The sequence below is a fragment of the Halobellus ruber genome (genome assembly GCF_014212355.1).
Lineage (GTDB): Archaea > Halobacteriota > Halobacteria > Halobacteriales > Haloferacaceae > Haloquadratum > Haloquadratum rubrum.
Map to the genome: position 1 here is coordinate 55,240 of NZ_JACKXD010000005.1, position 56,901 is coordinate 112,140.

A 56,901-nucleotide genomic window follows, 5' to 3' on the forward strand; every position below is an offset into this window, starting at 1 on the left:
GGATGCACGAGTACGAAATCAAACGGCTCGTCGTCGAAAGCGGCACCGAAGCCGTCGGAATCGTGAGTACGACGGACCTCCGGCGGGCGCTCGCGACCGACCTCGATTCGGTGATCGGGTTGTTCGCCGGGTCGGTCGACTCCGACAGCGAGCAAACCTACGAGTGTATCTCCTGTGGAGAGCGCGTGACTGCCGCGAGCAAACCCGGCACGTGCCACGCCTGTGACGCACCGATGCGCAATCTCAGTGTGCCGCGCAACTAGGGTGGCCGGGGTTCCGGAACTGATCGCCGTATAGTTCGGCCGACTGAGCGGTTCGGCGGGCGTGCAATCAGAACCGAACCCTCCTCTGACCCGCTGGCTGCGTCGCTCCCCCTGACGCGACGGGTCCGTCTCCGACGGTTTAAATTCGGGGACGACGTACCCCCGCCCAATGCATCCGGAGGAGGTCCCCGAACTCCCGGCGGGGGTCGCCGACCGCCTGCGAGAGGACGGCATCGACGACCTCTACCCGCCGCAGGCCGCGGCCGTCGAGGCGGGCGTCACCCGCGGGGAGAGCCTCGTAGCGTCGGTGCCGACCGCCTCCGGGAAGACCCTCATCGCGGAACTGGCGATGCTGTCGAGCGTCGCGAGAGGCGTCTCCGAGCCGCGCTCGGACGGCTCGGAAGAACCGCCTGGCGGTTCTCCCGGTGGGAAAGCGCTCTACATCGTCCCCCTGCGGGCGCTCGCCGCCGAGAAGAACGCGGAGTTCGAGCGGTGGGAGGCGCTCGGCTTCGACGTTGGCGTCTCCACCGGCAACTACGACGCCGACGGCGAGTGGCTGGCCTCCCGGGACATCGTGGTCGCGACCTCCGAGAAGGTCGACTCCCTGGTCCGCAACGGCGCGGCGTGGATCGACGATCTGACCTGCGTCGTCGCCGACGAGGTCCACCTCGTCGACGACGCGGGGCGCGGCCCCACGCTCGAAGTCACGCTCGGGAAGCTCCGCACGCTCAACCCCGGGATTCAGGTGGTCGCGCTGTCGGCGACCGTCGACAACGCCGACGTCATCGCGGAGTGGCTCGACGCCGAACTCGTCGACTCCGAGTGGCGGCCGATCGAGCTCAAAACCGGCGTCCACTACGGCAACGCCGTCACGTTCGACGACGGCAGCCGGCGGGAGGTCCCGGTCGACGCCGGCGGCCGGCCGACCGCGGCGCTCGTCGACGACGCGCTCGCCGGCGACGCCCCGGACGACGACCAGGGCTCCTCGCTGGTGTTCGTCAACTCCCGGCGGAACGCCGAGGCGTCGGCCAAGCGGCTCCGCGACGTCACCGACCCGCACCTTACCGACGACGAGCGCGGGCGGCTCGCGGAACTGGCGGCCGAGATCCGGAACGTCTCCGACACCGAAACCAGCGACACCCTCGCCGAGTGCGTCGCGGCGGGCGCGGCGTTTCACCACGCCGGACTCGCGCCCGAACACCGTTCCCTGGTGGAGGACGCGTTCCGGGATCGGCTCGTCAAGTGCGTGTCGGCGACCCCGACGCTCGCGGCGGGGGTCAACACCCCGAGCCGCCGGGTGATCGTCCGCGACTGGCGGCGGTACGACGGCGAGTACGGCGGGATGAAGCCGCTCGACGTGCTGGAGGTCCACCAGATGATGGGGCGGGCGGGCCGGCCGGGGCTGGACCCCTACGGCGAGGCCGTGTTGCTCGCGAAGAACGCCGACACCCGCGACGAGCTGTTCGAGCGGTACGTGTGGGCCGACCCCGAGCCGGTCCGCTCGAAGCTGGCGGCCGAGCCCGCGCTCCGCACCCACGTGCTCGCGACGGTCGCCTCGGGCTTCGCCCACACCCGCGAGGAGCTGCTGGAGTTCCTCGGTCGGACGCTGTACGCCACCCAAACCGACGAGTCCGGTCGATTGGAGGCCGTCACCGACGACGTGCTGGCGTACCTCGACCGCAACGGCTTCCTCGAACGCGACGACGGGGCGCTGTCGGCGACGAGCGTCGGCCACACGGTCTCGCGGCTCTACCTCGACCCGATGACCGCCGCCGAGATCATCGACGGGCTGGAGTGGGCCGAGACCAACCGCTCGGAGGCGGTCCGGGCGCTCGGCGGCGACGCGGGCAGCGAGGGCGACGGTGCCGCAGCCGACGCGTCCACTGGAGCCACGAACGGCGATCCCGAGGCCGCCGGGTTCCGGCGGGCCAGCGAGCTGTCGACGGCGGGCGACGATCCGGACCCCGACGATGCGGCGGGATCCGAGCCGGACGGAGACTCGACCGACGGCCCCGCGACCGGCTCGGGCGACGACCCCACCTACCCCACCGCGCTCGGGCTCTTCCATCTGGTCTCCCGGACGCCGGACATGTACGAACTGTACCTCAAATCCGGCGACCGCGAGCGGTTCACCGAGCTCTGTTACGAGCGGGAGTCCGAACTCCTCGGGCGCACACCCTCGGAGTACGAGGACGTCCGGTTCGAGGAGTGGCTGTCGGCGCTCAAAACCGCGAAGCTGCTGGAGGACTGGGCCGACGAGGTCGACGAGGATCGGATCACCGAGCGGTACGGTGTCGGCCCCGGCGACATCCGCGGAAAGGTCGACACCGCCGAGTGGCTGCTGGGGGCGGCCGAACAGCTCGCCGGCGAAGTCGGGCTCTCGCCGATCCCGGTGCGGGAGGCGAAAAAACGCGTCGAGTACGGCGTCCGCGAGGAACTCTTAGAGCTTGCGGGGGTCCGTGGCGTCGGGCGGAAGCGCGCCCGCCGGCTCTTCGAGGCCGGCATCGAGACCCGCGCCGACCTCCGCGACGCCGACAAGTCGGTGGTGCTCCGGGCGCTCCGGGGCCGCCGGAAGACAGCGGAGAGGATCCTGGAGAACGTCGGCCGGCAGGACCCCTCGATGGACGGGATCGCGAAGGCCGACAGCGGGTCGTCGTCGACAGCCGACGCCGACGACGCCGCGGAGCGCCCCGCCAGCCACGACCCCGACGAACAGGCCAGCCTGGGTGATTTCGGGTGAAACTGGTCGAAGGCGTCGTCGACGTCGACGACGTGGACGCGTTCGTCACGACCCTCGACGGGGTCGCCTCGGAAACCGGCACCACGATCCAGGCGTTCGACGCGCGGTACGTCGTGAGCCGCCGACACCTCGAACGCGCCGCTGAGTTAGCCGACCGGGCGATCGAGCGCGGCGACGCCATCGCCCGCGACCGCGCGGTCGAGATCCTCCTGTACGCCGCCGGCCGCCGGCAGATCACCGACGCCCTGGAACTCGGGGTTTCGGAGGGGACGAACCGGGTCGTCGTCCTCGTCGACGCCGGCCCCGACGCGGCGGGGAGCGAGGACGTCGAGGCCGACGCCGCGGCCGCGGTCCGATCGCAGGTTCTCGACGCTGTCGAGCCGACGCTCGGCGACTACGATCCCGAGCGTGTACGTGAGTACTTCGACGTCGGCGACGCCGAACTCGACGTCGTCGACGCCGACATCGAGGCGCTGGTGTGTGAACGGGTGGCGTTACTCGTGGTCGAGCGGTAGGTACGGTATACCATACCGTCAAAAAAACTCCGGACCCCCGATGGCGGTGTTTCAGGCCCCTTGAGCCGTAGTATCAACCCCGATAATGTAGGAGAAACATAATGACCGTGGGGGATTTCTCCGGACTTATGAGCAGGGGAGCTACCGCGCGGCGGGCCGTGCTGCTTCTCGCAGCCCTGGTCTGTGTCAGCGCGCTGGGGACGGGGGTGGTCGCGGCGGAGAACGTCACGATATCCAATCCGACCGAAGGGGAGGTCGGGGACCACACGTGGAACACCACGGCATCGAGCAGCGGCACGCTCGACCATCTGGTCATCAACTACACCGGAACCGGGGCCGACCTCTCCGAGAAGCCGGCGTTCATCGACGGAAACGAGATCACCGTCAACGGCCAGACGGTCGCAATCAACGGCAGCGAGTACTCGATAACCTCGACGACAATCAACGCCACGTTGGAAACGAGCGCCTCGATATCCGGCGGGGACCGCATCGAGTTCGTTCTCGAAAACGTCCGCAACCCCTCGAGCACCGGCACGAACAGCGCCACTGTCGAACTGAACAACAGCTCCTCGCAGTTCAGTTCCTCCACGGAATCCTTCGACATCGTCCGGGGCGGTTACGTCAACGGGACGGTCAAGAACGGCACCGGCGTCCTCACGTCCGCGTCGGTGAGTATCTACAACACCTCCACCGGTGATTTCGTCACCGGCTACGGCATCAACCCCTCGACCGACCAGTACTCGGCTCACATCGCTGACGGGACGTACAGATTCGACTACACCGCTACCGGCTACACCACGGTCAGCAAAATCATGGAGATCAACACCAGCGAGAGCAAAAACGACATCAACGCGACGCTCGCGAAGAAGGGCTACATCAACGGCACCGTCACCGACAGCGACGGGAACGGCATCGGCGGAATCAACCTGGTCGCCGACCCGAAGAGCGGAAGCGGCGCACAGAAGAACACCACCGCCGCCGACGGCTCGTTTTCGTTCTACGTGGCGCCGGGGAAGTACGACCTCGTTGCGTTCAACAATCCCGATTACGAGTTCAACATCAACCCCGACGTGTCGGCGACGAGCGATTCGACGACGACGACGACCGTCTCCCTCTCGGAAGTGCCGGACAAGGGCACGATCACCGGACGGCTCGTCGACGGGAACGGCAACGGCGTGAGCGGCAAACGGGTCTCCGCCAGCGACACCAGTTACCAGTACTACAACAGCACCGTCACCAACGCCACCGGCTACTTCTCGATGAGGGTGCCCCAAGCCACCTACCGGATCCGAACCAACTCCACACCCACCGTGCGCGAGTCCGGGGTGTCGGTCACCGCAAACGAGCTCTCGTCGGTCGAACTCACGGTTCCCGAAAAGGCCTATCTCAGCGGAACCGTGTCGAACGCGAGCGGACCGATCCCGAAGGCGACCGTCATCGCCGACAGCGGCGACAGCATCCACGTCAACCGCAGCACCGACGCGAGCGGTAACTACAACATCACCGTCCCGCCGGGCGAGTACGCGGTCACGGTACTCGTTCCCGGGCAGACCGCGAACACGAAGACCGCCACCGTCACCGCCGGCAACACGAACACGACCGACTTCACCGCCGAACAGACGGCCGTGACGAGCAAATCCGTCTCGATCATCGACGGGCCGGGGAACGACGCCAACCTCGGGACGAAAGCCGTCGTTCGCGGTGGACTTCTCCAAGTGCAGTTGATAAACACGAGCCCCAGTAACAACGCGCCCAAAGGGGCACCGCAGGAGCTGGAAGGGATGGGCGCGACCGACGAGACCAAATTCGAGATCAACCTAACCGTCACGAACTTCAGCGCCGACTCGCTCCTGTGGGCAATCGAGGATGCGGAGTTCTCCACCACCCCGAGTTCGAAGAACCCGGACGCGACGAACGTCACGATTACCGGGAACGCGACGACGTTGCAGGCCAACACGACATCGGCGAATGTGGGCCCGCTTCTGAATCAGGATCCCTCCGACGTCCAGTGGCCGACGGACCGCGCCGACCAGGCGAACTACGGCGTCAATCAGACGGTTTACGTCGGTATCTTCGACTTCAGCTCCACGCCCGGACGGATCGAGGACTCGCTCAACGGGGCCAGCGTGACCACCAACGCCCAGCGGTTCTCGGCGCCGTCGGTCCGCAACCAGACCCTCCGGATCTGGGTCGGTGCGCCGAGTAAGACCGTCGAGGGCGCGGACCACGACGGGTTCTACCAGGCCACGATCCCCGACTCCCAGCTGAACGAATGGGGCGTCGACGACCCCGAGTCGGAACTCCAGACGTTCTACAAAGGCTCGCAGGCCGACTTCACCGTCGAGGAGACCGGGAACGGCGCGCGGGTCGTCCTCGACAACATCAGCTACTCCGCCGGATTCGTGGAAGTCGAGGCGAATCCCACCAGTGACAGCGGCAACGGCGGCGGTGGCTCTGACAGCGGTCCCGCGGATACGTCGGCAACTGCCAGCGTTGCGGGCGACAGAGTTCAACTCGCCGTGGACAACGTCCGAGCGGGAACGCCGGTCAGCGTCGACGTCCCCGGCTCCTCGGCGATGGAGCAGTCGGGCGTCAGAATGCAGTCGGTCGAACTCCGCCTCAGGTTCAGCGGCGACACGTCGCTCGACATCGCCACGTCCGCAACGCCGAGCCAGCCGACGCCCGCCGGCACCACGGCCCTGTTCGCCTACGAGGTTTCGACGAACCTCGCCGACGCGGACATCGACCGCGCGACCGTCCGTGTGACCGTCGATTCCGACCGAGTTGCCGATCCGGAAGCCGTGCGTGCGCTCCGGCGCTCGGGTGATGGCTGGGACCCCGTCACGACGAACCTCCGTGGGACAACCAACGATGAATACGTTTACACCATCGAGACGACTGAGTTCTCCGAGTTCGCGCTCGTAGCGGAGACGGGGAGTGACGCGACGGACACTGCGACCGCGACCGCGGAACCGACCCCGACCCCGACTGCGGAGGCGACTCCGACGGCGAAATCGTCGCCGACGCCCACGACGACATCGACCACCCAGCCCGGTTTCGGCGTGGTCGTCGCCGTCGCCGCCCTGCTGAGTTCGGCGGTCCTCGCGCGGCGCCGGATCTGATCCGCCCCTACCGGGTTGATACGGCCCGAGGGCCGATTTCGGCGGCTATCCGCCAGCCGCCGCGGTTCGTAATCGCGGATCGACGGGCGACTCCCCGTCGCCCGGAGCGCCGTGCGACCCCGTCGCTACAACTTCGGGACGGTCCTCGAAGCACGGGTATGGCTGATCCCGACGACACCGTCCGCGTGCGGCTGGTCGAGCGGACCTGCTCCAACGACGTGCTCCGACCCGCGCCCGCAGGCGTCAAGGTTTAGCCCCCGCCCGTCGGACGCTACTCCATCGTGAGCCACTGGGAGCCGGCGTTGCGCTCGGCCGCGGAGACGGGCATCTACGGACCGCGATCGTTCGTGGGCTACCTCCGAGAGCAGGGGCTGGATCCGGGCGAGTACCGGACGGCGGCGGTCTCGATCGACACCCGGTCGCAGCTTCCGGATCGGCTGGCAGAGCGGGACATAATGGTCCTGCACCTGGGGCGCGCGACGGACGGTCCCGGCGCCCGGTTCGCGCTCGTTCGCGTCCCGGACCGGCTGGGCGACTTCTTCATCGACGAGATGGCGTTCCGCCCCCACGACCGGGTGACCCTGGATCACACGCCCGAGGGCGCCGACACGCTCGCGCTCGGGCAGGAGGTCCAGGATATGCTGGAAGTGTACCGCTCGCTGCCGACCTTCTCGGAGCAGGGGTTTGTGAACTTCGCGCTCTCGACGGGGCTCGTCTCGCGGGCGCTCGACCTCGACCCCGTACGGACCGGACTCGTACCGGCGACGGCGGCGTCGAGTTTCGACTTCGCCTTCGAACCGCACCCCGACCGCCCGACGCTCCTCCATCACACCGACGGGCAGGTCGGAATCGACACGCTCGTGCTGACCCGCCGGGACGGCGAGCGCGTGCTCGTAGTCGTTGAGGCGAGGTGCGGCGGGCGACGGAAGCTGGCCAAGCACGTCGTCGGCTACCCGGCGCTCGCAGCCGAGTCGCTGTCGGTCGACGTCGATCGGATCGTCCCCGTCTATCTCCGCGCCCGCCCGACCGCGGACGGGGTCCGGTACAGCATCTACGAGTGTTCGCTCCCGACGGCCGGCGACCGTCCGTGTCTCGCCGGCCTCCAGGTCGTCGAGGACACCCACTACGAGGTTCGGCTCTGAATCGCGGCTCGCCGCGGGTCGTCATCGATACCGGCGCGTTCCGTCCCCGGACCTGATACGCCCACGCGGAACTCCGAACCGAGGAACTCCGGACGGAGGAGTCGAGCGACCCGGCCACTCACGAGTAGCTTCGGGCTCCGGAAACATAGTCCCACCAGGATTCGAACCTGGGTCGAAGCCCCCAGAAGGCTTCAGGATTGGCCGCTACCCCATGGGACTGCCGTCGGCACCAGTTACACGGTCTCCAGTAACTCGTGGCTCCATATGAGTGTTGCGAACTCGCGGTTCCGCGCCCCGTCCGTGCCGTCCGACCGGTACCGGACCACCACCTATTTAGCCCGCTCTCCGCCACCTCGGCGTATGTACGTCGGTCGCTTCGTGATCGTCGCCCCCGATTTCGCCGCGTACCGCGTCTCCTCGCGGTCCTTCCCCAACCGCCGGATCGTCGACCGCGACGGAGTACTGACGGTCGGTCCCACTCCCGACGCGCCCGAGACTGACAATCCCTATATATCCTACAACTGCGTCCGCGAGGGCGGCGACGGCGTCGTCGTCGGCAACGGCTCCCACGTCGACCCGATCGCGGAGAAACTCGACCGCGGGTACCCCGCCCGCGACGCCGTGGCGTCCGCGCTGCTCGCGCTCGACTACGAGAAGGACGACTACGACACCCCCCGGGTCGCGGGCGTCGTCGGCGACCGCTCCTCCGTCGGGATCGTCCGCAAGGACGCCCTCGTCGTCAAGTCAGTCACGGAGCCGACACTGGTCGCGACCTACGAGGAGGACGAGCCGAGGCCGATCGACTTCGGGGGCGGCGACCCCGAGGGGATCGCCCGCCGCGCGTACGATCTCCCCTTCGAACACGCCGTCTGTGCCGCCGGCGTCACCTACGGCGACGGCGACGTCGCGGTCGGGTTTCACAACGGCGAGTGAGGGTTCGGCGCCCCGGCGCCGACGGGCCGCACTGCGGCCGCCCGGCTCAGGTCGGCGGCTCCAGGCTGGCGGCCACCGTGGCGACGGCGCCGCTGAACAGCAGTACGAGGACGCTCGCGGCGTTGAGAAAGCTCGTCGCCCCGATCCGGACCTTACCGTAGATCTCAAGCGGCATCGTCGTCACGCCGCTGCCCGCGAGGAAGAACGTGATCAGAAACTCGTTGAACGACAGCGCAAACGCGAAAAGCACCGACGCGAAAAGCGCCGGCCAGAGTTGCGGGAGCGTGACCGTCCGGAACGTGGTGATCCCATCGGCCCCGAGGTCCCGCGCCACCTCGGTCATCCGACCGTCGATGGTCGCGTACCGCGAAGCGATGAGGAACGTACTGAACGGCAACACCCAGTAGAGGTGTCCCGCAAGCACCGGCCCGAGGCCGAACCCCACCCCGACACGGCCGGCGGCGATGCCGATGCCGAGCGCGACGACGACTGTCGGGACGAAAAGCGGGATCGCAACGACGACGGCGACGGCGGCGCGGACCCAGCCCGGAAGGCGCCCGCGGACGATCGTTCGGGCGGCGAGCAGCCCGAGCCCCGTTCCCACGACGGAGGCAACGGCGCCGATTGCGCCGCTCGTCGCGAGCCCGCGGACGAACCGCGCGTCCGTCAGCACCGCCGCGTACCACCGGAGCGTGACGCCGTCGAGCGGTATCGACGGCTGCGACGCCGGCGACAGCGACAGGTAGCCCACGGCGACGACCGGCAGGTACAGGAACAACGCGGTCAGCACGACCGTGGTCCGGAAGAACCCCCCACGGACGCCGGCGGTGATACGGCGCCGAACCCGGCCGGCGACGCTCGCCCGTCCCGACCGTTCGCCGTCGATGTCGCGGTCGGCGGCTGCCCGCTCGGAACTATCTCCCATCCTCTTTCACCACCGCTTGAGCTCCGCGCGGACGTCGGTCGAGAGCGCGCCGACGCCGAACCCCACGACTACAACGACCAGGAATACGACCGAAAGCGCCGCCGCGAACGGGTAGTCGAGCACGTCGTAGAACTGCGTCGTGATCGTCTGGGCGATCATCTGCTCCGAGGGGGAGCCGAGAATCTGCGGCGTCGCAAACGCGCCGGCGATCCGGGCGTACACGATGAGCGTCCCGGCGACCGCGCCGGCGTACGTCTCCGGTACGACGATGTCGAGGAACACCCGAACGCCCCCCGCGCCCAGGTCACGGGCCGCCTCGACCTGGCGGTAGTCCAGCCGCTCCATCGAGACGTACATCGTCAGTAGGACGTACGGGAGGTAGATGTGGACGAACCCGATACCGAGCGAGGGCCCCGGCAGCTCGATCGGGCCGACGCCGATCCCGGAAGGGGTCCGGAGGAGTTCGAGGGGCTGACCGACGAGCCCGCTTCCGGTCAGCGCCGTGTTGACGATGCCGTCGGCCGCCAGGATCCACACCCACGTGTAGTTGAGGACGACGTAGTTCAGCCACAGCGGGAGCGTAAGCGAGATCAAAAGCGGTAGCCGATACCGGGCCGGACAGACGTGTGCGAGCCAGTACGTCACGGGATACGCGATCGCCAGGCATACCGCGGTGATGACGGCGCCGATGCCGAGCGACCGGAGCATCACCGCCGGGTAGACGCTGTCGGCGACCGCGGCGTAGTTCGACGGCGTCACGGGCGGGCTAACGCTCTCGACGATCAGCAGCGCGATGGGGACGGCACCGAGTGCGACAGCAAGCGCCGTCGGCAGGGCACCGAGGGCGGCGTCGACCAGCGTCCGCCGCCGGTCGTCGTCCCCCGGAAGCACGGGGATCCGGTCTGTCGGGCCGCTCATTCGTCGCTCCCCGTCGCTCCGTCGACGAGCGTCGTCCCGTCGTCCCCGTCGTTTTCGGCCCCCACCCCGCTTTCCGCCGTCTCGTCGCCTCCGGTCCCCCCGTTTACTACCGCCGCGTCGGTAACGCCGAGCTCGACGCCGTCGCCCACCTCGATGCGGTCGTCGGTCCCGCTGCGTACCTGGACCGTCGGGCCGGCGTCGAGGGCAACCGCGTACGCCGCGTGTGACCCCTTGTATCCGATGTCGCGGACAGTGCCGGCGAACGTGTCGCCGCCGAACCGGAGGTCCTCCGGTCGGACCATCGCCGTCACCTCGGCTCCCGGCGCCGGCCGGTCGTCCCCGACTGCGGCGGCGAACCGGCCGCCGGCGGCGTCGACGACCGCCCCCTCGCTCCGCCGTTCGCGTACGTGCCCTGACAGGAGATTCGCGTTGCCGAGGAAGTCGGCGACGAACGCCGTCCGCGGGTGGCCGTAGAGCGACTCCGGGGCGCCCGATTCCACGATCCGGCCGGCGCGCATCACCGCGAGCCGGTCGGACATACTCATCGCGCTCTCCTGGTCGTGGGTAACGTAAAGGAACGTCGTCCCGACGTCGTTCTGGATCCGGCGGAGTTCGGCCCGCATCTCGGCGCGGAGCTTCCTGTCGAGCGACGACAGCGGCTCGTCCAAGAGCAGGACCGACGGCTCGTTGATCAGCGCTCGAGCCAGGGCGACCCGCTGTCTCTGCCCGCCGGAGAGTTCGGTCGGGTCACGGTCGCCGAACCCTTCGAGCCCAACCGTCGACAGCATCTCGGCCGCGCGGCGCCGCCGCTCGGCCGCCGGAACCCCATCGCGGGCGAGCCCGTACGCCACGTTCTCGGCAACCGTCATGTGGGTAAAGAGGACGAGATCCTGGAACACGAGGTTGGTGTCCCGCTCCCGCGGCGGCCAGTCGGTCACGTCCCGGCCCGCGATCTCGACCCGGCCGGCGGTGGGGGTTTCGAGCCCGGCGAGCATCCGCAGCGTCGTCGTCTTCCCGCAGCCCGAGGGACCGACGAGGGCGAAGAACTCGCCGGAAGCGATCGATACTGACACGTCGTCGACGGCGGTCGTCCCTCCGAACCGCTTGGTCAGGCCCTCCGTTCGAAGGATCATGTCCGAACGGTCACCACCACTCACTCGCTGTCACTCGCCGGCGGCGCTCTTCGCCTCGGTCCATACCTGTACGTACTGTTCGATCAGCGACTGCGGCTTGGGTTCCTCGTAGATGAACCGGCTCGGATCGTCGAGACCGAACGCCGACAGTTCGACGTTGTTCTCCCTGAAGACCCGTTCGTTCGGGACCGCAATGTTCGACGGCGCCATCAGCGACTCGTAGCCGAACTCCGCGTGCCACTCCTGGATGAACCGGTGAGCGGCTTCGACGTTCTCGGCGCTTTCGGGGATACAGAACTGTATGAACCACGCCTTCGTCCCCTCCTCCGGGTACACTCGTTCGACCGGGACTCCGGCGTCCCGCATCGACGAGATGACGTAGTTCCAGACGGGCTGTACCCCGACTTCGCCCGACCGGAGTAGCTGTTCGGACTCCCCGCCGGAGGACCACAGCCCGCCGCTGAGATCGACGTGGGTGGCAAGCCGCTCCCGGAGCCGGTCGAAGTCGACCGCGTCGGCGCTCGTCGGGTTCAGCGGCTCCGTCCCCGCAGCCGCCCGCTCGTAGAGGATCTGGAGTCGGGCGTCGTCCCGACCGCCGATCATCCCACCGTAGGCGTCGTCGAAGAGCGCCGCGAGGCTCGTTATGTCGTCGTCGATCATCTCCGTGTTGACCGCAAGCGGCGTCTGCCCGAACGACCGCGGGACGCCGTACACCGACCCGTCAGACCGGAAGTACTCCTTTTTCACCACGTTGAGGATATCGTCGTACGCGGGCACCTGTTCGAGGTCGACCGGCTGGAGCAGTCCCTCCTCGATTGCCGGCGGCACGGCGTAGTTCCCGAGCGCGACGATGTCGTGGTCCGACCGTCCGGAGCGGAGCAACGAGAGGCTCTGGGCCGAGCTCTGTGCGGCCTGTAACTCGACCGGAACCCCCGTTTCGCGCTCGAATCGGTCGAGTATCCCGTCGGCGTAGACGTAGTTCCAATCGAGCAGTTTGAGTGTCGACCCCCCACCGCCGGTGATGGAGCCGACACACCCCGCCGTGAGCGTCGCCGCTCCCGCGCCGATCCCCGCAAGATACTGCCTCCGAGACGACATACCGACACCACACGTCCCGATAGCAATAAACCGATTGTGGGGTGTGTCAACTCCTGCCGCCCCCCGGATCACCTCGTGGGCCGTGTGGCCCGCGCCGACTTCCGGACCGCCCGTCGGCGGCGCGCGGTCCGCTCACGCCGTGGAAGCGTCCCCGTCGCGGCCGGTGTCCGCCCGCGTGACGGCCGCCGCAGCCGCGTACCGGTCGTCGCGTCCACGACGCCGGGTCCCACTCCGTACCGACGTCCCCCGAAAACACCACCCACCGAGGTTTTGTCGATGACGCCCCTACGATACGGTATACGGGTCGCCGTCGTCTCCGACATCCACGCGAACAGGATTGCGCTCGACGCCGTCCTCGATGACCTCCCGCCGGTCGACGGGATCGTCTGCGCCGGCGACGTGGTGGGCTACAACCCCCGGCCCGCGGCGTGCGTCGACGCCGTCCGGGAGCGGTCGATCCCGACCGTGAAAGGGAGCCACGACCGCGCGGTCGCGGCCGACACCGGGTGAACCGGAACCCGGTTCCGGTTCAACTCGATGGCGGGCGCCGGCGTCGCCCACGCCCGCGAGCGGCTCGACGACGACGCCGTCGCGTGGCCGGCGGCCCTGCCCGACGCGCGGACCTGTTTCGACGGCCGGGTGAAGCTGGTTCACGGCCACCCCAACGACCCCGATCGCTACACCTACAGTAGCGTTTGCAACTGGTTGCACATCCGATCGCACGCCGCCGTGCGATCGAGTGAGCGAAGACTTCCAAACGCTACTATATCCCAACGAGCTCTCCGCGTCGCTGCTCGGCAACGAGGACGTCCTGGTGCCGGGCCACACCCACGTGCAGGCCCACGAGGTCTTCGAGGAGGGGATCGTGCTGAACCCCGGGAGCGTGGGACAGCCCCGCGACGGCGACCCGCGGGCGGCGTACGCGCTTGTCGATCTCGACACGCTGTCGGTGGAGGAACGGCGCGTCGAGTACGACATCGACGCGGTGGCCGCGGCGGTCCGCGACGCCGGGCTCCCCGACCGGATCGGCGAGCGGCTCTACGAGGGGCGGTGAGCGCCGACCCCGACGCCCGACTCAGAACTCCTCTTGGACGATCTTCAGCGTCTCCTCGCGGTCGTCCCACGCAACGAAGATCGCGACCGACGTCGCCGACGTGATCACGTCGTGGATGTTGATCCCCGCCTCCGAGATCGGCTGAACGATGTCGAGAATGACTCCCGGGCGGTTGGGGAGTTCCCCGCCCGTCACCCGGATGACCGCGATCCCGTCCTCGACGGTGACAGACGACAGCGTCTGATCCTCGACCACCTTCGAGTGCAGCAGGTTCTCGGCCTCCTTCGCGCGGCCCTCGTGCATGTAGAACGTGACCGAGTCCATCCCGCTCGCCACGGCGTCGATGTTGATCCCGGCGTCGCCAAGCACCTTCGAGAGGTCCGCGAGGATCCCGGGGCTGTTCCGGAGCGCGCGGCCGGCGACGGTGATACACGAGAGGGGATCCTCCTGCATATCGATGAGGTTCTGGAACTCCCCCTCGATGAGCGTCCCGCCGGTGAGGAGGTCGCCGTGCTGGTAGTGTACTACCCGGACCCCGAGGCCGTCGTCCTTGTACGACAGCGCGGAGGGCGCGACCACCTCGGCGCCGCGGAACGAGAGGTTCCGGAGTTCGTCGACCGTGATCCGGCCGACGTTGCGCGCGCCCTCGACCACCCGCGGGTCGCCGGTCATCACGCCCTCGACGTCGGTGACGATGACGACCTCGTCGGCGCCCATATACCGGCCGAGCATCACCGCCGTCGTGTCCGAACCGCCGCGGCCGAGGGTGGTGATCTCACCCGCCTTGTTCTGCGCCAGAAAGCCGGTGATCACCGGGACCACCGAGCCGAGGTCCGCAGCGAGTTCTTCCACCCGGCGCGTGGTTTCCTCGATGTCGACCTCCCCGAGGTCGTTGGCGATGATGGGCCACTCGTCGCTGCCGGGTTCGACGAAGATCGCGTTGATCCCGCGGGCGGCCAACGCGGCTTTGAGCATCCGGACGCTGGTTCGTTCGCCCATCGAGACGATCTCCGCGCGGTCCCGATCCTCGGCTTCGAACTCGATCTCCTCTAAGAGCTCGTCGGTGGTGTTGCCCATCGCCGAGGCGACGACCGCGATCTCGTGGCCCGCCTCGACCGCCGCCGCGATGGAGTCGGCGGCGCGGTTGATCCGGTCGCCGCTCCCCAGCGACGTCCCCCCGAACTTCGCGACTACGCGCACTGGCCCCCTCCCCATCGACGGATGGGTTCGCCCCGAGAGTGGTGCTCTGACATAGCCGTTGATTGCGCTGGGGGGGTGTAAAACCTTGTCTCCCGGGGCTGTCGCGGCCGACCCCGCCCGTTCGACGCTGTCAGCCGGCAGATCGCCGGTTCCGGCCGGCCCGTGACGCGACGCGGCAATCGCCCGACCGCGACCGAGGCGTGATTTAAGGGCATTCGGCCGAATAGACAGGTATGGACGTGGAGGTACGGGACGCGGTCGAGGACGACGCCGAGACCCTGGGCGCCATCGTCGACCTCCCGGCGGACGCCCTCCGGAACGTCGTCCACGACCGGACGGTGCGGCTCGCAATCGAGCGCCCGGGCGACCCCGGCCCTAACGCCGACGCCGACGGGGTCGACGACACCGATTCAGTTCTCGGGTTCGTCGCCTTCGACGTGCGGGACGGGACCGTCCACGTGACCCAACTCGCCGGCGCCGCCGACGTGGCGGAGCAGCTCCTCGCCGAGCCGGTCCGGTTCGCGGTGCAGGAGGGGTTCGACGTGGCGTTCGTGGTTCCCGACTCCGACACCGACGCCGCGGCGGCCGCCGAGGCCGCGGGGTTCACCGCCGTGGGGCCGGGGCCGCGGTTCGACGGCGAGACGACAACGCGGTACCGGTTCGACCCGGCGGGGTGAGCGGGGCTGTACCGCTGGGGAGTGACCGCCCCCGCTGTTTCCCCTCCCGTCTACATACTGCCGGCGACGACGGGATCGAATCCGGCGGCCCGTCCCTCGACGGCGGCGAGGGGTTCGTGGCCGCCGTCGGTCGCGAGTGGGGCGCGCCGGTCGTCTCCGCGGACAGCGATCCGACGCACGAGGGGTATGTTATCCTCGCCCGATTCGTCCCGAACTCGTCGATAGAACGTACCCGAGCGTTAACCGCGTCGGGATCGCTTCGAGCCTCAGTTGTTCGCCGGCTGTGGGTCGCTATCGAAGGCAGTGACGAGCTCTTCCGGCAGCGTCTCGGGCGAAAACACCGAGACTACATCTCCCGGCTTGATTTCGGTATTTCCATTGGGCGTGATGTGAGCCCCCTCACGTTCGACCCCCACGATCAGAACTTCCTCGGGCACCAGCCCTTGCTGGTGGGCATCGTCCAGCGTCACGCCGGCGATACCGGCGGTCTCGGAGACGGTGAATTCGACGAGCTCGCCGCCGCCTGCGACGGCGTGGAAGTCGGTCACCGGCGACGGGGCACGGTCCTCCTCGGGAGCGAACCGGTGGTACGGCTGGAACGTCTCGTCGATGACGATGTCCTCACGTTGGATACTCAGTCCAGCAGCCGAGAGCTGATGCGCGATACGGTTGATATCGGCCGTATCCTCGCCGACGGCGGTGATCACGAGATTATCCTGCCCGGCGAGCAGTTCTCTGACGTGGACGATCCCTGGTGTTGATTCTGCCTTGTTGGCGAGTGCTGACCGCTTCCCCACAGGAGCGGTACAGGTGAACTGCGTGGTCACCTTTCCGCCGGACCGCTCGTAATCGATATCAGTGTGATAGCCGCGGATGATCCCGTGTTCCTCCAGCCGGTTGATCCGGTTGCGAACCGTCGCAGGGGTGACGTCCACCTCGTCGGCAATCATCGGAGCGGACGTATCCCTCGCGTTGGCACCGAGATAATAGAGAATTCGCCGGTCGATCTCGTCAGGCCGATACGTCATAGCCGTAGTTCTCGGCCGTCGGGGCAAAGACGTTGTGCCGCCCTGCTCATCTGATGCCCCGTCTGGAACGCTGGTACGGTTTTGTTTCGTGTAGGTGACCCAGCAGCAGTTCGCCGAGCCGTCGGCGGTCCGATACGTCGCCCGGGGGGTACATCACCCTCGAAGGAGCCGAACGACCTCGTCGCTCACCCCCGTTTGGACGGCCAGGATGTACTGAACGCCGGGTTCCAGCACCATATCGGGACCCGGGAAGTTCCCCGTGTGTTGTTCGGCCACGACGACTGCACCTCGGGGGAACGATACCGCGTCGAGTGATTTCCCGGCGGCCGGTGCTCCCTCGGCGACCTCGATCTCGATGAGTTCCAGCCGGTCGGTGATCTCTTCGATCGTCCGGACGCCGCCACCGCTGACGTCGATGATGTCGTTGGCAGCCGTATGGGCGGCCAATTCCTCGGGATAAACCACCGCGTCGACGATCTCCTCGAACTCCTCGTGGTCGCCGTGGTCGATCCGGGCGACGGTCTTGATGTCGGGCGCGACCCGCTGGGCGGTCATACAGATCCCGACGTTCGTCATCGCGCCGTAGCTCGTGAGCCCCGCGATAACGTCGCTGCGTTCCAGTTGCGCCTCCCGGAGCACGCTCGGGCGGCCACCGTCCCCGTGGATCACGGAGGCGATGTACTGGTCGCTCAGGAACTGGACGCGGTCCTCGTCCTTTTCGACGATAACGATGTCGTGCCCGCGGTTGTCCAATCGCCGTGCCGTGTGATAGCCGACGCGGCCGCCGCCGACGATGACGATGCGAAGGTCCTTGCTCATAACTGGGTTTGAAATCCTTGTGCGACCGTGGTGTGTGTTTCTATCATAAGTCTGAACGTTCAGTCCTCCTCGGTCGGCTCGCTCACTGGCGGGTCCTCAACGGAGCCAGTCTCCGCGTCGGTCGGCTGGTCACGCGATATGATGTCACGGACCCGTCCCGGATTGAGTCCGGCGTAGATGACCCCCCCGAACAGCAACCACCCGACCGCGACGGCCCACGTCAGCGGGGAGATGAACGCTGCGAGAACCAGGTTGAGAGCGCAGCCGAGGATCGGCGGGGCAGGGTAGAACGGGACCTCGAACGGCCGGTTGAGGCTCGGTTGGTTCCGTCGGAGTTTGATCACCGCGAGGTTTACGATGATGAACCCCAGCAGCGAGAACAGACTCGCGAGATTGCCGACGAGACTGATCGGCGCGACGACGGTTGCCACGAGCATAATCGCTGCACTCCCCATCAGTGCCGCATAGGGCGTCCCGTAGTCGTGGTGGATGGTTCCGAGCCGCTCGGGTAACTGTCCCTCTCGCCCCATCGCGAAGGCGACGCGACTGGAGCCGATCACGACGGCGTTGAGCGCGCTGATCGTCGAGAAGACGGCACCGAACCCGATGAGAGCGGCCCCGATCGAGGCGCCGAACAGCCCGATGTCGGGCATGAAGCTGATCGCCGCCTCGACGACGGCTTTCTCGCCGGCCGCGCCAAGCCGCGGCGCGCCGAGGGTCCCGATGGAGATGGCGACCACGAGCAGATAGATGAGCACGGTCACGCCGAGGCTGAGGAAGATGGCCCGTGGGATGTTCTTCCGCGGGTTCTCGACCTCCTCGGTGACCGTCGCGATGAGGTCGTACCCCTGGAAGGCGATGAACGTCAGCCCCATCGCCGGCAGGACCTTGACCGCACCCTTCGAGAAGAAGTCCCCTACCGTCGGGGTGGCACCGGGAGCGATGCTGAAAAACGCCGACGACGAGACGGCGCCGATCCCGAAGAGGATGAACACCCCGAGGATCGCGATCTTGACGAGCGTTACGAGCGTCTCAGCACCACCGCTGGCCTCCGTCGAGAGGGCGTTCAGCGCGACGAACGAGACGACCGCCAGCAGCGCGTAGCCGACGTGCCAGATCGGCCCCGCCGGCAGCCCCGTCCAGTAGAGGTGGATGAACTCGACGAAGTTCGAGGAAAACCCCAGCGCGTACAGCGCCCCGGCGGCCATATAGGTGAACCACCGCGTCCACCCCATCACGAACGCAACGGGTGCGGAGAACGTCTCGCGGATGTAGGCGTAGCCGCCGCCGTTTTTCGGGATCGCACTCGCCAGTTCGGCATATGAGAGCGCGGTGAAGGTGGTCACCCCGCCGTTGAGTGCGAACACGAGGATGGCGGCGGGACCGGCGATCTCGGCGGCGAGCCCGGTCAGGACGAAGATTCCCGCGCCGATCATCGCGCCGATGCCGACCATCGTCGCGTCCAACAGCCCCAGACTCGCTGCCGGTGACCGATCCCCTTGCTCGGCCCCCATTATTCCCCCCGTAGCCGCCGGATGTCAGTACCGAGGCGGCGTCGGAAGAGATCAGACACGCGACGCACGGAACCACGAGTATCGAGGGGGCCGGAAGGAGTGGCGACGGCGTTTGCACGAGTCGCGGTCATAATCAGTCCGGGCCCCGGATGACGAATGCAGGGTCGTCCGTATCGAGGGTCATCTCGGTCGAGCGAGGTTCGAGGACCCGGACGTCACGCGAGGGATCCGGTTCACCGACGACGAGCAGGTCGCACTCGGTTTCGAGTTCGACGACGCGCTGCCCGACGTCGGAGCTCTCGGACAGGTGCTGATAGGCCCGGTCAGGGTCGATCCCCCGCTCGACGAGTCGGTCCGTCGCGTTCGTGAGCGTCTCCTCGCTCGTGTGGAACAGCGTAACGGACGCGTCGGTCGCAGCCAAAAGGTCGGCAACGAACGAGAGGATCCGGTCTCGATCCGGTTTCCCCCCGAGTGCGACGAACAGTCGATCGAGCGTATCCGCCTCGCCTGTCGTCAGGATCGCGTCGCAGCCGTCCTCGCGGGCGACGCGGTTGATCGCCTCCTGGCGGTCACTGCTGAACACGAGTCGGGTCCGGGTAGGGACCTCAGCGCGTTCGAGCGGGCGGACGAGGTCGGCGAGCTCATCGCGGGCGTCCCCTTCGAACTGCTCGCGAGCTGCGCCCGGCGGGGTCTGCTCCGGTAGTTTGTACTGGCCGAGGGCGACCACCTCCGTCGTCGCGAGTGGCTTGATCAGCATCGACGGAACCGGATCAGCGTCGGGCAGGTCAAACGGGATGAGAACCCTATAGCTCGTACTCATGCGTTCCAGTCCGGCGGTTCCCCGGGATCAGGACCGTCCGGGTCGCCCCGAGTGCCGGCAGACGATGGCGGTCCGTCATCTTCGGCCCGGCCTCATCACTTCGCGGGTGGTCCGTAGTGGGTCGCGGGTTTACCCCGGTCATACTGACATCGGTATCAACAGTTCGTTCGGGAAACAAAAATATCTATGGGTCTAAGATATCCATAACAAATATATATGGTATCCATATTATCGTCTCAAAAATACGAGCTGCTAACACGCAGAGCACCCGATCTCCTAATCGACGTGCATCCAGCCGTGTGACCCCTCGTCTGTCCGTACACCGCGACGGATGGCTGATCGTGGAACTACCACGCTGTTCGTGATCCTCCGATATCGCCACCGGCCAGCCGTGTCACCGGTCCGAATGGACATTGTGACCCCGCCGAAGAAACCTCGTGGCACTCGTCCGGCTACGCGAACTTCCGGACGGTCATATCCAAGGTATCGAGGTCGAGGATCGGCGCGTGTGCCACGTCGGGGTCGATGTTGACCGACTTCTGGAAGTCGGTCTGGGCCTGCCAGCAGCCGGAATTAACTGCAAGAACGTTGTGATACTTCCCCCAGCCGATCTTGTGGACGTGGCCGGTGTGGAAGACGTCCGGGACCGCCTCCATCACCAGGTAATCCTTCTCCTCGGGCGCCAGCCGGGTCTTCCCCCCGAACTGCGGCGCGACGTGTCGCTTCTTCAGCAGCTGGTACATCGCCTTGTGCGGCTCCTCGTAGCTGGCTTTCGCCTCGGGGAGCTCAGCGATCACTTCGTCGAGCGAGACGCCGTGATACATCAGGACGTTCACGCCCTCGACGGTCGCCAGGGAGGGGTTGCCCGTGATCCGGGCGTCGTGGGCGGACATGACGTCCCGGAGCGTCTCGTCGAACCCCGGCTGGGGCTCCGCGAGCCGGACCGCGTCGTGGTTCCCCGGGATCATCAGGATCTCCATATCGCCGGGCACGTCCTTCAGTCGCTCGGCGAAGGCCTCGTACTGGTCGTAGATGTCGACAATGTCGAGTTCCTCGTCCTGACCGGGGTAGACGCCGACGCCCTCGACCATATCCCCCGCGATCAGGAGGTACTCCACGCGGGCGGCTTCCTCGGAATGGAGCCACGACGCGAATCGGTCCCACGCGTCGGCCTCGAACTCCTGGCTCCCGACGTGGAGGTCCGACACCAGGGCGGCCTGGACGTGCCTGTCGGCGGTGTTTGGGGTGTGGGTCCGCGGGACATCCGGGAAGTACATCGCGTCGACGAAGACGATCTCCCCGTCGTCCGACAGGGTCCCCTCGACCGCGATGCACTCGTCGAGCAGGAGTTCGTCGACCAGGTCGGCGAACTCCCGGTCTTTCATAACGAGACACGGGAACGTCCCGGTGGTGTCCTCCAACTCGACGATCCAGTGGCCGTTCTTCGTCGACCGCACGTCGTTGACCAGCCCGACGATCGCGGCGTCGCTGCCGCCGTTCATCGACCGGATCGCCTCCGTCGGGCGGTGGTTCACCCGCCCGCGAAGCTGCTTCGAGAGCTTCTCGTAGCGGTCCCGGAACACCGTCACGAAGTCGCCGTACTCCCCGGTCCCGGTGCTCTGGCCGGTCACGTCGCCGGTGACCGAAAGCGACCGGAGCGACGGGTCGGCGGTGCGGGTCGCGGCGTCGGCGGGCGACCCCTCGCCTCCCGCGTCCACGACATCGTCCGTTCGTGTCGACGTCGGCGAATCCGTCGCCGCCGGCGAGTCGGATGCGTCCGTCCTCGGCGCTGGGTCCGGCGAGTCCGTCGTCGGCGTCGAGTCTCCCGCCGTTCTCGACGCCGCTTCCGCCCCCGTTTCCGATCCATCGTTCGATCCGGCTTCGGCGCCGGCATCGACCGACTCCTGCGGCCGATCTCCAGTTGAAACAGAGGGGTGTTCGTCGGCGTCGACCGGGGACCCGGGCTCGGCCGACGCGGCGTCCCCGCCCCCGGCGCTGCCTGTCTCCACGAGGGCGGCCCGGACGTCGCCGGCGGTGATCCGGAGCGCGTCGTCGTCGACGTGGTCGACGACCGCCTCGACCGCGCGTTCGGGGACGTCGGCGCCCGCGAGCAGCGTCACTGCCTCCTGTTCGGCGTTGTAGCCCAGCCGGGCGAGTTCCGTGACGATGCGGACCGGCGTCTCCTGGGGCACACCCCTCCGAACGGGGGTGGGGCAAAAAAGCGTACTGTCTCCGGCGACGCCCCAGAAGGTTGAAACGCGGCGACGCAGAATGAGGGGTCGATGACCGACGAACCGGGCGACCGGAACGCCTCCGAGGACGACCCCACGGAGGGTCCCGACGGACCCCCCTCGGAGGACCCCGACGGCGACGGGCCGGGTGCGGCCGACTCCCCGGGTCCGGCCGCCCGCGACGACACCCCCCGAGCCGCCGACTCCCGCCGGGAGCGGACGGCGCGCCCCGACCCGGAACCGGGCTCGCGGGCCGCCCGCGGGGGCGACGAGAGCTTCCTGACGCGCTTCCGGACCGCCCGTAGCGGCCCGCTTTTGTTCATCCGGGAGACGCTCTACAGCGTCATCGGCGTGCTCGCGGTCGGCCTGCTCCTCTTTGCGGTCAGCGGGGTCTGGCCACCGATGGTCGCCGTCGAGAGCGGGAGTATGGAACCGGAGATGCAGCGCGGCGACCTGATCTTCGTGACCGAGCCGGAGCGGTTCACCCCCGATTACGCCCGGGGCGGCATCGTCACCGTCGAGGTCGGCACCGACGAGGGGTACCGGAGCTTCGGCGGCAACGGGTCGGTGATCATCTACGACCCGCCCGACCGGGTCGGCTCGCCGATCATCCACCGCGCACACTTCCACGTGGAGGAAGGCGAAAACTGGTACGACCGGGCGAACCCGGCGTATCTGAACGCCGACGACTGCGAGTCGCTCTCGAACTGTCCGGCTCCCCACGACGGGTTCATCACGAAGGGCGACGCCAACGCCCGGTACGACCAGGCGTCGAACATCGCCGGGCCGGTCCGCCCCGACTGGATCCGGGGGACCGCGCGGCTCCGCATCCCGTATCTCGGCTACGTCCGGTTGGAACTGGCCGGGCTGGTGGCGGCGTAGGGGCGACCGGCTCGGACCCGCCTCAGTCGTCGGCGTACTCGATGGCGTCGATCGGGTGTCGGGGCTCCTCGTCGTCGTCGTTCTCGTATTTGTACCGCACCCCCTCCTCCTCGTCGGCGGTGCCGTTGTGGGAGCCGTCGCAGAACGGCTTGTTGTCCGACAACCCGCAGGCGCAGACGTAGATGTCGCCGTCGTGGTCGTCGGGGTCGATCCGCGTCGGTCCCGTGGCGTCGTGCGTGACTTCGCGTGCCATACCGTGCCAAGAGTTCCTACAGGGAAAAGCCCCAGGCGACATTAGTGTCACCTAAACCCGCGCGGGACGAGACGGTCCCCGGGACGAGGGCGGCCGATCAGGACCCGTCGAGTTCGTCGAGCGCGGCGGCGGCCGTCCGCGCCGCCTCCAGGTGGTCGGTCGCCCGCCGTGGCTCGTCGGTGTCGGCCGCCAGCCGGGCGTGCCGTGTCAGCGCCGCGAGCAGGGATTCGCGGGCGGCCCGTCGCGTCGGCGCCGCACCGTCGTCCTCCGTTTCCGGGTCGGCTACGGCGTCCGACCCGGTTTTCGGGGGCGATCCGCCGGCGGCTCCCCGCCCGGCGTCGTGGCCGCGATCCGACCCGGCCGCGCTGCCGGCGGCACTGACCCCGTTGGCCGCCGCCGGGTCGTTCGTCCCCCGTGCCGCCTCTGCGCGGTCCCTCCCCGGGGTCGCCGGCGTCGCGTCCGCTCCCGCGTCGGCGGTCGGCGCCTCCGACTCCGGCGGCGCCGCTCCGCCCGCGGCCGTCGCGTCGGTTGCGTCGCCGGCGTCGCCAGCCCCCGTCGGGGCCGTGTCGGCCGATGCTTCAGCGTCCGGGGCCGCGTCGGTCGACGCTTCAGCGCTCGGGTCCGTCCTGTCGTCGCCGGCTTCACCGTCCATCGTGCGCTGACAGCTCGGGCAGAACTCCTGGCCGTCGTACCGGAAGATCGGCGACCCACACTCCCCGCAGTGGCGGTTCGTCATCGTCGCGCCCTTCAGCAGGAGTTCGCTCATCTGCTGGGTCCGCTTTCTGTTTTCCTCGTCGGCCTCGTACTTCTCCCGGAGCCGCTTCCGCTCGGCTTCGGCGTCGAAGTCGCTCATACGTGGCTTTCAGACGGCGTGTCTCGAAAAAGCCTCCGGACGGTGCCTACAGCAGCGTGCCTGCATAGAGGTACAGCGCGGCGAGTGCGACCTCGAAGACGAGCGTTCCCGCCGCCGACAGCGCCACGAACCGCCGGTCGTCCATTCCCGCGAAGCCCGCCGGCACGGTGAGCATCCCGCGGGTGAAAAGCAGCGCGTTGCTCACGGGCACGACCACCGGTCCCCACCGCTGGAACCACCCGTCGAAGCGGTCGAGCTTCGACTCCTCGATCCGGAACCACGACTTCTCGAGGAGGTACTCCCGGCCGCCGCGTTTGGCGAGTTTGAACAGCGCGAACTGCCCGACGGTCGCGCCCAGGACCGCAACCCCGAGCACGGGTACGAGCGCGTCGTTTCCGAGCAGCAGCAGCGACCCCGGCACGATGAGCTCGCTGGGCATGAAGTACATCAACATCGCCCCTTCGAGCACGAAGACGCCGAACAGCGCGAGGTAGGCCCACTCCGACTCCAGCAGCGCGAGCAGCTCGTCGGGCATCGCGTCGAGTTGGAGGGCGATGACGGGCTGCATCGGTGCGAACTACCCCTGACCCGCACAAACCCCTTTCGCTCCGCGCTGTCGCGGTCGCGACGGCGACGCGAGCGACTTTTTCCGTTCGACCACGAACCGGGGGTATGAACCTCACCCACCGCCCCCGCCGGCTCCGCCGCGACGGGATCCGCGGGCTCGTCAGCGAGGTCGACCTCGACGCCCGGGACCTCGTCGCCCCGGTGTTCGTCGACGCGACCGCAACGGAGCGGGTGCCGATCGAATCGATGCCCGGCCAAGAGCGGGTCCCCGTCGACGAGGCAGCCGACCGCGTCGCGGAACTGCGCGAGACGGGCGTCGAGGCGGTGCTGGTGTTCGGGATCCCCGAGTCCAAGGACGACCGCGGAACGCGCGCGTGGGCGGAAGGCGGCGTCGTCCAGGAAGCGGTCCGCCGGATCACGGCCGAAACCGACGCGTACGTGATCACCGATGTCTGCCTGTGTGAGTACACCAGCCACGGGCACTGCGGGGTGCTCGAACCCGACGCGGCCGGCGACCCGACCCTGACCGTCCGGAACGACGAGACGCTGGAGTTGCTCGCGAAGACCGCCGTCTCACACGCTGAGGCGGGCGCGGACATGGTCGCGCCGAGTTCGATGACCGACGGGATGGTGGGCGCGATCCGCGAGGGGCTCGACGACGCCGGCTTCGCCGACGTGCCGATCATGTCCTACGCCGCGAAGTACGAGAGCGCGTTCTACGGGCCGTTCCGCGACGCCGCCGACGGGGCGCCGGCGTTCGGCGACCGCCGCCACTACCAGATGGACCCCGCAAACGCCCGGGAGGCGCTTCGGGAGGTCGAACTCGACGCCGAGCAGGGCGCCGACGTCCTGATGGTCAAACCCGCGCTCGCGTATCTGGACGTCGTCAGCGCGGTCCGCCGGGAGTTCGACCACCCGGTGGCGGCGTACAACGTCTCCGGGGAGTACGCGATGCTCCACGCCGCCGCCGACAAGGGGTGGCTCGACAGGGAGGCGGCGGCCGCCGAGTCGCTGCTCGCGATGAAGCGGGCGGGCGCGGACCTGATCGTGACGTACTTCGCCGAGACGCTCGCCGACAGGCTGTAGTCGGGCGGCCGGATTCCCCTCCTGTGGGTGCTTCCCGGCCGCCGCGCGCGGCGGAATCCGGCCTCGATGGCAGGATTTGCCTGAACGTTCGTACACCAAACCCACGATAACAACTCCCGTACCCCACGGTCATCAGCCTTATACACCTAATATTGTTCACCAAATCATACGAACGTCTGGATACTCATCTTCATTTTGGACGTTTTCAACTCCAAAATTTATATACTATCCTTCCTTGAGGCTTTCTCGTGATTCGAACCACGAACCACTGCGAAATCGGAGCACCGTCGGACAAACGTTCAGGGATGGAGGTGGTCGTATGGTAACGCCGTTACAGCTCGACCCGACCGCGATCGCCAACGGGGTCAACAACGTCTGGATTCTGGTCGTCTGTTTCCTGATCTTCTTCATGCAGCCCGGGTTCGCGCTCCTGGAGAGCGGGCAGGTACGGGCGAAGAACGTGGGCAACGTTCTGATGAAGAACATGACCGACTGGACGCTCGGCGTCCTGGTGTTCTTCATCGTCGGCGCGGCGTTCAGTTCGATCGTCGGGATGGTGACCACGCCCGGCGTCCCGCTCAGCGTCGGCGGCGCGTTCTCGTACATCAACGATCCGACCGCCTACATCGGGTGGTTCTTCGGCGCGGTGTTCGCGATGACCGCGGCAACGATCGTCTCCGGGGCGGTCGCCGGCCGGATGAGTTACAAGGCGTACGTGTTCGTCGCGGCGGCGATGACCGCGGTCATCTACCCGGCGATGCCGGGGATCGCGTGGGGCGGTAGCGGCCTCGTTTCGGGCGCCGGCTACCTCGGCCAGCTCATCGGGGTCGGCTACCTCGACTTCGCCGGCGCGACGATCGTCCACATGTGCGGCGGGCTGGCCGGTCTCGTTGGCGCGAAGATGGTCGGTCCGCGGAAGGGCCGCTTCGACTCCAACGGGAACTCCCAGGCGATTCCGGGCCACTCGATGCTGCTGGCGGTGCTCGGGACGCTGTTCCTCGCGTTCGGGTGGTACGGCTTCAACGTCGGCACCCAGGCGACCGTGCTCGCGGTCAGCGACGGCGCGGTCGCGTTCAACGGCGGCGCCTTAGGACAGGTCGTCCTGAACACCACGCTCGGGATGGGCGCCGGCGGCGTCGCGGCGATGATCGTCTCCGCGTCCTGGCAGGGCAAACCCGACCCGCTGTGGGCCGCAAACGGCCTGCTCGCCGGCCTCGTTGCGGTCACGGGCGCGGTCCCGCACGTCACGTGGTGGGGCGGCGTCATCCTCGGCGGCATCGCGGGCGCCCTGGTCCTGCCGACCTACCGGTGGGTGGTCGACTCGCTGAAGATCGACGACGTGTGTGGCGTCTTCGCGGTCCACGGGTCCGCGGGCGCGATCGGGACCATCCTCATCCCGTTCTTCGGCGTGACCGCCTCCGGCGGCTACACGTTCCTCGGCGTCGACCAGCTGGTGATGCAGGTCGTCGGCGTCGCGGTCGTCGGCACCTGGACGGTACTGGCGACGATCGTGGCGTTCAAGATCGCGGACGTCCTCTTCGGGCTCCGCGTCTCCGAGTCCGAGGAGGAGGAAGGCCTCGATCAGAGCGAACACGGCGTCTCGGTCTACCCCGAGTTCGTCCCCAACCAGAGCCGCGGTGAGGGCACCGTTGCCACCGACGGCGGCGACGTCCGGACCGACGGCGGGGAACCTGCCGAGGATGCGGAGGTGACCGGCGATGAGTGAGAACGACGGTAGCGGCATCAAGCTCGTGATGGGATTCATCCGCCCGGACAAACTCGGGGACGTCAAGCAGGCGCTGGCGGAGGCGGGCGCGCCGTCGCTGACGGTGACGAACGTCTCCGGTCGCGGCTCCCAGCCCGCGAAGAAGGGACAGTGGCGCGGCGAGGAGTACACCGTCGACCTCCACGAGAAGGTCAAAATCGAGTGCGTCGTCGCCGACATCCCCGCCGAGGACGTCGTCGACGCCATCGCCGAGGGGGCGAACACCGGCGAGAAGGGCGACGGAAAGGTGTTCGTGCTGCCGGTCGAATCCGCACGCCAGATCCGGACCGGCAAGACCGGTCCCGACGCGGTGTAACCGGGTCGCTACGCCCGCAGCGTGACTCACCGCCCGATTTTATGTTGTACCGGAAGAGATTGCGGGTATGGGAATCCAAACCGTAGTCGTCGCGGTCGGTCACAGCGACGAGGACCGAATCGAGGAGATCGTTGAGACGGCGACGGACCTCGCGGGGCCGGCGGGCGCGGCAGTCAGGCTGGTCCACGTCTTCGAGCGCGACGAGTACGATCGGATCCGCGACCAGCTCGACGTCGCTGTCGACGACGAGGTCACCCCCGACGAGGTGGCACGACGCCACGTAACCATCCGGAAGGTGGGCGAGGCGATGGGCGCCGCGGGACTTGAGTACTCCTGGCACGGCCGGCTCAGCGACGAGGGCGAGCAGGGCGACGCGATCGTTGAAGCTGCCGAAGAGCTCGGCGCCGACCTGCTGGTCGTGGGCGGTCGCCGCCGCTCGCCCACTGGCAAGGCGGTCTTCGGCTCCACCGCCCAGGAGGTGATGTTGAGCGCGCCCTGCCCGGTCACGTTCGTCCGTGCGGACTGAGACTTCGTCTCGGTCGATGGTCACGGAGCAACGACCGGGCGCTCGGCGCGGCGACCCCCGTGACTCCTACGAGGGTTTATCGCCGATCGAGCACCCAGATCCCCCGATGACACGACCCACCGACGGTCCGAGCCGCCGTGACGACCGACCGCGCCGATCGAGCGGCGGGGACGGCCAGTCGCGGACGCTCGGGCTCACCCCGCCGGTCGCCGGCGCGCTCTCGTACTCGCTGACGTTCGTGACCGGCATCGTCTTCTACCTGTTCGCCGACGACCGCTTCGTCAGGTTCCACGCCGCACAGAGCACCCTCGTTTTCGGGCTCCTCGTCGCGCTCAACGTCGTGCTCTCTGCCCTCGTGGGGCTCGTCGCGTTCGTGCCGGGCGTCGGTGGAGTGCTCGCCCGAATCGTCGGCGCCGCCGCGGCGCTGACCGGCGCCGTCGGGCTCGTGCTCTGGATCGCGCTTATGTACCTGGCGGTCCGGGGGACCGAGTACGCGGTGCCGGTGGTCGGCGAGTGGGCCCGGCGGCTGGCGTGAGCGGCCCCGCGGAGGAACAGAATCAAGCCCCGCGGCGCCGCCACCCACGGTGTGGATCTCACGCCGCTCACCGCCGTCGGCCTCGCGGTCGCGCTCGTCGGGTTCCGGCTGCTCGACCGGGCGCGACGGGCAGTGCGCTCGTGGCGCGCCGAGTCGCCGCGGCCCGCGGCACGCGGCCCCGCCGCGACCGATCTCCGGGAACACGCCTGGAAGTGGGCGGTTCCGGCGTGTCTGCTCCTCCTCGTCGCCGCCGAGGGGCGATCGCTCGCGTCCGTCGGCTGGCAGGTTGCGTCGCCGCCGGTCGCGCTCCGGCAGGTCTGTCTCGGACTCGTCGCGCTGTTCGGGGTCAATATCTTGACAGCGCCGCTGTGGGCCCGCGTCGGCGACCGCGGCGAAAGCCTCGCGGCCGGGGTGGGCGCGTTCGCGACGCTCTCGGTCCCCGAACGCCTGTTCGTCGCGATCACCGCCGGCGCGACCGAGGAGACCGCGTTCCACGGCTACGCGATCGAGCGGCTGCTCGCGCTCACCGGGAGCCTCCCGCTGGCCGGCGGCGTCGGCTTCGCGGCGTTCGCGGTCGGGCACCTCGGCGACACCTGGGACCGGCACGCGGTCGCACGGATCGCCCAGCCCGCGCTGGTGACGACCCTGCTGTACCTCCAGTTCCGCTCCCTGCCCGTGCTGGTCGCGATCCACGCGCTCCACGACGCCGCGGTGCTTTTGCTCGCCGAGCGGTTCGCGGCGCGGACGGGCGGCGGCGACGGCTCCGACGCCGACGACGGCGCCCCGGTGGCGGTCCGGTGGCTCGGCAGGGAGTGACCGGGCCTCTCCCCGCCGGTCGCAACCCGACCGGCCGAAGCAACAAGCCCTTTTGAGGTCCCGACCGAACCACGCAGTATGAACCACGACGAGTCGCGGGCGCTGTACGACCGGGCGCTGTCGGTCATCCCCGGCGGCGTCAACTCCTCGGTGCGGGCGACCCGTCCGTACCCGTTCTTCGTCGAGCGCGGCGACGGCGCCCACGTCGTCGACGCCGACGGAAACCGGTACCTCGATTACGTGATGGGATACGGGCCGCTGCTCTACGGCCACGACCCGCCGGAGCCGGTCCGGGCGGCGATCCAGTCGTACGCCTCCGAGGGGCCGATGTACGGTGCCCCGACCGAGATCGAGGTCGAACTCGCGGAGTTCGTCGCCCGCCACGTTCCGTCGGTGGAGATGACCCGGTTCGTCAACTCCGGCACCGAGGCCACGGTGTCGGCGGTGCGGCTCGCCCGCGGCCACACCGGTCGCGACAAGATCGTGGTGATGCAGGGCGGCTACCACGGCGCCCAGGAATCGACGCTGGTCGAGGGCGGCCCCGACGGGACGATGCCCAGTTCCCCGGGCATCCCGCCGTCGTTCGCGGAGCACACCATCCCGGTCCCGTTCAACGATGTCGCGGCGATCGAGGACGTGTTCGAGGCCCACGGCGACGAGATCGCCGCCGTTCTCACGGAGCCGATCCTGGGGAACACCGGCATCGTCCACCCGGTGGACGGCTACCACGAACGCCTCCGGGAGTTGACCGAGGCCCACGGCGCACTCCTCATCTTCGACGAGGTCATCACCGGCTTCCGTGTCGGCGGCCTCCAGTGTGCACAGGGGAAGTTCGGGGTCACCCCCGACGTGACGACGTTCGGCAAGATCGTCGGCGGCGGGTTCCCGGTGGGCGCGATCGGCGGGCGTGCGGAGATCATCGAGGAGTTCACGCCCTCGGGCGAGGTGTTCCAGTCGGGCACCTTCTCCGGGCACCCGGTGACGATGGCGGCGGGCTACGAGTACCTGAACTACGCCGCCGAGAACGACGTCTACGACCACGTGAACCGGCTGGCCGAGCGGCTCCGCCGCGGCATCACGGACATTCTGGCCGACCGCGCGCCGTCGTACACGGTGGTCGGCACCGACTCGATGTTCAAGACCGTGTTCACGCGCCGGGGCGCCCCCGTCGACGGCGAGGCCCTCGACAGCGAGAGCGCCGTCTGCGAGGCAGGGTGTCGCCAGCGCGAGTCGTGTGCGAAGTACGATCACTGCCCCAAGACGGGCGCGGACGTCGGCGACGCCGAGGTCGAGCGGTGGGAGCGGATCTTCTGGCAGGAGATGAAACAGCGGGGCATCTTCCTCACCGCCAACCAGTTCGAGTCGCAGTTCGTCTCCTACGCCCACACCGACGAGGACGTCGAGGAGACGCTGGAAGCGTACAAGGACGTGCTGTAGCGGCGTCGTCGGGCTTCCGGTCCCCCGAGTTTTTGTACGATACCGGCGAACACCGGGGTATGAACGGCCCTCCACCCGACGACTCGACGCCCCCGACGGACGACGGCGGCCGCGACGCCGCGTCCCCGCCCGACGCCGGCCGCGACACCCGGCACCGAGGTGGCCGAAGCGACGCCGCAGCCGACCGTGCGGGCGGATCGTCCGGGGACGGGGCGGTCGGCGACCACGGCGGTTCGGACGCCCCCGATGCCGGCCGCTCGGAGTTCGACGACCCGCTCGGCGACCTCCTCCCCCGCGCCCCGGTCGACTCCAGGTGGTGGTACTGGATCGCCGCGATCCCGCTGTACGTGCTCTTCGGCGCCGTCTTCGGGGTGCTGTTCGTCGGGATCGCGCTGCTCGGCCTCGGGTTCGGGGTCGAGGGCGGCCTCGTCGGGTTCGGGCTGTTCTTCGTCCTCGTCGTCGTGCTCGGCCTCGCCGGGCTGGTGCTCACGGTCCTCTTTCCGATCGCAACCTACGTCGACGCCCGGGCGATCGCCGCCTCCGAGGCGCCGTGGACGCCCGACCCCCTGGTGTGGGGGCTTGCGGCGCTGGCGACGGTGGTGTTGAGCGCGTTCACGCTGAGCTTCGTGCTCGCGGTGTACTACCTCTACAAGCGGCACGTCGCGGTCAGGACGCCGTGAGGGAGCGCTGCCGCCCCGAACTCGAAGAAGTGGCCTTTTCACCCGTCGCCGCCCAGAGTCGGGTAATGACCACTCGCGGGCAGCTCCGACTGGCGACGCGGGGTTCGGATCTGGCGCTCCGGCAGGCCGCAAGCGTCCGGGAGACGCTCGAGGACCGTCGCTACGAGGTCGAACTCCGCGAGGTTGAGACGCGCGGCGACCGGCTCACCGACGACCTGATCCATCGGCTGGGGAAGACCGGCGCGTTCGTCCGCGCGCTCGACGAGGACGTCCTCGCGGGCGAGGCCGACGCCGCGGTCCACTCGATGAAGGATATGCCGACGGAGTTCCCGCCGGACCTCGTCGTCGCGGGCGTCCCCCAACGGGCGTCGGCGGCGGACCTGCTCGTGACCCCCGACGGCGCCGACCTGTCGGAGCTGCCGAGCGGCGCGGTCGTCGGCACCTCGTCGCTCCGCCGGAAGGCCCAACTGCTGGCCGAGCGGCCGGATCTGACCGTCGAATCCCTCCGCGGCAACGTCGACACGCGGGTCGAGAAGCTACTCGCGACCGGGCTACAGGCCGAACACGAACGCCGACTCGACGCCGAGGAGGGTGCCGCCGAAAGCGACGACGCCGAGGACGACGCCCCCGTATTCGACCAGTCCGTCGAGGCGTGGTTCGACGGTCTCGCGGAGATCGAGCGCCGCGCACTCGAACGCGACGTCGACGTCGAGTACGACGCGATCGTCCTCGCGGAGGCGGGCCTCCGGCGGTCGGGGCTGCTCCACCGGATCGAGTACGACCGGTTGGATCCCACGCAGTTCGTGCCGTCGCCGGGACAGGGGGCCATCGCGGTCACGACCCGCGACGACGGCGACGCCGTCGACCGGGTCCGGGAGGCGGTCGATCACCCCCGAACGCGGGTCGAGACCACCGTCGAGCGGACGGTGCTCTCGGAGCTCGGCGGCGGCTGTATCGCCCCGATCGGCGTCTACGCCACGCTCCAGGGGCCGTACGTCCACGTGACCGCCCGGGTGCTCTCCGGCGACGGCGAACGGGAGGTCGCCGACAAGCGGGATATCCCGGTCGAGGAGCACGTCACCGAAGCCGCGGCGTTCGCGGCGTCGCTTTCGGACCGCGGCGCCGCCGAGCTGATCGACGAGGCCCGCGGGGCCGCGGAGGAGTGACGATGAGCGAGGACTCCTCACCCGACGACGCGGCGGTCGGGCTGGTCTCGCTCGTCGGCAGCGGCCCTGGCGACCCCGAACTCCTGACGGTGAAGGCCCGGCGGCTGCTGGATACCGCCGACGTGGTGCTCCACGACAAACTCCCGGGGCCGGAGATCCTCGGAACGATCCCCGAGGACAGACGCGAGGACGTCGGCAAGCGGGCCGGCGGCGAGTGGACGCCCCAGGAGTACACCAACCGCCGGCTGGTCGAACTCGCCCGCGAGGGCAAGCACGTCGTCCGGCTGAAGGGCGGCGACCCGTTCGTGTTCGGCCGCGGCGGCGAGGAGATGGAACACCTCGCAAGCGAGGGCATCCCCTTCGAGGTCGTCCCCGGGATCACTTCCGCAATCGGTGGCCCCGGGGTCGGGGGGATCCCGGTCACCCATCGCGATCACGCCTCGTCGGTCTCGTTTGTCACGGGCCACGAGGACCCTGCGAAGGACGAATCGGCGGTCGACTGGGAGGCGTTGGCGGCGACCGGCGGCACCATCGTGGTCCTGATGGGCGTCGGCAACCTCCCCGAGTACACCGACGCGCTCCTGAAAGCCGGGCTGGATCCCTCGACCCCGGTGGCGCTGGTCGAGCGCGCGACGTGGCCCGGAATGCAGGTCGCGACCGGAACGCTCGACGACATCGTCGCGGTTCGCGACGCCGAGGACATCGAACCGCCCGCGGTCACCGTGATCGGCGCGGTGGCGGCGACCCGCGAGCGGGTACTAGAGTTCCTCCGGAACCGACCCGACGACGAAATGGGGGTGACCGACGCGTGAGCCGCGAGGTCCGCGTCGCGGTCTTCCGCCCCGACGACGAGCGGCTGGCCAACGCCGTTGAACTGCTGGACTCGCTGGGCGCGACGCCGGTCCCCGACCCGATGTTGGCCGTCGAGCCGACGGGTGCGGTCCCCGGTGACGACGTCCGTCCCGACGTCGCCGTCCTCACGAGCAAGACCGGCGTCGAACTCCTGGCGGAGGCGGGGTGGTCGCCGGGCGAGGCGACCTTAGCGTGCATCGGCCCCAAGACCGCGGCCGCGGCCCGCGACGCGGGGTGGACGGTGGATCTGGTTCCCGAGGAGTACTCCTCGTCCGGACTGGTCGCGGCGCTCGACGGCGACGTCGACGGGAAACGCGTCGCCGTCGCCCGGAGCGATCACGGCAGCCAGGTCCTGATTGAAGGCCTCCGCGACGCCGGCGCGGACGTTCGCGAAACCGTCCTCTACCGCCTCCGCAGCCCCGAGGGGGCGGGGCAGTCGACGGTGATGGCGGCCGGCAGCGAACTCGACGCCGCCTGCTTTACCTCCTCGCTCACCGTCGAGAACTTCCTCGAAGCGGCTGCGGAGCGTGGGGTCCGCGGGGAAGCCATCGCGGGGCTGAACCGCGCGGTCGTCGGCGCCATCGGCGAGCCGACGCGGCAGACCGCGGCGGAGTTCGGGATCCGGGTCGACGTCGTCCCCGAGAACGCAACGTTCGAGGCGCTGGCGACCGCGGTCGTGGAGAAAGCGGCGCCGACGTACCACGAGTAGCGCCCGCCCCGAACGTGGGTTTAAATCCGAGAACGACCCACAACCGGGTATGAGCGCGGACACGACGACGGCCGACGGGCCGGTTCCCGAACTCGGGGAGCGCGCCGCAGCCTGTGCGGCGCGGCTCCGAGACGCCGACTCCGTCCTGTTGGCGTCCCACATCGACGCCGACGGGCTGACGAGTGCCGCCGTCGCCGCGACGGCGCTCCGGCGGGCGGAGGTCCCCTTCGAGACCGTGTTCGCAAAGCAGTTGGACGACGCGGAGATCGAGCGCATCGCCGCGACCGACCACGAAACGGTGCTTTTCACCGACTTCGGGAGCGGCCAACTCGACCTGATCGCCCCACGCGCCGAAGCAGGGGCGTTCACGCCCGTGATCGTCGACCATCACCAGCCCGCTGATCTCCCCGACCACCGCGAGCCCGACCACCACCTCAACCCGCTTTTGTTCGGGATCGACGGCGCGTCGGAGCTCTCCGGGGCCGGCGCGAGCTACGTCCTCGCCCGTGCCCTGGAACCCCCCGGCGGCGACAACCGCGACCTCGCGGGGCTGGCGGTCGTCGGCGCGACCGGGGACATGCAGGCCACCGACGGCGGGCTCTCGGGTGCAAACCAGGGGATCGTCGAGGAGGGCGTCGCGGCCGACGTGGTCGAGGAGGCGACGGACCTGCTCGTCTACGGCCGCCAGACCCGACCGCTCCCCAAACTGCTCGAGTACGCAAACGACGTTCGGATCCCGGGGATCACGAACGATCAAGCCGGCGCCGTGGAGTTCCTCTCCGAGCTGGACCTGGAACTGAAGAAAGACGGCGAGTGGCGTCGGTGGGTGGACCTCACGATGGCGGAACGCCAGGCCGTGGTGAGCGGGCTCGTCAAGCGGGCGATCGCCTCTGGCGTCCCGGCGGATCGGATCGACGACCTGGTCGGCACTACCTACACCCTGAACCGCGAGGAGCCGGGCACGGAACTCAGAGACGTCAGCGAGTTCTCCACGCTCCTGAACGCGACCGCGCGGTACGAACGCGCGGACGTCGGCCTCGCGGTGTGTCTGGGTGACCGCAACGAGGCGCTCGACCGTGCGCGAACGCTCCTCCGGAACCACCGACGGAACCTCTCTGAGGGCATCGAGTGGGTCACGAGCGAGGGGACGACCGTCGAGAGCAACGTCCAGTGGTTCGACGCCGGCACGCGAATCCGGGAGACCATTGTCGGCATCGTGGCGGGGATGGCGGTCGGCACCTCCGATATCCGCGGCGACGTTCCGATCCTGGCGTTCGCCGAGAAGTCCGACGAGGAGGTGAAGGTCAGCGCCCGCGGAACGCACGCGCTGGTCCGATCCGGGCTTGACCTCTCGGCGGTGATGCGCGAGACCGCCCGCGCGGTCGGCGGCGACGGCGGCGGCCACGACGTCGCGGCCGGGGCGACCATCCCCACGGGGACCCGCGCCGAGTTCGTCGCCGAGGCCGACCGGATCATCGGCGAGCAACTGTCGGGCGACTGACCGCCCGGCGGGCGGCCGCCCGGGGCCACTTAAGCCTTCCGAACGGTCGACGCGGTTCAGAACTCCCGCGCCCACTCAAGCGCGCGATCCCGCGATTCGAACCCTTTCGTTTCCATCCCTTCGGCCTCGTTCTTGTTGCTGATCGCCAACCGACTCAACCCGTCCGCTACGTACGCTGTCGCGTCGATCCCGGTTTCCTCCGCCAGTTCGGTCCACTCCTCGTTGACGTGTGCGAGCGCCTCTCTGGGGAGGCTCCCGGCGTTCCCCACTTCGACGACCACAGCTGTCATCGACGGGTCGCTCGCAGTCTCCCTGAAGTGTTCCTCCCCCGGCTCCAACTCGCCCGATTCCAACGCTGCCGGCATATCTTCGACGCTCCAGACGCCGATGCCGTCGATCTCCTCGTACGTTACCTGCTCCGAGAGCTGCGTCCGTGCTCGGGACATACCGTTCCCTGGATGATAGCTGTTGAAAAGCTTGCCCTTGAGTATCAAAATAGATACTTCGGACGGATCGAGTGGATCCCGAATTACGCCGAAGACGGGTTACTGTTCCGAGGCTGTAGTCCGAGAGGCGAGCAGTATCCGATTCGATAACCCAAAACCATTCCGAAGGGACGGCTGTCCGGCTCCGGTGACGCCACCGGTCGAACTTTCATATACCAAAATAGGATTTATGACGGCGTGTCCGCCACGGTATCGACGCCGTGTGCGTCCCGCGCCCGCTGTGTCTCTTCCCGTCGACCGTTCGCGGTTCTGTGGCGCTCCCGAGTTTGGTTTCGGGGATCAACGGATCCCCCCTCGATTCACAACCGGCGGTGTCCGATGAGCGTAGCTGGCCCTATCGGGTAGTTTGAAAACCGCCACCGGTTCGACCCGGTACGCTCGCCGTCGCTCGATAGACGGGGAGCGTCTTTCGTGGTCAGGGAGTTTCGCTCCCTCAAACGACGGTCCTCGCCGCTCGTTCGCCCCTGCTCCCGGGCGCTTCGCGGCCGTTCGACGGGCTGAGGCGACGAGCCACCAGAAGAGCGGAGCTCCCCCGAGCCCACGGCGGCGGCACCGCCGTGGACTGCGAACCTGTTTTCACTTGCACAGTGCCACCTCGAAGCGGTATACATCCTATATTGATATACCGAATAGGGCCGGAACGAACTCGCTCCATCGTGTACGCTGGTGACGGAGGGTAAGCGCACCTGCAACATCCGACCCACCCTGCGGTAATTTTTGACATACTATCAAACCCCAACAATATTTATTACGAACCGCAACCAAATAACGGGTGGAACCGAGGTGATCAGCAATGGCACTCCCGACTGATCCCGCAAGTTCCTGGATGCAAGGGCTCGGATTCCCGTCCCGAATCTTCGACGACGCCGGTACCGACTACGAACTGTACGAGGAGGACGACGAGTTCGTCCTCACAGTGGAGCTTCCCGGCTTCGACCGCGAGGAGATCGACCTCGCGTGGGACAACGGTGTGCTGAACATCGCCGCCGAGCACGCTGACGAGGAGCGTGGTCGGAAACGGACCTATCACCGGCGGTTCAGGTTCCCGAAGGACGTCGACGAGGCGGAGATCTCCGCGTCGTACACCAACGGCATCCTCGAAGTGACGCTCCCGGTCGAGACCGAAGCCGCCGCCCACGGGACGGCGATTCCGATCGAGGGGTAGTCTCGGAGCAGCCTGACCTCGCTGCGGTTCCGGATCGGTACCCCGGGCCGACGCCACGTCGGTGCGGGTGAGGTAACTCCTTGTACTCGCTCGCGTAGCGAACACCAATGGTAGCCTCTGCGGTCCTGATCGGCGGGGTGGCTGTCGCGATCTTCGTCGGCGTCAACATCGGCGGGTCCTCGACCGGCGTCGCGTTCGGGCCGGCGACCGGGAGCGGCGTCCTCTCGATGCGGTCGGCGTCGGCGTTGATGGCGGTGTTCGTGCTCATCGGCGGGTTCACTATCGGAACCAACGTCGTCGAAACTCTCGGGAGCGGCTTCGTCCCCGCGGAGTACTTTACCCCCGCGGCGTCGATCGGCGTGCTACTCTTCATCGGGTTCGGGATCCTGTTCGGCAACCTGGTGAAGGTTTCCACAAGCACCAGCCAGACCGCCGTTGCCGCGGTCGTCGGAATGGGCGCGGCTCTCGGCGTCCTCGACTGGCGGACGGTGGGCGTCGTGGTGCTGTGGTGGATCCTCTCGGCGATCCTGGCCTTCTGGGTGTGTGCGTTCGTGGGCCGGTACCTCTACGACGCCGTGGTGGCGACGCTCGATCTCGAATCCAGGAACACGAAGCTCGCCGAACTAGTCGTGATCGCGATTAGTTGCTACATGGCGTTCTCCGCCGGGGCCTCGAACGTCGCGAACGCGGTCGCACCGCTGGTCGGCTCCGGGCAGTTCGGGATGCTCACGGGCGTTGCGCTCGGCGGCGTCGCGATCGGTGCCGGCGCGTTCGCCCTCGGCCCGCGGACGATGGAGACAGTCGGCGAGGACATCACCGACCTTTCCTTGGAGGCGTCGCTGATCGCCGAGATGATCGCGGCGTCGGTGCTCACCGGATTGAGCTGGGCGGGGATTCCGGCCAGCCTCGCGGTGGTCCTGACGGCGTGTGTGATCGGGCTCGGGTGGGGACGGGCGAGCCGGCGCGTGCCGCTGCCGGCGGTCGTCCGCCCCGAGGGGCTCACCGAACGCGAGCGGTCGGCGTGGGCGGGCGATCAACTCGACCTATTTCACCCCGGTACCACGAAGCGGATCGTGATCACGTGGATCGCGACGCCGACGGTCGCGGGGCTGGTCGCGTTCGGCGCCTTCGAGGCGGCCCAGCGGCTCCAGCTTCTGGCCTGACCTCCCTTCGGGACCCAGTCAGGCTTTTCAGAACTCACGTCGAACCGACTACCGATGTCGTCGAGCGTACTCTCCGGTCGGTTCCAAGGCCGCGAGACGCAGTTTCACATCGAACTTCTCTACGGCGCGCTCTTCATCGGCGGGTTCGCGTACCTCGCGTTCCGCGTCGATCCCCGCGTCGCGGCCTTCGAGGGCGGACTCGTTGTCGGCTACCTCCTTCGGGTGTGGGAGAAGATGTCGATCTACGAGCGGATCCTCCAGGAGGCGGTCTCAGCGGAGGCCGAAACACAGGTCGAAGAGCAGGTCGAAGCGCAGGTCGACCGCGTCGAAGAGGAGGTGGACGAACAGGTCGAGGAGACGGTCGAAGAGACCGTCGAGGAGCAAGTGGGCGAGCAGGTCGAAGAGCGCGTCGAGGAGCAAGTGGGCGAGCAGGTTGAAGAGACCGTCGAGGAGCAAGTGGGCGAGCAGGTCGAAGAGACCGTCGAGGAGACGGTCGAAGAACAGGTCGAGGAGACGGTCGAAGAGCGCGTCGAGGAGACGGTCGACGAGCAGGTCGAGGAGAAAGTCGAAGCCGAGGTGGAAGAGCGGATCGACGGCGAGGAAGAGTCAGAGGCGACGTGACTTCGGGCTCCATCGGGCCGTTCCCGACCGTGCTCCCGCGGTCGAAGGTCCTCCGGGTCCGCATACCACCCATCGCAGCCGACGCGGTTCCCCGGCCGCGTCACACCGCGGCGTCGGTTGCGCTCCCGGCTCCCGTTTCGACGTCCAGCGGATCCTCGAGATCACCCATCACCGCCTCGAAGGCGTCGGTCGCGGTCAGAAGCCCCGCGACCTCGCCGTCGTCGACGACCAACGCGAGCTCCTGGCGTTCGGCCTGGAACCCATCGACCGCCTCGCTGATCGGCGTCTCGGGGGACAGCGTCATCGGCGGTGCTGCCACGTCCTCCAGGGTGGCGGTCCCCTCGCGGAGGTCGTCGACGCGGTCGATCACGCTGGGGACGTAGACGATCCCGCGGAAGTCCGACGGCTCCGACCCGATCAGGGGCAGCCGGGTGTGGGGGTTAGTGCCGATCCGGCGGAGGTTCTCGTCGATCGGCTCCTCGGTGGAGAGAAACACCACGTCCTCGACGGGCGTCATCTCGTCTCTGATGGGTCGTTCGCCGACCGTGAGGGCGTTGATCACTTCCTCGCGGCGCTCCTCCGGGATGTCGCCGCGGTCGAGGACCGATCCCAGCTTGTGTCTGAGGTCCGCGCGGGACTCGATGGAGTCGGTCTCGGCGTCCAACCACGCGCCGGTCATCTCGACGCCGAACAGCTTGAGGGTCCACTTGGCGACGCTGTCGCCGACCGCGATGATCGGCGAGATCACCTTCGCGAACCAGTACAGCGGCGTTGCGCCGTACCTGACCACGAACTTCGAGCGCTCGACGCCGAGGTACGTCGGCGTCTGCTCGCCGTGGGTGAGGTGGAGGAGGTTGATGATGAGGAAGGCGATGATCCCGCCGGCACCGACGGACGCCAGCACCGTCGCCTCGAAGAACGGCTCGAACAGCGCTGCCAGGGCGGGTTCGGCCACGATCCCGACCGCGATGCTGGAGGCGGTGATCCCGACCTGACAGGAGGTGAGGTAGATTTCCAGGTCGTCGGTCATCTCCCATCCGCGGCGGAGCCCCGCCTCGTCGAACTCGGATTCGGGGTACTGCCGGACCCGGGTGAGCGCGAACTCGATGGCGACGAAGAAGCCGTTCGCCAGGATCAGCGCGACCCCGGCGACTAGTCGGAGCGTGACTTCGAGGCCGTTCATCATATCGGCGGAAACCGTTCGACGGGTCAAATAAGCAGCGACAGCCTCCGGCGGGCACAACCTGTTTGTACTGCCGCCTGCGACGTACGGCTATGACCGACTTCGACCCCGAGAAGTTCGAGGACAAGTACGTCCACTACTTCCCGGAACTCCAGCGTGCCTACAAGAACGCCTTCGAGGCGATGAGCGAGCGGTACGATTCGGAGTTAATCCACGCGATCGACCAGCAGATCCTCAACGAGTCCGAGCCGTTCTACGACGACGGCTCGTTCCGGATCGAACTCCCGGACGAGCCCGCCGACCGGGTGACGGCGACCGTCGTCGACGAGGGAAAGCTGTCGGCGGTGCTCGACGCCTACGTCGAGGAGCTTCGGGCGCAACTCCGGACCGTGTTCGGGCTGACCGACGCCGAGTGAGCGGGATCGACCCCCCGGAACCAAAGGTCTAAGCCCGTCGCCGCCGAACCGTTCGGTATGAGCACTGAGTCCGCAAGCGGCGACGACGACCTCAAGGAGCGAGTCACGAACTTCCTGCGCCGGAACTTCCCGCAGATCCAGATGCACGGCGGCTCCGCCGCGATCCAGCATCTCGACCGCGAGAGCGGCGAGGTCACGATCATGCTCGGCGGCGCGTGTTCGGGGTGCGGCATCTCCCCGATGACGATCCAGGCGATCAAAAGCCGGATGGTCAAGGAGATCCCCGAGATCGAGACAGTCCACGCAGACACCGGAATGGACGGTGGCGGCGGCCACGACGAGGGCGGAATGTCCCCCTCGTTCCCGGGTGAGACCACCGGGGACGACGGCGGCAGCGACGAGGGGCCGCAGGCCCCGTTCTGAGGGGCCGCCCGGCTTCTCCGACGCGCAACTCGATGCCGGCCTCGATCCCGTGAGCCTCCGGGCCGCCGGCGACGGCGGACCGGTGGCTCTTTGCCCCCGTCGCCGCGAGGGGTGGGTATGCGCACGGAGTCGCCCGAAAACGTCCTGTTCGTGGTGATGGACACGGTCCGGAAGGACCGGTTGACGCCGTACGGGTACGACCGCCCCACGACGCCGAACCTCGACGACTTCGCCGCGGAGGCCACCGTCTTCGAGCAGGCGGTCGCGCCCGCCCCCTGGACGCTCCCGGTCCACGCCTCGCTGTTTACCGGCCTCTACCCTTCCCAACACGGCGCCGACCAGGAGAACCCCTACCTGGAGGGTGCGACCACGCTCGCGGAGACGCTGTCGGCGGCGGGCTACGACACCGCCTGCTACTCCTCGAACGCGTGGATCACGCCCTACACCCACCTGACTGACGGCTTCGACGACCAAGACAACTTCTTCCAGGTGATGCCCGGGGAGTTCCTCTCGGGGCCGCTGGCCCGCGCGTGGAAGACGATGAACGACAACGAGTCGCTGCGGGCGATCGCGGACAAACTGGTCAGCCTCGGCAACACCGCCCACGAGTACCTCGCCGGCGGCGACACCGCGGACTCGAAGACGCCAGCGGTGATCGACCGCACGATGGAGTTCGTTGACGACGCCGACAACTCCTTCGCGTTCATCAACCTGATGGACGCCCACCTGCCGTACCACCCGCCCGCGGAGTTCGCCGCGGAGTTCGCTCCCGGCGCTGACTCCGATGCGGTCTGTCAGAACTCCAAGGAGTACAACGCCGGCGCCCGCGACATCGACGACGACGAGTGGGCGGCCATCCGCGGGCTCTACGACGCGGAGATCGCCCACATCGACGACCAGCTCGGCCGGCTGTTCGACCGGCTGAAATCCGAGGGACGGTGGGACGACACGATGGTCGTCGTGTGTGCGGACCACGGTGAACTCCACGGCGAACACGACCTCTACGGCCACGAGTTCTGCGTCTACGATCCCCTGGTGAACGTTCCGCTGCTCGTAAAACACCCCGACCTGGACGCCGACCGACGCGGGGACCAGGTCGAACTCCTCGATCTGTACCACACCGTCCTGGACACCCTCGACGTGGAGGGGGGGACGCCGGCCGCCCCCGGCGACGACGCCGTCGCGCTCGACCCGACCCGCTCGCTGGTCTCCGACTCCTATCGCGCCTTCGGCGGCCTCGACGCCGCCGACCGCGACCCCGGCCAGCGCGGCGACGGCGAGTACGCGTTCGTGGAGTACTCCCGGCCGGTCGTGGAACTGACCCAACTCGAGGAGAAGGCCGCCGACGCGGGGATCGACCTCCCGAACGAGTCGCGGTTCTACTCGCGGATGCGCGCAGCGCGACGGGTCGACGCCAAGTACGTCCGGATCGACCGCATCGACGACGAGGCCTACCGGCTCGACAGGGATCCCGGGGAGACCGAGAACCTCGCTGACGGCAACGACGCCGCGGTTGCGGCGACCGAAGCCGCACTGTCGGCGTTCGAGTCCGCGGTCGGCGGCGCTTGGACCGACGCCCTCGACGACGACGTCTCCGACGATACGGTCGAGGAGATGGACGACGAGGCACAGGAGCGGCTCCGGGACCTGGGGTACCTGGAGTAGCCCCCGTTACTCGCCGATCACGTCGACGACCTCGTCCAGCCCGTCGACCTCGATGGTCGGCTCGACGCCGAGTTCGACGTCGGCGTTGTGATCCCGGCGGAGGAACGCGCTGTCCAGCCCCGCGCGATGTGCCGCGACGACGTCGGTCTCGCGGTCGCCCACGTAGATGCCGTCCGTCGCGCCGAGGGCGTCGAGCGTGTCGACGAGATAGTACGGCTCGGGCTTCCGCCGGCTGAACCCCACGGGGCCGAGTTCGCGGCCGCGGGCGGCGTCGAACGCCGTGAGCCCGAACCGTTCCACTACGAACTCCACCGTCCGGTGGTAGTTGTTGCTGACGACCCCGACCGCGACCCGGTCCGGGAGGCCGTCGAGCGCGCCGACGTCGTCGAAGAGGTCGCGGCCGGCGGCGTGGTCGACGGTGCGCGCGGCGCTGTGTTCCTCCCGCGCCGTGTAGAACTCCTCGGGGTCGACGCCGACAGCCGCACACGCCTCGACGAACGCGTCGCTGTACTCGTACTCCGAGAGTGTCGCGCGGTGCTCCTCGGCGACGTCCATCCCGCGGGCTTCCAGCAGGTCCTCGAGCGCCCGGGCGTGGACCGCGGGGTCGGTGCCTCGCCCTTCGAGCAGCACGCCGTCCATATCGAACAGGACCGCCCTCTCGCTCTCCTTTCGGCTTCCGTTCACTGCGCGATGCTTCGGGTCGGGGAGAAATAGGCTTTCGCTCGTCCGCTGCGGTCCCGGTCGGGGTGCGCGACGCCCGCGGGGTGAACGTGGCGGGTTCCCGGCCCCGTCGTCGGATCTCCCCCGCGGCCTCCCAGCGAACGGTTTTATGCGCCGGGGGGATACCCCACGCCAGTGACGCGAATCGACGTCTTCGGGACGGTCCGTCTGGACCGCCCTGCGAAACTCCGCGCGGAGCTCGAGGCGTTCTCGGAGGGGTCGGATCTGCTCCTCGTGGGGGCGCCGCGCGACACCCCGACGAAAGCGGACCGGCGGGCGCTACTCCTGCGACACCCGTCGGTGTATCTGGCGGGGGCGCTGTTCGGCCTGGTCTGGGGGCTCCCGGGACTGCTCCTGACGCGACAGTTCGGTTCCGTCGATCGGGTCGTCCGGGAGCGGGTGGCGGCGGAACACGGGCTCGACGTCGAACCCGTCGGCCGCAGCCTGGTCGGTGCCGTCGGCGACGTCTCCCCGATGGAGACCCTCCTCAGCTGGTTTCAGTTCGCGGTGACGGGACTATTTCTCCTCTCCTCGGTCGCGCTCTCCGCCGGCCGACTCCTCGATGTGGCCGTGCTTCCCGGGGTCTCGCCGCTGACGCTCGGCGCGTGCGGCTTCGTCGTCGGGTTCCTCCCGGCGGCCTTTCTCGCCCGGGATTCCCTGTCGGCGCGCAACGAGGCGATCGCCGAGAACGTCGAGCGGGTGGTTTCACCCCGGGACGACGTCGACGTCGCCTGTCTGGTCGTGGGGTACACCCACGTTCCGGGCGTGGAACAACGGTTCCAGGAGCGGGACGTCGCTCTCGGACGGACGCACAGCTCGAAGTTCTGCAGGCGGAACTCGTAGCCGGCGTCGGCTCCGCCCGCGGCGGGTCACATGTAGTCCGCAAACGTCGTCGGCTTGTTCTTGTCGTTCTCGAAGACGGATTCGAGGCTCCGTTCGAGGACTTCGAGCCGCTGTTTGGTGTACTCCCGGCAGCCGAACTCCTCGGCGACCCGCGTTGCGGTCTCCATATACTTGTTCACCGACCCCTGATGGACGGTGAGGTTGACCCGGCCGCCGCACTCCCGGCAGTCGCCGGTCAGCGGCATCCGGCGGTACTTCTCCCCGCAGTCGAGACACCGGGTCTCCTGTCCGGAGAAGGCCCGCAGGTTCCCGATGAGGTCGGGGAGGAAGTGGTACTCGATGATCCGCTCGGCCACGTCGGTCTCGTCGACGGCGCGGAGCTTCCGGGCGAGTTCCAGTTGGGCGTCCATCTTGTCCTTCATCGAGCCCAGGGTCTTGTACGCCGACAGGTCCGGGCCGAGCGCGATGTCGCCGGTGTCGTGGGTGTGGTCGAACCCCCGGTACTCGTCGTCGGTGCCGACCGAGTCCTCGGCGAGCGTGATCAGCTCCTCGACGGCGTCGGGGTCGGCCATCTCCCGCGTCGACTCGTAGAACGCCCGGGGGTACTGCCGGACGACGTCCATATTGTGCGCCTCGTCGTCGATCTCGCTGGGGTCGATCCGGGAGGACATCACGAGGGGTGCGTCCATACGGCCGCCCCGCTGGTCGGGGAGGTACGACTTCGAGAAGTTCAGCAGGCCGTCCATCAGGAGCATCACGCAGTCCTCGTCGCCGTCGCATTGGCGAACCGACATATCGTTCGCAACGAGTGAATGCGTATCTTCGACCGTGAGGCAGTAGACGTGTTCCGGAGTGTCGCCGACGTACTCAATATCGTCGACCGGATCGACGAGATAGTTCTCCGTTCCGCCGTCGTAACAGTACGGTATTCGGTCGTCCGCCTCCCGACCGAACGCGTGTCCGCGGAGCGTTCGATCTTTCCGAGTCAGATGGAACCCGACCTGTTCGGCAAACCGGACGGCGTCGTCCCGGGAGACGCTGATCTCGAAACCAGGACGCGAGAGCGACTCGTCGTCCTCGTCATAGAATTCGGGGAACTGTCCTCGAAGCGGGACTTTGGGACGGTTATTCACCTGTCCGCTGATCCCGAGGCGGGTGAGCAGCGCGAGCACGTCCGATTTGAGTTCCGGGCTCACTGTGTCCGCAGTGACCCGTGGGGCTGCCCTGTCAGCGGACCCGTCCCCGCTGAAATAACCACCCAGATACGCGCTGACGATCTGCTCCGGTGCGTCGAAGATACAGTCCGGAACCCGTTTGGCGTGTGCGTACACGCCGACGTCGAGGACAGTATCGAAGAATGCGCGAAGCAGTCGACCTGACACTGTCACTTTCGCGTGGTTCTCGCGGTAGGGTTCAACTCCGAATTCCTCACGGAGCACCTCCGCATAGAAGTCGCGCGCCTCCGCCTCGGTCCCGCAGATCGTCGTCTGGTGGATAGTCCCCTTCGGAGTGTTCTGTTCGCGTGCAAACCCTTCCGCGGCGTAGTATCCGAGTAGCGTGGCGACGCGCTCGTTTAATTCGATTGTCCTGTCGATCTCAGTCGAATCCCGTTTCACACCGAGCCGCACGTCGGTCGGGACGAACTCCAACATCGCCTCGGTGGAGTCGAAGAACTCCAACAGGATGTCTACGGGGAAGCTTCCGCGATAGAGGTAGTTGCTCAGGCTCTTCTTCGTGAGGTCGAGATATTCGGCAGTGCTCTGTAGCGGGTAGAAACGGCCGTTCCATCCGTCGGCAAGCCGCTCGGTGAACAGATCGTAGAGCGCTTCCTTCTCAAGCCCCTTGATCATCAGCCGGTCGTCACCAATCACCTCGGAGCCGACGAACTCCGCGAGCAGATCGAACTTTTCGGGCTCGTCCGCTTCGATGCTGTCGAGGTGGGCCGGTTTGATCACGTGATCGTCTTCGTCTATCTCTCTCGCCTGTTTCGACTGGATCTCGCCACCGTCGAGAACGTGTAGCTCGTGGTCCGGCGTCACCGTGATCGGCCGCCCACTCCGCGTCGTTATCTCCAGCATATGCTCCGGCGCAACGTGCTTCGAGACGGCCTCGACGGGCCGCACCACCTCCTCGCCGTCTTCGGTGATGGAGGGAACGTACACGTCGCCGTCGAGTTCCGTCACAAGCGTCCCGAAGTCGTCCTCGTCTGCGGTCTCGGGATCGAGACGTTCCTTGACGAGCGTCTCGATGGGGTCGTGACGCCACGCTTCCGATTCGTCCCGATACCAGACCTTCGTCTCGGGGTGGAAGCAGTTTCGCCTCTTGGCGGCGTGGAAGTACGGATGCGCGTACCCGACGGCCGCTGAGGTGAACCCAACGACGCGGCCGACCACCGCGGCGGAGGTGTGCGGCGCCATCCCGAAGACGAGTTCGCCCACGAGGTCGTCGCGCTCGTCGACCTCGTAGAACGGTGGGAGGCCGTAGAACTCGGTCAGGAGGTCGTCGACGAAGTCCGCGGTCTTGAGCATGTGCTCGGCGGCGCCGTCCGAGAGCACGACGTCCTGGACGTTCAGCTCCACCAGCTGGTCGTCGAACCGGAGGGGCTCGCCGTCGATATCGGTCCTGTATCCGAGTTCGCGGAAGTCCTCGGCGGTCACGCCGAGCTCGGAGGGCCGGACCGACGTGACCGGGAGGTCGGTCATGTCGTACCGGACGGTGCCGTCCTTGAACGCGGTCACGCCGTTCTTCGCGCGGAGGACGCCCTTCGCCATCGGCTCGGGGGTTTTGTCCGCGGAGGTGAGCCCCTTCACCCCCTTCATGATGTCGTAGGCGGACTCCCGCTCCCCGACGGCCTCCAGCGCCCCCCGGTACTCCTCGCCGACGTCGACCGAGACCCACCGTGGGCTCTCGACCGCGCGGTCACAGCGGTCGCAGTGGACCCGGCCGGACTCGTCGGGTTCGACGACCTGCCCGCACTCGTCGCACTCGTAGAAGGGCTCGGTGTGGGTCGCACACTCGGGACACCGCGTCCGGTAGGTGTGGGTGTCGCAGTTCGGACACACCCGATCGCCCGCCCGAACGTCGACGACGCCGCGCCGTCCCTCGTCGTCGCGGGCGCGGGCGGCCTTCCCCACGTCGCGTTGACTCCCGCCGGCCTCGCCGATGGGAAAGAGCGTGTGGACCGCCGGCGAGAGGTCCCGGGACTCGGACTTCTCCGGGCGGCCCATCCGGTTGCCGATCCGGGTCGGTGCACGCTCCCGGAGGTCGTACGGGGCGACCTCGTTTACCGCCTCCAGCGCGCTGTCGCCGCCCTCCCACTCGCGTGCCGCCGTCGACAGCGACGACGCCGTCCAGGTTCGTTCGAGTCGGGAGTCGCCCCCGGCAACCTCGAAGCCCAGCGACCGGACCAGCGGCCGCCACTCAGGGATCCGAATCGTCTCTCCCCGCTGTGTGTGTTCGACGAGCAGGCGCTCGAGGGTTCGCGCGGTGGCGTCGTCGTTCGGGAGTTCGAGCGCGTCGGCGGCCGACGCGTCCCCACCCCCGGCGTTCCCGTGGCTCGACCCGTCGGCCTCCGGCGCTACTACCGTCCCCTCCTCGACGGCGTCGGCGAGATCAACGAACTGTTCGACCGACACGTCGTGCCAGAGATACGTGTAGTCGGGATGGAGCGGACAGTCGTACGCCGTCGCCCACTCGTGGGCCTCCGCGGGCGTCGGATCGTCGAGGTCGACACCGGGATCGTCGTCGAGCGCCTGCACCGGGCCGCCGGCGGCCGCAAAGTCCTGGACCCACCACTCGACCACGTACGACGCGGGCGCGAGCGGGTGGTTGTTCTCGACGAACTCCCCGACGTTCACGAGGTACTCGCCCAGATCCAGGATCTCCTCGACGCCGTTCCGGACCGCGAGCGCCTCTTCGGGGTCGTCGATCCGACGCACGTCGCCGTTGGCGAGGCGGACCGTCGGCCCCTCGATGGAGTCGACCGGGACGACCCCCGCGGCCTTCCCGGGGCGTTCGGTCTTGATCTGGGTCCCGGTCGCGAGAAAGTCGTCGACCAGATGCATCGTCGCGGGGTGGACGCCCGCGGTCGCGAAGCCGTGGTTCCGCGCGCGGCCGTAGCGGAGACGGAATCCGCCGGCGGCGCTCGGGTGACCGAACACCGGCCGGCCGGCGATCAGGTCCCGGAGGTACTTCTCGGAGGGGTCGGGCCGGGGGGCGCCCGCCGGCGTCGACTCGGTGTCGTCGTGCTCCTCTTCTCCGGCGTCGCCGTCGGTGCCTCCCTCGTCGCCGTCCTCCGCCGACCCCCCGCCGATCGTGCCGTCGATGAGGTCCTGGAGCCACGGCCACGCCACCTCGTCGAGGTCGCGGGTGTACCGCTGGATCTTCGGCGCCTTCAGCGCGATCCCCTCGGCGAGCACCAGACACATCCCGCCGCGGGCGGCGTTGGTGTCGACCCGTTCGAGGTCGCGAAAGCCCGAGACCTCCTCGTCGCCGGTGGCCTCGCCGTCGAGCATGATCGGCATGTGCTCCGCGATGAACCTCGTCTCCGTGTCCTTCGGCGTGTACTGGAGGCCGGTCTCCTTGTCGTAGAGGGCGACCTCCTCGGCGTAGCGTTCGATCTCGTCGCTTCGGGCGCGGAACTCGTCGATTCCCAGCAGCGACCGGGCGTAGTCGGCGACGAGCACCGAGAGCGCCTGGGCGGTCCCGCCCGCAGACCGGATCGGCCCGGCGTAGTAGACGTTCACGAACTCCGTGCCGTCGTCGTTCTCCAGGATCTCCACCCGGTCGATCCCCTCGATCGGCGCGGCGACGACGCCCTCGGTCAGGAGCGCGACCGCGGTCCGGACCGCGCCCTCGATCTTCCCCGCGCGGCCGTCGTAGTCGCCGACGGTCCCCTCCACGAAGTCGGTGACGAGTTCGAGTGCGGCCTCCTCGCGGGACATCTCGCCTTCGAGTTCGCGGACGCGCTCGGCGACGCCGCCGATCCCGAGGATGTTCTCGACGCGGTCGGCCATGTCCTTCGCGATCGGGATCTCGACCTCCGTTTCGGGGTCGTGACCCTGCCGTTTCGCGCGCTCGGCGCGGTCGAACGCCTCGTCGAGACGGGCTTCGATCCGCTCGAAGTGCCGCTCGTCGTCCGACCGCATCAGAGCCAGAGGTCCAGGTCGGTCGGCTCGTCGCGTTCGCGTTCCAGCGGTTCGTCGAACTCTCGGAGATACACCTCGCCCGCGAACACCGTGGCCGCGTTGAGGTGTCCCGCCAGCGACTGGCCGCTGGGACGGGAGAGGACCGCGTGGGTGTGGGCGAACCGTTCCCCCTCGAGGTCCGCGACGTTGCCGACGCAGGCCGCTACCTCCAGCGGTTCGTCGAACCGCACCGACCGGTACTCCGTGTCCTCTTGGTCGTAGAACCAGACCTCGGCGTCCTGGACCGCGCCCATCGCCTGGAACCACGCGGCGTCGATCCCTTCGAGGTCGGCGAACTCCTCGATCTCCGTGCGCCAGTCGGCGCCCGTCTCGAGTCGCAGCAGGAACTCCCTGGTCGCGTCAACCTCGCGGTACTGCATATCCGCCCCCTCGGCGGACGCGGACAAAAATCCCTCGTTCGGGGCGGGGCGATCCCCGCCGCCGACGGATCGCATCCGACGGCGAACGCACAAGTGCGGCGAGCACGTATCGGCGCGCCGGAACGGAGCCGATGAGCGACACCGGACGACCCGGCGGCGACGCAGCTATCGACGACGCGGACGGCGAGGAAGACGACGGTCTCCTCGGCCGCGCGAGGTCCGTTGGCGTCGAACTGCTCGGGACGGTCGCCGACGCCGTTCTTGAGGCCCTGTGAGCCGCGGTCGCTACGGCGCCGGGGGCGCGGAGTCCGGACTGTCGTCCGGTAAGTAACCATCGGGAGGGGGTGTCGTCGCGGGGAGCGGCACGGGGCGTCGTCAGATCCACTCGCGAAGCGACGGCGCTTCCGCTACCGGCACCGACAGCCACGCGTCGTCCCGGGAGACGTCCGCGATGACGAACTCCGGTTGTGCGGAGGCGGAGTCGACTGAGGCCATCACCTCGGTGTTGGACGCGTCCGTCACCGCCGTCGCGTTCTGCGTCATGTTTGTGAGTGTGTCTCACTCATACATAAACCCGTCGGAACGTCACGACGAGGTACAAAACGAATATGTAGTATTTATCGAAAAAGGGTTGGAGTAGTACTAATTAGGTCAAAAAACAATACGTATGTCTACCACACTCGCTGTTCTGCGAAACGTAGTCCCGCTGGCAAGGGCGTCATAGAGCGATCGGCACACCGATCTCCATACCTTCGAATCGCTCAGTACAGACGAACGGCTGTAGCGAAAGAGATCGACTCAGGAGGGCAAAAGCACCCGAGCGGCGATACGCGGATGGAACAGGCTTGTCGGTCGTTCCTCCAATCGGAGTACACGATAAAACGCTTCGGCTACCTGTTCGTTGTCGTGTGCAGTGTCGATCAACCGGGAGAGGTACCGGTTGAAGATGTCGGTTCCGAACGGTTTCGGCCCGTCGGTCTCCTCAAACTGGAAATCACCCCCGACTGCTACCTGCCAGACCACCTCGAGGTGCGTTTCGGCTCGATCGAAAAACCGGAGGCCGATGTCGTGAGCGCCATTGGAAAGCACGTGGTGGAGCTGTAGCGCATCGAGTGCTGCTACAGACATCCCCTGCCCGTAGATGGGATTGAAACTCGCAATAGCGTCACCGGTAACCACGAGTCCGTCCGGGAACCGATCAAGCGCCTCGTAATGCCGCCACTGGCTGGCCGGGAACGGATACACGCTAACCTCCTCGGACACCCACTCCTGCTGCCGGAGCAGGTCGGCTATCGATGACATTGGGAGTCGGTCAGCGAAGTCGATGTACGATTCAATGTCGCCCGGAGGATGGCCCCCGTGCATCCCAAACAGGGTGACAATCCAGCTATCGCCCTCGGCGGGTATTGCGACGCCGCCCTTCGGCTCGCCAACCTGCGGGACGCAGAAATACGCACGACGCTCTTCGGAGGGGCGATCGACGGTGACGGTTCCGTACGCGAGGTCAACGTCGACACGATCGGTCGGTGGCGACGTGTAGCCGTTGTCTGCGAGCCACTTGTGAGTTCGTGAGGTGCGGCCAGTGGCGTCCACGACGAGGTCAGCCGAGAGCGTCCGTTCCTCACCAGTTTCTCCCCGGAATCGAACACCTTCGACTGCTGTGGCGTCATCGTCGCTGCGGTAATCGACAAACTGACACTCGTCCCGAATACGTATCTCTGGGCTGTCCGTCACCCGCCGGCGGACGACCTGTTCGAATAGCGGGCGGCTCGCACAAAGCATCGGGAGTTCGCTCGCCGGGTCTGCCAGACGTTTTCCGTTGTCGAAATAGTCGAGTTCGGTTGCGGCATCAAGTACGAGCGCACCCTCGTCCCGAACCTCGTCTTGGTATCCCGGGAACAGGTCGTTGAGCACGATTCGGGCCGGCTCTAGCATCACGTGGACGTGCTGTGACTGCGGGATCCCGCGGCGGGCTACCGGTTCGTCCGTCATTGGATCGCGCTCAAGCAGCGTCACTCGGTCATAACCGTCAATCAGGACCCGTGCCGTCAGGAGACCGGCCATACTTCCACCGACCACGATGGCGTGGTCCCCGGAGTCGGGAACTGCCGCTGCTTCGTACGCCGACGCCGATGACAGAGTCATACCTGATCGTATATAATTAAAGAATGTGTAGAAAATATATTTTTCGAAGGTACCGATAGTATGTGATCGGATTACGGGACAGCCGCGTTACGCCGCTCAACCCGCAACCAGGATTTCACGGCTGATTCGCCCACGAAATCGTGAAATAAACACCGTAATGACTCTTCTACGACACCCTGCCGCTGGCTACTCTACCACCTGCTGCCGCCCCGACGTGGAGTATCAGACCTGATACTGCGTGGAAACACACATAGTAACGGCGCGCGTGTCCCCGGTTATGGATGGGCTGCCCGGGGAGCTGGCGTCCGGTCGGGTAGCGTCCGACACCGGACCGCCCGACGCGGACGGACACCACGCCACGCTCCGGAGTATCGTCCTCGACGTCTCGACGAGCCTGATGAGCGCCGAACCCGACGAACTCGACACGAAGATCGAGTGGAGCCTCGGGACCGTCGGCGAGCACATCGGCGCCGACCGCGGCTACACCGTCGAGTCCCGTGGGGACGCGTTCAGCGTTGCAGCGGAGTGGACCGCCGACGACATCGACCCGCGACAGCCCCGGCGCCTCGACCTCGACGCCCACGAGTGGCTCGTCGACCGGCTCGAGGGGTTCGAGAACGTCCCCGTGCCGGACGTCGGGGAGCTGCCGGCCGGCCCGACGCGGCGGCACCTCCGGGACGCCGGTGTCCGGTCTGCGGTGTTCCTGCCGATGGTCGACAGCTGGTCGCTCGTCGGGTTCGTCGGCTTCGAGACGCTGACCGCCGATCCGGAGTGGCGCGGCCCGGAGGTGAGCACCCTCCGGACCGCGGCTGATGTCGTAACTCACTCCCGTGCCCGGGTCCGGCGCGAGCGGGAACTCGCGGCGCAAAACGAGCGGCTGGAGGCCTTCGCGAGCGTCGTCTCACACGACCTCCGGAACCCGCTCAACGTCGTGACCGGCTCGATCGAGATCGCGCAGGCGGAGACCGACTCCGACCACCTGGACCGGGCCGCCCGCGCTGCCGACCGGATGGACGACCTCATCGACCAGGTGCTGACGCTGGCCCGGGAGGGTGAGGACATCAGCGACACTCGGGCGGTGCGGCTCGCCCACGTCGCCGACCTGGCGTGGGACGCAGTCGACACCGCGGCGGCCGACCTCCGCGTCGAGGGCGACTTGGGGGTCGTCGACGCCGACCCCGACCGGCTTCAGGAGGGGTTCGCGAACCTGTTTCGGAACGCGGTAGAGCACGCCGGTGACGACGTCGTGGTCCGTGTCGGTCGGTCCGACGACGGGTTCTACGTGGCCGACGACGGTCCCGGGATCCCCGAGTCCGAGCGTGATGCGGTGTTCGACCGCGGTCATACCTCCGACGGCGGAACCGGGCTCGGGCTGGCGATCGTCCGGAGCATCGTCGAGGCCCACGGGTGGGAGATCAGTGTCACCGACACCGAGGACGGTGGCGCCCGGTTCGACGTGACCGACATCGCGGAGTAACCCGCTGACGGGCCCGACCCGCACGTCCTGCCCCGCCGGCCGGATGTCCGGGGGCTTCAAAGAGTACAAGAGGTGTGGCGGAGTAAGGCGGGTATGAACGTTGCCGACGCGATGACGCCCCGCGATGAGCTGGTCACCGTCGAACTCCCGGGGACCCGCGACGACGTGCTGGAGTACCTCCAGGAGCGGGGCTTCTCCTCGGTCCCGGTCGTCAAGCAGACCGACGACGGCGAGGAGTACCGCGGGCTGATCTCCCGCCAGGAGCTGATCGAGCGCCCCGACGAGGACCAGCTCGCGGTGCTTATGCGCGAGGTTCCGACCGTCACCCCCGACGCCACCGTCGAGGAGGCGGCGCGGCTGATGGTCGACGCCGGGAGCCGTCGGCTCCCGGTGGTCGACAGCCGGCTCGACGGGATCATCACCGTCACCGACGTGATCCGGGTCATCGCCCGCGGTGAGGTCGCCGTCGACACCACCGCCGGCGAGATCGCCACGGCCGACGTGAACACCACCTACGTCGAGACGCCGCTCCCGGTCGCGGAACGGGAGATCCACTACGCGAACGTCCCGTACACCGTCTGCCTCGACAGCGAGGGGTCGATGGCGGGCATCCTCACTGAGGTCGACATCATCGAGGTCGCCCGCGTGGTGGAGGGCGAAGACGACACCGGCGACTCGGTGGCCGGCCAGGACGACGACTGGATGTGGGAGGGAATCAAGGCGGTCGGCAAGCGGTACATCCCCACCCGGAACGTCGAGATCCCCGCCGAGCCCGCCTCGCGGTTCATGTCCGAGGAGATCACCGCCGTCCCGCGGACCAAGCCGGCCACGGAGGTCGCCCAGACGATGCTCACCGAGGACATAGAGCAGGTACCGCTCGTCGCCGGCGACGAACTCGTCGGGATCGTTCGCGACGTCGACCTGGTGGAGGCGGTGTGATGAGCGGCGAGGGCGAACGCCTCGCGGAACTCGCGAAACGCCGCGGCTACTTCTTCGGCGCCAGCGGGGCGTACGGCGGCGCGGCGGGGTTCTACACCTTCGGCCCGCAGGGTGCGGCGCTGAAATCGAACGTCGAGGACGCGTGGCGCGACCGCTTCACCGTCCGGGAGGGTAACTTCGAGATCGAGGCGCCGACGATAATGCCCGAACCCGTCTTCGAGGCGTCGGGACACCTCGACGGCTTCGACGATATGCTGGTGGAGTGTCCCGACTGCGGGGAGTCCCACCGCGCGGACCACCTGATAGAGGACAACACGTCGATCGAGGACGCCGAATCGCTCCCGGTCGCCGACGTCGAGGACCTGCTCGGCGACCACGGGATCCGGTGTCCGAACTGCGGCGGCGACCTGGCCGAGGAGGCGGTGACGCAGTTCAACCTGATGTTCGAGACGACGATCGGGCCGGGGTCGTCGACGCCGGGGTACCTCCGGCCGGAGACCGCCCAGGGGATCTTCGTGGAGTTCCCGCGGATCAAGGAGTACGCCCGGAACAGCCTGCCGTTCGGCGTCACACAGATCGGGCGAGCGTACCGAAACGAGATCTCGCCGCGGAAGAGCATCGTCCGCACCAGGGAGTTCACCCAGGCCGAACTGGAGCAGTTCGTGGATCCCGAGCGCGACGACCCCGACCTCGACCGCGTCGCCGACGTCGAGGTCACGCTCTACCCCGTCACCGAACAGGAGGCCGACGGCGGGGCCTACGTCGAGACGACGATCGGGGCGGCGGTCGAGGAGGGGATCGTCGGCGACGCGTGGATCGGCTACTTCCTCGGGATCGCCCAGGAGTGGTACGAGGGGGTGGGCGTCGATACGGACCGGTTCCGGTTCCGCCAGCACCTCCCGGGGGAGCGGGCACACTACGCCGCCGATTGCTGGGACGCCGAAAGCGAGGTCGACGGCGACTGGATCGAGGTCGCGGGCTTTGCCTACCGGGGCGACTACGACCTCTCGAAACACGCCGAGTACGGCGACGACGACTTCACCGTCTTCCGGGAGTTCGAAGAGCCGCGGACGGTCGAGCGGGCGGTCGTCGAGCCGGATATGAGCGTGCTCGGCCCCGAGTACGGGAGCGAGGCCGCCGACGTCGCCGCCGCCTTGGAGGAACTGGCCGACCGCAACCCCGCGGCGTTCGACGGCGACGAGGTGCAGGTCACCGTCGGCGGCGAGACCCGCACCGTCGACAGCGACGTGGCGAACTTCCGGATCGAGGAGCGGACGGTCAACGGCGAGCACATCACGCCGCACGTGATCGAACCCTCCTTCGGCGTCGACCGGACGGTGTACACGCTCCTGGCGCACGCCTACCGCGAGGACGAGGTCGGCGACGAGACGCGGACCTACCTCTCGTTGTCGCCGACGGTCGCCCCCACCGACGTGGGCGTGTTCCCGCTGGTCTCGAACGTCCCGGAACTCGTCGACCGCGCGGAGGGCGTCGTCGACGACCTCCGGCGGGCGGGGTTCAGCGTCACCTACGACGACTCCGGCAGCATCGGCCGCCGGTACCGCCGACAGGACGAGGTCGGGACGCCGTTCTGCGTCACCGTCGACCGCGACGGCCTGGAGGGCGACGGCCCCGACACCGTGACGGTCCGGGAACGGGACTCCGCACGGCAGGTCCGGCTCCCGATCGAGTCGCTGTCGACCGAGCTCGAGGCCGTGATGGACGGCGACACGTCGTTCGACGGGCTGGTCGCGGCCTACGACGCCGTCACGGCCGACACGGACGCCTAAGGTGCCGGTCGCCACGCTCGCCGAGGACCTCGCGGCGCGGCGCGAGCTCAAGCGGCGACTCGTCCACGCCAGTGGCACGGGGCTGCCGCTCCTCTACGTGCTCGATCTCGTGACGTGGCGACAGTTCGGCTTCGTGATGCTCGCGTGTTCGGCGGTCGCGGCGGCACTGGAGTTCGTCCGGCTGGCGGTCGGCCTCGAGTGGG

53 protein-coding genes, 1 tRNA gene and 1 pseudogene (2 of these 55 cut by a window edge) are annotated in these 56,901 nt (G+C 68.0%); 33 read left to right on the forward strand and 22 right to left on the reverse strand.

Translation table 11 applies throughout. From position 1 onward, the window contains the following. The 5 genes from H5V44_RS13465 to H5V44_RS13485 all read left to right on the forward strand — a co-directional run. Positions 1-263 carry the final stretch of a rubrerythrin-like domain-containing protein gene (locus H5V44_RS13465; protein ID WP_185193658.1) on the forward strand. The gene continues 268 nt to the left of window position 1, outside the view, so 263 of the gene's 531 nt are visible here — the last part of the coding sequence; its start codon lies beyond the left edge, outside the window; its stop codon occupies positions 261-263. Positions 264-432: 169 nt separating this feature from the next. Next, positions 433-3,003, forward strand: coding sequence for an ATP-dependent DNA helicase (locus H5V44_RS13470; RefSeq protein ID WP_185193659.1), 2,571 nt, complete (start codon positions 433-435; stop codon positions 3,001-3,003). Further along, entirely contained in the window at positions 3,000-3,518 is a 519-nt protein-coding gene (cgi121, locus tag H5V44_RS13475) for a KEOPS complex subunit Cgi121 (protein WP_185193660.1), read from the forward strand. Before H5V44_RS13470 ends, cgi121 begins: the two co-directional genes overlap by 4 nt. A gap of 128 nt (positions 3,519-3,646) precedes the next feature. Continuing rightward, positions 3,647-6,640 (forward strand): carboxypeptidase regulatory-like domain-containing protein, encoded by a 2,994-nt coding sequence (locus H5V44_RS13480; protein WP_185193661.1) that lies wholly within the window; start codon positions 3,647-3,649, stop codon positions 6,638-6,640. Positions 6,641-6,921: 281 nt separating this feature from the next. Continuing rightward, entirely contained in the window at positions 6,922-7,782 is an 861-nt protein-coding gene (locus H5V44_RS13485; protein ID WP_185193662.1) for a DUF6997 domain-containing protein, read from the forward strand. Positions 7,783-7,928: 146 nt separating this feature from the next. Here H5V44_RS13485 and H5V44_RS13490 read toward each other — a convergent pair. Then, positions 7,929-8,001 (reverse strand) — tRNA-Gln (locus H5V44_RS13490). Between the two features lie 141 nt (positions 8,002-8,142). Here H5V44_RS13490 and H5V44_RS13495 point away from each other — a divergent pair. Next, positions 8,143-8,715 (forward strand): IMP cyclohydrolase, encoded by a 573-nt coding sequence (locus H5V44_RS13495; RefSeq protein ID WP_185193663.1) that lies wholly within the window; start codon positions 8,143-8,145, stop codon positions 8,713-8,715. A 46-nt stretch (positions 8,716-8,761) separates the two neighbouring features. On the opposite strand, the gene H5V44_RS13500 is transcribed toward H5V44_RS13495, so the two are convergent. The 4 genes from H5V44_RS13500 to H5V44_RS13515 are packed head-to-tail and all read right to left on the reverse strand — an operon-like array spanning position 8,762 to position 12,789. Further along, complete coding sequence (locus H5V44_RS13500) at positions 8,762-9,640, reverse strand: ABC transporter permease (protein WP_185193664.1); 879 nt, start codon at positions 9,638-9,640, stop codon at positions 8,762-8,764. Positions 9,641-9,646: 6 nt separating this feature from the next. Beyond that, entirely contained in the window at positions 9,647-10,558 is a 912-nt protein-coding gene (locus H5V44_RS13505; RefSeq protein WP_185193665.1) for an ABC transporter permease, read from the reverse strand. Then, positions 10,555-11,691 (reverse strand): ABC transporter ATP-binding protein, encoded by a 1,137-nt coding sequence (locus tag H5V44_RS13510; protein WP_185193666.1) that lies wholly within the window; start codon positions 11,689-11,691, stop codon positions 10,555-10,557. Before H5V44_RS13510 ends, H5V44_RS13505 begins: the two co-directional genes overlap by 4 nt. Before the next feature lie 30 nt (positions 11,692-11,721). Next, positions 11,722-12,789 carry an ABC transporter substrate-binding protein gene (locus H5V44_RS13515; protein WP_185193667.1) on the reverse strand — a complete coding sequence of 356 codons (1,068 nt, stop codon included), beginning with the start codon at positions 12,787-12,789 and terminating at the stop codon, positions 11,722-11,724. Positions 12,790-13,086: 297 nt separating this feature from the next. On the opposite strand from H5V44_RS13515, the pseudogene H5V44_RS13520 reads away from it, so the two are divergent. Next, positions 13,087-13,843 (forward strand): annotated as a pseudogene (locus tag H5V44_RS13520) (metallophosphoesterase family protein). A gap of 21 nt (positions 13,844-13,864) precedes the next feature. Here the strand turns inward: H5V44_RS13520 and H5V44_RS13525 are convergent. Beyond that, complete coding sequence (locus H5V44_RS13525) at positions 13,865-15,043, reverse strand: aspartate kinase (RefSeq protein WP_185193668.1); 1,179 nt, start codon at positions 15,041-15,043, stop codon at positions 13,865-13,867. 239 nt (positions 15,044-15,282) lie between these two features. Between H5V44_RS13525 and H5V44_RS13530 the strand changes: the two genes are divergently transcribed. Further along, positions 15,283-15,720 (forward strand): hypothetical protein, encoded by a 438-nt coding sequence (locus H5V44_RS13530; RefSeq protein ID WP_185193868.1) that lies wholly within the window; start codon positions 15,283-15,285, stop codon positions 15,718-15,720. A gap of 50 nt (positions 15,721-15,770) precedes the next feature. Here H5V44_RS13530 and H5V44_RS17885 read toward each other — a convergent pair whose 3' ends face one another. The 6 genes from H5V44_RS17885 to H5V44_RS13555 all read right to left on the reverse strand — a co-directional run bounded on the left by H5V44_RS17885 (position 15,771) and on the right by H5V44_RS13555 (position 22,069). Continuing rightward, the gene (locus tag H5V44_RS17885; protein ID WP_281381270.1) at positions 15,771-15,899 is read right to left on the reverse strand and encodes a hypothetical protein; all 129 of its coding nucleotides are present in this window, start codon (positions 15,897-15,899) and stop codon (positions 15,771-15,773) included. Positions 15,900-15,986: 87 nt separating this feature from the next. Beyond that, positions 15,987-16,748, reverse strand: a complete 762-nt coding sequence (locus H5V44_RS13535) for an Lrp/AsnC family transcriptional regulator (RefSeq protein WP_185193869.1) — start codon at positions 16,746-16,748, stop codon at positions 15,987-15,989. A 153-nt stretch (positions 16,749-16,901) separates the two neighbouring features. Then, entirely contained in the window at positions 16,902-17,567 is a 666-nt protein-coding gene (locus H5V44_RS13540; RefSeq protein WP_185193669.1) for a potassium channel family protein, read from the reverse strand. A gap of 59 nt (positions 17,568-17,626) precedes the next feature. Beyond that, complete coding sequence (locus tag H5V44_RS13545; RefSeq protein WP_185193670.1) at positions 17,627-19,081, reverse strand: APC family permease; 1,455 nt, start codon at positions 19,079-19,081, stop codon at positions 17,627-17,629. Positions 19,082-19,214: 133 nt separating this feature from the next. Further along, positions 19,215-19,901, reverse strand: a complete 687-nt coding sequence (locus tag H5V44_RS13550; protein ID WP_185193671.1) for a universal stress protein UspA — start codon at positions 19,899-19,901, stop codon at positions 19,215-19,217. Positions 19,902-20,353: 452 nt separating this feature from the next. Then, the gene (locus tag H5V44_RS13555; protein ID WP_449271819.1) at positions 20,354-22,069 is read right to left on the reverse strand and encodes a DNA-directed DNA polymerase II small subunit; all 1,716 of its coding nucleotides are present in this window, start codon (positions 22,067-22,069) and stop codon (positions 20,354-20,356) included. Positions 22,070-22,183: 114 nt separating this feature from the next. Here H5V44_RS13555 and H5V44_RS13560 point away from each other — a divergent pair, with 114 nt between their 5' ends. Beyond that, the gene (locus H5V44_RS13560) at positions 22,184-23,014 is read left to right on the forward strand and encodes a S26 family signal peptidase (RefSeq protein WP_185193673.1); all 831 of its coding nucleotides are present in this window, start codon (positions 22,184-22,186) and stop codon (positions 23,012-23,014) included. A gap of 22 nt (positions 23,015-23,036) precedes the next feature. Here H5V44_RS13560 and H5V44_RS13565 read toward each other — a convergent pair whose 3' ends face one another. The 3 genes from H5V44_RS13565 to H5V44_RS13575 form a co-directional block, all read right to left on the reverse strand. Beyond that, positions 23,037-23,267: a CDGSH iron-sulfur domain-containing protein gene (locus H5V44_RS13565; RefSeq protein WP_185193674.1), complete on the reverse strand. Its 231-nt coding sequence runs from the start codon at positions 23,265-23,267 to the stop codon at positions 23,037-23,039. Between the two features lie 97 nt (positions 23,268-23,364). After that, complete coding sequence (locus H5V44_RS13570; RefSeq protein ID WP_185193675.1) at positions 23,365-24,120, reverse strand: Sjogren's syndrome/scleroderma autoantigen 1 family protein; 756 nt, start codon at positions 24,118-24,120, stop codon at positions 23,365-23,367. A gap of 46 nt (positions 24,121-24,166) precedes the next feature. After that, a complete protein-coding gene (locus tag H5V44_RS13575) occupies positions 24,167-24,688 on the reverse strand; it encodes a DedA family protein (protein WP_185193676.1) in 522 nt (173 codons plus the stop codon). Positions 24,689-24,792: 104 nt separating this feature from the next. On the opposite strand from H5V44_RS13575, the gene hemB reads away from it, so the two are divergent. The 12 genes from hemB to H5V44_RS13635 all read left to right on the forward strand — a co-directional run bounded on the left by hemB (position 24,793) and on the right by H5V44_RS13635 (position 36,076). Beyond that, a complete protein-coding gene (gene hemB / locus H5V44_RS13580; RefSeq protein ID WP_185193677.1) occupies positions 24,793-25,773 on the forward strand; it encodes a porphobilinogen synthase in 981 nt (326 codons plus the stop codon). 319 nt (positions 25,774-26,092) lie between these two features. Next, the gene (locus H5V44_RS13585; protein WP_185193678.1) at positions 26,093-27,499 is read left to right on the forward strand and encodes an ammonium transporter; all 1,407 of its coding nucleotides are present in this window, start codon (positions 26,093-26,095) and stop codon (positions 27,497-27,499) included. Further along, positions 27,492-27,854 (forward strand): P-II family nitrogen regulator, encoded by a 363-nt coding sequence (locus H5V44_RS13590; RefSeq protein WP_185193679.1) that lies wholly within the window; start codon positions 27,492-27,494, stop codon positions 27,852-27,854. The genes H5V44_RS13585 and H5V44_RS13590 overlap by 8 nt, the downstream gene beginning before the upstream one ends. A gap of 67 nt (positions 27,855-27,921) precedes the next feature. Beyond that, positions 27,922-28,380 carry a universal stress protein gene (locus H5V44_RS13595; protein WP_185193680.1) on the forward strand — a complete coding sequence of 153 codons (459 nt, stop codon included), beginning with the start codon at positions 27,922-27,924 and terminating at the stop codon, positions 28,378-28,380. 106 nt (positions 28,381-28,486) lie between these two features. After that, positions 28,487-28,915 (forward strand): DUF4870 domain-containing protein, encoded by a 429-nt coding sequence (locus tag H5V44_RS13600; protein WP_185193681.1) that lies wholly within the window; start codon positions 28,487-28,489, stop codon positions 28,913-28,915. 51 nt (positions 28,916-28,966) lie between these two features. Continuing rightward, positions 28,967-29,731, forward strand: coding sequence for a CPBP family glutamic-type intramembrane protease (locus H5V44_RS13605; RefSeq protein WP_185193682.1), 765 nt, complete (start codon positions 28,967-28,969; stop codon positions 29,729-29,731). A 78-nt stretch (positions 29,732-29,809) separates the two neighbouring features. Continuing rightward, positions 29,810-31,168, forward strand: a complete 1,359-nt coding sequence (gene hemL, locus H5V44_RS13610) for a glutamate-1-semialdehyde 2,1-aminomutase (RefSeq protein ID WP_185193683.1) — start codon at positions 29,810-29,812, stop codon at positions 31,166-31,168. 59 nt (positions 31,169-31,227) lie between these two features. Further along, positions 31,228-31,848: a hypothetical protein gene (locus H5V44_RS13615; protein WP_185193684.1), complete on the forward strand. Its 621-nt coding sequence runs from the start codon at positions 31,228-31,230 to the stop codon at positions 31,846-31,848. Positions 31,849-31,913: 65 nt separating this feature from the next. Next, positions 31,914-33,014, forward strand: coding sequence for a hydroxymethylbilane synthase (hemC, locus tag H5V44_RS13620; protein WP_185193685.1), 1,101 nt, complete (start codon positions 31,914-31,916; stop codon positions 33,012-33,014). Between the two features lie 2 nt (positions 33,015-33,016). Next, positions 33,017-33,826: a uroporphyrinogen-III C-methyltransferase gene (gene cobA, locus H5V44_RS13625; protein ID WP_185193686.1), complete on the forward strand. Its 810-nt coding sequence runs from the start codon at positions 33,017-33,019 to the stop codon at positions 33,824-33,826. After that, on the forward strand, positions 33,823-34,575 hold the full coding sequence (locus tag H5V44_RS13630) for a uroporphyrinogen-III synthase (protein ID WP_185193687.1): 753 nt from the start codon (positions 33,823-33,825) through the stop codon (positions 34,573-34,575). Before cobA ends, H5V44_RS13630 begins: the two co-directional genes overlap by 4 nt. Positions 34,576-34,624: 49 nt before the next feature. Further along, positions 34,625-36,076, forward strand: a complete 1,452-nt coding sequence (locus H5V44_RS13635; RefSeq protein ID WP_185193688.1) for a single-stranded-DNA-specific exonuclease RecJ — start codon at positions 34,625-34,627, stop codon at positions 36,074-36,076. 56 nt (positions 36,077-36,132) lie between these two features. On the opposite strand, the gene H5V44_RS13640 is transcribed toward H5V44_RS13635, so the two are convergent. Continuing rightward, the gene (locus tag H5V44_RS13640) at positions 36,133-36,522 is read right to left on the reverse strand and encodes a hypothetical protein (RefSeq protein WP_185193689.1); all 390 of its coding nucleotides are present in this window, start codon (positions 36,520-36,522) and stop codon (positions 36,133-36,135) included. Between the two features lie 853 nt (positions 36,523-37,375). Here H5V44_RS13640 and H5V44_RS13645 point away from each other — a divergent pair. From H5V44_RS13645 to H5V44_RS13655, 3 genes are all read left to right on the forward strand, one after another. Continuing rightward, the gene (locus H5V44_RS13645) at positions 37,376-37,747 is read left to right on the forward strand and encodes an Hsp20/alpha crystallin family protein (protein WP_185193690.1); all 372 of its coding nucleotides are present in this window, start codon (positions 37,376-37,378) and stop codon (positions 37,745-37,747) included. A 107-nt stretch (positions 37,748-37,854) separates the two neighbouring features. Beyond that, complete coding sequence (locus tag H5V44_RS13650; RefSeq protein WP_185193691.1) at positions 37,855-38,910, forward strand: inorganic phosphate transporter; 1,056 nt, start codon at positions 37,855-37,857, stop codon at positions 38,908-38,910. 54 nt (positions 38,911-38,964) lie between these two features. After that, positions 38,965-39,531, forward strand: a complete 567-nt coding sequence (locus H5V44_RS13655; protein WP_185193878.1) for a hypothetical protein — start codon at positions 38,965-38,967, stop codon at positions 39,529-39,531. Positions 39,532-39,631: 100 nt separating this feature from the next. Here the strand turns inward: H5V44_RS13655 and H5V44_RS13660 are convergent, their stop codons facing one another. Continuing rightward, complete coding sequence (locus H5V44_RS13660) at positions 39,632-40,714, reverse strand: CNNM domain-containing protein (protein WP_185193870.1); 1,083 nt, start codon at positions 40,712-40,714, stop codon at positions 39,632-39,634. A 92-nt stretch (positions 40,715-40,806) separates the two neighbouring features. Between H5V44_RS13660 and H5V44_RS13665 the strand changes: the two genes are divergently transcribed. The 3 genes from H5V44_RS13665 to H5V44_RS13675 all read left to right on the forward strand — a co-directional run bounded on the left by H5V44_RS13665 (position 40,807) and on the right by H5V44_RS13675 (position 43,218). After that, positions 40,807-41,130: a DUF5783 family protein gene (locus tag H5V44_RS13665; protein WP_185193692.1), complete on the forward strand. Its 324-nt coding sequence runs from the start codon at positions 40,807-40,809 to the stop codon at positions 41,128-41,130. A gap of 57 nt (positions 41,131-41,187) precedes the next feature. After that, positions 41,188-41,553: a NifU family protein gene (locus tag H5V44_RS13670; RefSeq protein ID WP_185193693.1), complete on the forward strand. Its 366-nt coding sequence runs from the start codon at positions 41,188-41,190 to the stop codon at positions 41,551-41,553. A gap of 117 nt (positions 41,554-41,670) precedes the next feature. Continuing rightward, complete coding sequence (locus H5V44_RS13675; RefSeq protein WP_185193694.1) at positions 41,671-43,218, forward strand: sulfatase; 1,548 nt, start codon at positions 41,671-41,673, stop codon at positions 43,216-43,218. A 6-nt stretch (positions 43,219-43,224) separates the two neighbouring features. Here the strand turns inward: H5V44_RS13675 and H5V44_RS13680 are convergent, their stop codons facing one another. Then, entirely contained in the window at positions 43,225-43,902 is a 678-nt protein-coding gene (locus H5V44_RS13680) for an HAD family hydrolase (protein WP_343067756.1), read from the reverse strand. A gap of 171 nt (positions 43,903-44,073) precedes the next feature. Here H5V44_RS13680 and H5V44_RS13685 point away from each other — a divergent pair, with 171 nt between their 5' ends. Beyond that, entirely contained in the window at positions 44,074-44,781 is a 708-nt protein-coding gene (locus tag H5V44_RS13685) for a hypothetical protein (RefSeq protein ID WP_185193695.1), read from the forward strand. A 26-nt stretch (positions 44,782-44,807) separates the two neighbouring features. Here the strand turns inward: H5V44_RS13685 and polC are convergent, their stop codons facing one another. Further along, positions 44,808-49,928, reverse strand: coding sequence for a DNA polymerase II large subunit (gene polC / locus H5V44_RS13690; RefSeq protein ID WP_185193696.1), 5,121 nt, complete (start codon positions 49,926-49,928; stop codon positions 44,808-44,810). After that, entirely contained in the window at positions 49,928-50,347 is a 420-nt protein-coding gene (locus H5V44_RS13695) for a PPC domain-containing DNA-binding protein (RefSeq protein ID WP_185193697.1), read from the reverse strand. Before H5V44_RS13695 ends, polC begins: the two co-directional genes overlap by 1 nt. A 131-nt stretch (positions 50,348-50,478) precedes the next feature. Between H5V44_RS13695 and H5V44_RS13700 the strand changes: the two genes are divergently transcribed. Beyond that, entirely contained in the window at positions 50,479-50,622 is a 144-nt protein-coding gene (locus tag H5V44_RS13700; RefSeq protein WP_185193698.1) for a hypothetical protein, read from the forward strand. A 100-nt stretch (positions 50,623-50,722) separates the two neighbouring features. Here the strand turns inward: H5V44_RS13700 and H5V44_RS13705 are convergent, their stop codons facing one another. Together H5V44_RS13705 and H5V44_RS13710 are read right to left on the reverse strand one after the other, a co-directional pair. Continuing rightward, positions 50,723-50,890, reverse strand: a complete 168-nt coding sequence (locus H5V44_RS13705) for a DUF7556 family protein (protein ID WP_185193699.1) — start codon at positions 50,888-50,890, stop codon at positions 50,723-50,725. A 255-nt stretch (positions 50,891-51,145) separates the two neighbouring features. Further along, positions 51,146-52,492 (reverse strand): FAD-dependent oxidoreductase, encoded by a 1,347-nt coding sequence (locus H5V44_RS13710; RefSeq protein WP_185193700.1) that lies wholly within the window; start codon positions 52,490-52,492, stop codon positions 51,146-51,148. A 277-nt stretch (positions 52,493-52,769) separates the two neighbouring features. Between H5V44_RS13710 and H5V44_RS13715 the strand changes: the two genes are divergently transcribed. From H5V44_RS13715 to H5V44_RS13730, 4 genes are all read left to right on the forward strand, one after another. Beyond that, a complete protein-coding gene (locus tag H5V44_RS13715) occupies positions 52,770-53,969 on the forward strand; it encodes a sensor histidine kinase (protein WP_185193701.1) in 1,200 nt (399 codons plus the stop codon). A gap of 93 nt (positions 53,970-54,062) precedes the next feature. After that, positions 54,063-54,908 carry a CBS domain-containing protein gene (locus H5V44_RS13720; protein WP_185193702.1) on the forward strand — a complete coding sequence of 282 codons (846 nt, stop codon included), beginning with the start codon at positions 54,063-54,065 and terminating at the stop codon, positions 54,906-54,908. Further along, on the forward strand, positions 54,908-56,698 hold the full coding sequence (glyS, locus tag H5V44_RS13725; RefSeq protein ID WP_185193703.1) for a glycine--tRNA ligase: 1,791 nt from the start codon (positions 54,908-54,910) through the stop codon (positions 56,696-56,698). Before H5V44_RS13720 ends, glyS begins: the two co-directional genes overlap by 1 nt. Before the next feature lies 1 nt (position 56,699). Further along, positions 56,700-56,901 carry the 5' end (the start) of a dolichol kinase gene (locus H5V44_RS13730; RefSeq protein WP_185193704.1) on the forward strand. 467 nt of this gene lie beyond the right edge of the window, so 202 of the gene's 669 nt are visible here — the first part of the coding sequence; its start codon is at positions 56,700-56,702; its stop codon lies beyond the right edge, outside the window.

What these genes read in the sequence shown, in the direction of transcription:
- H5V44_RS13470 (WP_185193659.1), top strand. Translation starts at nt 433, where the DNA reads ATGCATCCGGAGGAGGTCCCCGAACTCCCGGCGGGGGTCGCCGACCGC.
- H5V44_RS13480 (WP_185193661.1), top strand. Translation starts at nt 3,647, where the DNA reads ATGAGCAGGGGAGCTACCGCGCGGCGGGCCGTGCTGCTTCTCGCAGCC.
- H5V44_RS13495 (WP_185193663.1), top strand. Translation starts at nt 8,143, where the DNA reads ATGTACGTCGGTCGCTTCGTGATCGTCGCCCCCGATTTCGCCGCGTAC.
- H5V44_RS13500 (WP_185193664.1), bottom strand. Translation starts at nt 9,640, where the DNA reads ATGGGAGATAGTTCCGAGCGGGCAGCCGCCGACCGCGACATCGACGGC.
- H5V44_RS13505 (WP_185193665.1), bottom strand. Translation starts at nt 10,558, where the DNA reads ATGAGCGGCCCGACAGACCGGATCCCCGTGCTTCCGGGGGACGACGAC.
- H5V44_RS13510 (WP_185193666.1), bottom strand. Translation starts at nt 11,691, where the DNA reads ATGATCCTTCGAACGGAGGGCCTGACCAAGCGGTTCGGAGGGACGACC.
- H5V44_RS13515 (WP_185193667.1), bottom strand. Translation starts at nt 12,789, where the DNA reads ATGTCGTCTCGGAGGCAGTATCTTGCGGGGATCGGCGCGGGAGCGGCG.
- H5V44_RS13535 (WP_185193869.1), bottom strand. Translation starts at nt 16,748, where the DNA reads ATGACGTATCGGCCTGACGAGATCGACCGGCGAATTCTCTATTATCTC.
- H5V44_RS13540 (WP_185193669.1), bottom strand. Translation starts at nt 17,567, where the DNA reads ATGAGCAAGGACCTTCGCATCGTCATCGTCGGCGGCGGCCGCGTCGGC.
- H5V44_RS13545 (WP_185193670.1), bottom strand. Translation starts at nt 19,081, where the DNA reads ATGGGGGCCGAGCAAGGGGATCGGTCACCGGCAGCGAGTCTGGGGCTG.
- H5V44_RS13550 (WP_185193671.1), bottom strand. Translation starts at nt 19,901, where the DNA reads ATGAGTACGAGCTATAGGGTTCTCATCCCGTTTGACCTGCCCGACGCT.
- H5V44_RS13560 (WP_185193673.1), top strand. Translation starts at nt 22,184, where the DNA reads ATGACCGACGAACCGGGCGACCGGAACGCCTCCGAGGACGACCCCACG.
- H5V44_RS13565 (WP_185193674.1), bottom strand. Translation starts at nt 23,267, where the DNA reads ATGGCACGCGAAGTCACGCACGACGCCACGGGACCGACGCGGATCGAC.
- H5V44_RS13570 (WP_185193675.1), bottom strand. Translation starts at nt 24,120, where the DNA reads ATGAGCGACTTCGACGCCGAAGCCGAGCGGAAGCGGCTCCGGGAGAAG.
- H5V44_RS13575 (WP_185193676.1), bottom strand. Translation starts at nt 24,688, where the DNA reads ATGCAGCCCGTCATCGCCCTCCAACTCGACGCGATGCCCGACGAGCTG.
- hemB (WP_185193677.1), top strand. Translation starts at nt 24,793, where the DNA reads ATGAACCTCACCCACCGCCCCCGCCGGCTCCGCCGCGACGGGATCCGC.
- H5V44_RS13585 (WP_185193678.1), top strand. Translation starts at nt 26,093, where the DNA reads ATGGTAACGCCGTTACAGCTCGACCCGACCGCGATCGCCAACGGGGTC.
- H5V44_RS13590 (WP_185193679.1), top strand. Translation starts at nt 27,492, where the DNA reads ATGAGTGAGAACGACGGTAGCGGCATCAAGCTCGTGATGGGATTCATC.
- H5V44_RS13595 (WP_185193680.1), top strand. Translation starts at nt 27,922, where the DNA reads ATGGGAATCCAAACCGTAGTCGTCGCGGTCGGTCACAGCGACGAGGAC.
- H5V44_RS13600 (WP_185193681.1), top strand. Translation starts at nt 28,487, where the DNA reads ATGACACGACCCACCGACGGTCCGAGCCGCCGTGACGACCGACCGCGC.
- hemL (WP_185193683.1), top strand. Translation starts at nt 29,810, where the DNA reads ATGAACCACGACGAGTCGCGGGCGCTGTACGACCGGGCGCTGTCGGTC.
- H5V44_RS13615 (WP_185193684.1), top strand. Translation starts at nt 31,228, where the DNA reads ATGAACGGCCCTCCACCCGACGACTCGACGCCCCCGACGGACGACGGC.
- hemC (WP_185193685.1), top strand. Translation starts at nt 31,914, where the DNA reads ATGACCACTCGCGGGCAGCTCCGACTGGCGACGCGGGGTTCGGATCTG.
- cobA (WP_185193686.1), top strand. Translation starts at nt 33,017, where the DNA reads ATGAGCGAGGACTCCTCACCCGACGACGCGGCGGTCGGGCTGGTCTCG.
- H5V44_RS13635 (WP_185193688.1), top strand. Translation starts at nt 34,625, where the DNA reads ATGAGCGCGGACACGACGACGGCCGACGGGCCGGTTCCCGAACTCGGG.
- H5V44_RS13640 (WP_185193689.1), bottom strand. Translation starts at nt 36,522, where the DNA reads ATGTCCCGAGCACGGACGCAGCTCTCGGAGCAGGTAACGTACGAGGAG.
- H5V44_RS13645 (WP_185193690.1), top strand. Translation starts at nt 37,376, where the DNA reads ATGGCACTCCCGACTGATCCCGCAAGTTCCTGGATGCAAGGGCTCGGA.
- H5V44_RS13650 (WP_185193691.1), top strand. Translation starts at nt 37,855, where the DNA reads ATGGTAGCCTCTGCGGTCCTGATCGGCGGGGTGGCTGTCGCGATCTTC.
- H5V44_RS13655 (WP_185193878.1), top strand. Translation starts at nt 38,965, where the DNA reads ATGTCGTCGAGCGTACTCTCCGGTCGGTTCCAAGGCCGCGAGACGCAG.
- H5V44_RS13660 (WP_185193870.1), bottom strand. Translation starts at nt 40,714, where the DNA reads ATGAACGGCCTCGAAGTCACGCTCCGACTAGTCGCCGGGGTCGCGCTG.
- H5V44_RS13665 (WP_185193692.1), top strand. Translation starts at nt 40,807, where the DNA reads ATGACCGACTTCGACCCCGAGAAGTTCGAGGACAAGTACGTCCACTAC.
- H5V44_RS13670 (WP_185193693.1), top strand. Translation starts at nt 41,188, where the DNA reads ATGAGCACTGAGTCCGCAAGCGGCGACGACGACCTCAAGGAGCGAGTC.
- H5V44_RS13675 (WP_185193694.1), top strand. Translation starts at nt 41,671, where the DNA reads ATGCGCACGGAGTCGCCCGAAAACGTCCTGTTCGTGGTGATGGACACG.
- polC (WP_185193696.1), bottom strand. Translation starts at nt 49,928, where the DNA reads ATGCGGTCGGACGACGAGCGGCACTTCGAGCGGATCGAAGCCCGTCTC.
- H5V44_RS13695 (WP_185193697.1), bottom strand. Translation starts at nt 50,347, where the DNA reads ATGCAGTACCGCGAGGTTGACGCGACCAGGGAGTTCCTGCTGCGACTC.
- H5V44_RS13700 (WP_185193698.1), top strand. Translation starts at nt 50,479, where the DNA reads ATGAGCGACACCGGACGACCCGGCGGCGACGCAGCTATCGACGACGCG.
- H5V44_RS13705 (WP_185193699.1), bottom strand. Translation starts at nt 50,890, where the DNA reads ATGACGCAGAACGCGACGGCGGTGACGGACGCGTCCAACACCGAGGTG.
- H5V44_RS13710 (WP_185193700.1), bottom strand. Translation starts at nt 52,492, where the DNA reads ATGACTCTGTCATCGGCGTCGGCGTACGAAGCAGCGGCAGTTCCCGAC.
- H5V44_RS13715 (WP_185193701.1), top strand. Translation starts at nt 52,770, where the DNA reads ATGGATGGGCTGCCCGGGGAGCTGGCGTCCGGTCGGGTAGCGTCCGAC.
- H5V44_RS13720 (WP_185193702.1), top strand. Translation starts at nt 54,063, where the DNA reads ATGAACGTTGCCGACGCGATGACGCCCCGCGATGAGCTGGTCACCGTC.
- glyS (WP_185193703.1), top strand. Translation starts at nt 54,908, where the DNA reads ATGAGCGGCGAGGGCGAACGCCTCGCGGAACTCGCGAAACGCCGCGGC.